At 44.1% G+C, this 56,226-nt stretch carries 64 protein-coding genes (1 of these 64 only partly in view); 26 read left to right on the top strand and 38 right to left on the bottom strand.

All coding sequences use genetic code 11. The features are described from left to right. The 3 genes in view from DUL71_RS13575 to DUL71_RS13565 are tightly spaced (at most 10 nt apart) and all read left to right on the top strand, a layout consistent with a single transcriptional unit that may run on beyond the window. A protein-coding gene (locus DUL71_RS13575; protein WP_114938626.1) for an FAD/NAD(P)-binding protein crosses the window boundary here: on the top strand, window positions 1–1,444 show its 3' portion. The gene continues 257 nt to the left of window position 1, outside the view; 1,444 of the gene's 1,701 nt are visible here — the last part of the coding sequence; the start codon falls outside the window, past its left edge; the stop codon is at window positions 1,442–1,444. Window positions 1,445–1,454: 10 nt separating this feature from the next. Next, window positions 1,455–2,027, top strand: coding sequence for a DUF1543 domain-containing protein (locus DUL71_RS13570; protein WP_114938625.1), 573 nt, complete (start codon window positions 1,455–1,457; stop codon window positions 2,025–2,027). Further along, entirely contained in the window at window positions 2,024–2,572 is a 549-nt protein-coding gene (locus DUL71_RS13565; protein WP_161964433.1) for a hypothetical protein, read from the top strand. The genes DUL71_RS13570 and DUL71_RS13565 overlap by 4 nt, the downstream gene beginning before the upstream one ends. A gap of 15 nt (window positions 2,573–2,587) precedes the next feature. On the opposite strand, the gene DUL71_RS32780 is transcribed toward DUL71_RS13565, so the two are convergent. Further along, window positions 2,588–2,941, bottom strand: coding sequence for an NUDIX domain-containing protein (locus DUL71_RS32780; RefSeq protein ID WP_425270977.1), 354 nt, complete (start codon window positions 2,939–2,941; stop codon window positions 2,588–2,590). A gap of 555 nt (window positions 2,942–3,496) precedes the next feature. Between DUL71_RS32780 and DUL71_RS32675 the strand changes: the two genes are divergently transcribed. Then, the gene (locus DUL71_RS32675; protein ID WP_279629790.1) at window positions 3,497–3,622 is read left to right on the top strand and encodes a hypothetical protein; all 126 of its coding nucleotides are present in this window, start codon (window positions 3,497–3,499) and stop codon (window positions 3,620–3,622) included. A gap of 37 nt (window positions 3,623–3,659) precedes the next feature. Here DUL71_RS32675 and DUL71_RS13555 read toward each other — a convergent pair whose 3' ends face one another. Next, a complete protein-coding gene (locus DUL71_RS13555; RefSeq protein WP_114938622.1) occupies window positions 3,660–3,938 on the bottom strand; it encodes a helix-turn-helix domain-containing protein in 279 nt (92 codons plus the stop codon). Window positions 3,939–4,442: 504 nt separating this feature from the next. On the opposite strand from DUL71_RS13555, the gene DUL71_RS13550 reads away from it, so the two are divergent. The 3 genes from DUL71_RS13550 (at window position 4,443) to DUL71_RS13540 (ending at window position 6,376) form a co-directional block, all read left to right on the top strand. After that, the gene (locus tag DUL71_RS13550) at window positions 4,443–4,904 is read left to right on the top strand and encodes a low affinity iron permease family protein (protein ID WP_114938621.1); all 462 of its coding nucleotides are present in this window, start codon (window positions 4,443–4,445) and stop codon (window positions 4,902–4,904) included. Window positions 4,905–5,188: 284 nt separating this feature from the next. Further along, window positions 5,189–5,545: a YetF domain-containing protein gene (locus DUL71_RS13545; protein ID WP_154402390.1), complete on the top strand. Its 357-nt coding sequence runs from the start codon at window positions 5,189–5,191 to the stop codon at window positions 5,543–5,545. Window positions 5,546–5,647: 102 nt separating this feature from the next. Continuing rightward, window positions 5,648–6,376: a DUF72 domain-containing protein gene (locus DUL71_RS13540; protein WP_114938619.1), complete on the top strand. Its 729-nt coding sequence runs from the start codon at window positions 5,648–5,650 to the stop codon at window positions 6,374–6,376. Window positions 6,377–6,887: 511 nt separating this feature from the next. Here the strand turns inward: DUL71_RS13540 and DUL71_RS13535 are convergent. From DUL71_RS13535 to DUL71_RS13515, 5 genes are all read right to left on the bottom strand, one after another. After that, window positions 6,888–7,217, bottom strand: coding sequence for a CinA family protein (locus DUL71_RS13535; RefSeq protein WP_208645552.1), 330 nt, complete (start codon window positions 7,215–7,217; stop codon window positions 6,888–6,890). A gap of 27 nt (window positions 7,218–7,244) precedes the next feature. Then, the gene (locus tag DUL71_RS13530) at window positions 7,245–7,619 is read right to left on the bottom strand and encodes a SpoIIAA family protein (protein ID WP_114938618.1); all 375 of its coding nucleotides are present in this window, start codon (window positions 7,617–7,619) and stop codon (window positions 7,245–7,247) included. Window positions 7,620–8,081: 462 nt separating this feature from the next. Next, complete coding sequence (locus DUL71_RS13525) at window positions 8,082–9,617, bottom strand: FAD-dependent oxidoreductase (protein WP_114938617.1); 1,536 nt, start codon at window positions 9,615–9,617, stop codon at window positions 8,082–8,084. Between the two features lie 81 nt (window positions 9,618–9,698). Further along, entirely contained in the window at window positions 9,699–10,286 is a 588-nt protein-coding gene (locus tag DUL71_RS13520; RefSeq protein ID WP_114938616.1) for a DUF4142 domain-containing protein, read from the bottom strand. Window positions 10,287–10,386: 100 nt separating this feature from the next. Beyond that, window positions 10,387–11,163 carry an endonuclease gene (locus DUL71_RS13515; protein ID WP_114939178.1) on the bottom strand — a complete coding sequence of 259 codons (777 nt, stop codon included), beginning with the start codon at window positions 11,161–11,163 and terminating at the stop codon, window positions 10,387–10,389. A gap of 254 nt (window positions 11,164–11,417) precedes the next feature. Between DUL71_RS13515 and DUL71_RS13510 the strand changes: the two genes are divergently transcribed. Continuing rightward, window positions 11,418–12,059, top strand: coding sequence for a response regulator (locus DUL71_RS13510; protein WP_114938615.1), 642 nt, complete (start codon window positions 11,418–11,420; stop codon window positions 12,057–12,059). 3 nt (window positions 12,060–12,062) lie between these two features. Here the strand turns inward: DUL71_RS13510 and DUL71_RS13505 are convergent, their stop codons facing one another. The 3 genes from DUL71_RS13505 to DUL71_RS13495 form a co-directional block, all read right to left on the bottom strand. Then, window positions 12,063–12,389, bottom strand: coding sequence for a single-stranded DNA-binding protein (locus DUL71_RS13505; protein ID WP_114938614.1), 327 nt, complete (start codon window positions 12,387–12,389; stop codon window positions 12,063–12,065). An 80-nt stretch (window positions 12,390–12,469) separates the two neighbouring features. After that, window positions 12,470–12,790: a response regulator gene (locus DUL71_RS13500; RefSeq protein ID WP_114938613.1), complete on the bottom strand. Its 321-nt coding sequence runs from the start codon at window positions 12,788–12,790 to the stop codon at window positions 12,470–12,472. Window positions 12,791–12,938: 148 nt separating this feature from the next. Next, complete coding sequence (locus DUL71_RS13495) at window positions 12,939–13,589, bottom strand: response regulator transcription factor (protein WP_114938612.1); 651 nt, start codon at window positions 13,587–13,589, stop codon at window positions 12,939–12,941. 805 nt (window positions 13,590–14,394) lie between these two features. Here DUL71_RS13495 and DUL71_RS13485 point away from each other — a divergent pair. From DUL71_RS13485 to DUL71_RS13465, 5 genes are all read left to right on the top strand, one after another. Next, window positions 14,395–15,123 carry a DUF72 domain-containing protein gene (locus DUL71_RS13485; protein WP_114938610.1) on the top strand — a complete coding sequence of 243 codons (729 nt, stop codon included), beginning with the start codon at window positions 14,395–14,397 and terminating at the stop codon, window positions 15,121–15,123. An 82-nt stretch (window positions 15,124–15,205) separates the two neighbouring features. After that, the gene (locus DUL71_RS13480) at window positions 15,206–15,655 is read left to right on the top strand and encodes a ferritin-like domain-containing protein (protein ID WP_114938609.1); all 450 of its coding nucleotides are present in this window, start codon (window positions 15,206–15,208) and stop codon (window positions 15,653–15,655) included. A gap of 58 nt (window positions 15,656–15,713) precedes the next feature. Continuing rightward, window positions 15,714–16,379 (top strand): flavodoxin family protein, encoded by a 666-nt coding sequence (locus tag DUL71_RS13475; RefSeq protein ID WP_114938608.1) that lies wholly within the window; start codon window positions 15,714–15,716, stop codon window positions 16,377–16,379. 3 nt (window positions 16,380–16,382) lie between these two features. Then, window positions 16,383–16,766 carry a DoxX family protein gene (locus tag DUL71_RS13470; RefSeq protein ID WP_114938607.1) on the top strand — a complete coding sequence of 128 codons (384 nt, stop codon included), beginning with the start codon at window positions 16,383–16,385 and terminating at the stop codon, window positions 16,764–16,766. 15 nt (window positions 16,767–16,781) lie between these two features. Continuing rightward, window positions 16,782–17,114: a DUF3140 domain-containing protein gene (locus DUL71_RS13465; protein WP_114938606.1), complete on the top strand. Its 333-nt coding sequence runs from the start codon at window positions 16,782–16,784 to the stop codon at window positions 17,112–17,114. A gap of 18 nt (window positions 17,115–17,132) precedes the next feature. Here the strand turns inward: DUL71_RS13465 and DUL71_RS13460 are convergent, their stop codons facing one another. From DUL71_RS13460 to DUL71_RS13410, 12 genes are all read right to left on the bottom strand, one after another. Continuing rightward, the gene (locus DUL71_RS13460; RefSeq protein WP_114938605.1) at window positions 17,133–19,493 is read right to left on the bottom strand and encodes a GAF domain-containing sensor histidine kinase; all 2,361 of its coding nucleotides are present in this window, start codon (window positions 19,491–19,493) and stop codon (window positions 17,133–17,135) included. 109 nt (window positions 19,494–19,602) lie between these two features. Then, a complete protein-coding gene (locus DUL71_RS13455; protein ID WP_114938604.1) occupies window positions 19,603–19,986 on the bottom strand; it encodes a hypothetical protein in 384 nt (127 codons plus the stop codon). A gap of 21 nt (window positions 19,987–20,007) precedes the next feature. Then, complete coding sequence (locus tag DUL71_RS13450) at window positions 20,008–20,256, bottom strand: hypothetical protein (RefSeq protein WP_114938603.1); 249 nt, start codon at window positions 20,254–20,256, stop codon at window positions 20,008–20,010. A gap of 57 nt (window positions 20,257–20,313) precedes the next feature. After that, entirely contained in the window at window positions 20,314–20,823 is a 510-nt protein-coding gene (locus DUL71_RS13445; RefSeq protein ID WP_161964432.1) for a DUF4142 domain-containing protein, read from the bottom strand. A 10-nt stretch (window positions 20,824–20,833) separates the two neighbouring features. Next, on the bottom strand, window positions 20,834–21,841 hold the full coding sequence (locus DUL71_RS13440; protein WP_114938601.1) for an SDR family oxidoreductase: 1,008 nt from the start codon (window positions 21,839–21,841) through the stop codon (window positions 20,834–20,836). Beyond that, window positions 21,828–22,628, bottom strand: coding sequence for an alpha/beta hydrolase (locus DUL71_RS13435; protein ID WP_114938600.1), 801 nt, complete (start codon window positions 22,626–22,628; stop codon window positions 21,828–21,830). Before DUL71_RS13435 ends, DUL71_RS13440 begins: the two co-directional genes overlap by 14 nt. A 27-nt stretch (window positions 22,629–22,655) precedes the next feature. Then, window positions 22,656–22,832: a DUF6496 domain-containing protein gene (locus tag DUL71_RS32300; protein ID WP_167443299.1), complete on the bottom strand. Its 177-nt coding sequence runs from the start codon at window positions 22,830–22,832 to the stop codon at window positions 22,656–22,658. 16 nt (window positions 22,833–22,848) lie between these two features. Beyond that, complete coding sequence (locus tag DUL71_RS13430) at window positions 22,849–23,643, bottom strand: SDR family NAD(P)-dependent oxidoreductase (protein ID WP_114938599.1); 795 nt, start codon at window positions 23,641–23,643, stop codon at window positions 22,849–22,851. Window positions 23,644–23,669: 26 nt separating this feature from the next. Further along, a complete protein-coding gene (locus DUL71_RS13425; protein ID WP_114938598.1) occupies window positions 23,670–24,524 on the bottom strand; it encodes an SDR family oxidoreductase in 855 nt (284 codons plus the stop codon). Beyond that, entirely contained in the window at window positions 24,521–25,405 is an 885-nt protein-coding gene (locus tag DUL71_RS13420) for an isocitrate lyase/PEP mutase family protein (RefSeq protein ID WP_114938597.1), read from the bottom strand. The genes DUL71_RS13425 and DUL71_RS13420 overlap by 4 nt, the downstream gene beginning before the upstream one ends. Beyond that, complete coding sequence (locus DUL71_RS13415; protein WP_114938596.1) at window positions 25,402–26,559, bottom strand: zinc-dependent alcohol dehydrogenase; 1,158 nt, start codon at window positions 26,557–26,559, stop codon at window positions 25,402–25,404. Before DUL71_RS13415 ends, DUL71_RS13420 begins: the two co-directional genes overlap by 4 nt. A 45-nt stretch (window positions 26,560–26,604) precedes the next feature. After that, window positions 26,605–27,288 carry a response regulator gene (locus tag DUL71_RS13410; protein WP_114938595.1) on the bottom strand — a complete coding sequence of 228 codons (684 nt, stop codon included), beginning with the start codon at window positions 27,286–27,288 and terminating at the stop codon, window positions 26,605–26,607. Window positions 27,289–27,697: 409 nt separating this feature from the next. Between DUL71_RS13410 and DUL71_RS13405 the strand changes: the two genes are divergently transcribed. The 5 genes from DUL71_RS13405 to DUL71_RS13385 all read left to right on the top strand — a co-directional run bounded on the left by DUL71_RS13405 (window position 27,698) and on the right by DUL71_RS13385 (window position 33,201). Beyond that, window positions 27,698–29,161 carry an MFS transporter gene (locus DUL71_RS13405; RefSeq protein WP_114938594.1) on the top strand — a complete coding sequence of 488 codons (1,464 nt, stop codon included), beginning with the start codon at window positions 27,698–27,700 and terminating at the stop codon, window positions 29,159–29,161. A 140-nt stretch (window positions 29,162–29,301) separates the two neighbouring features. Further along, window positions 29,302–30,276 carry a glycosyltransferase gene (locus tag DUL71_RS13400; RefSeq protein WP_114938593.1) on the top strand — a complete coding sequence of 325 codons (975 nt, stop codon included), beginning with the start codon at window positions 29,302–29,304 and terminating at the stop codon, window positions 30,274–30,276. After that, on the top strand, window positions 30,269–31,558 hold the full coding sequence (locus DUL71_RS13395) for a glycosyltransferase family 4 protein (RefSeq protein ID WP_114938592.1): 1,290 nt from the start codon (window positions 30,269–30,271) through the stop codon (window positions 31,556–31,558). Before DUL71_RS13400 ends, DUL71_RS13395 begins: the two co-directional genes overlap by 8 nt. Before the next feature lies 1 nt (window position 31,559). Then, window positions 31,560–32,144 carry a D-glycero-alpha-D-manno-heptose-1,7-bisphosphate 7-phosphatase gene (locus DUL71_RS13390; protein ID WP_114938591.1) on the top strand — a complete coding sequence of 195 codons (585 nt, stop codon included), beginning with the start codon at window positions 31,560–31,562 and terminating at the stop codon, window positions 32,142–32,144. After that, the gene (locus DUL71_RS13385) at window positions 32,122–33,201 is read left to right on the top strand and encodes a glycosyltransferase family 9 protein (RefSeq protein WP_114938590.1); all 1,080 of its coding nucleotides are present in this window, start codon (window positions 32,122–32,124) and stop codon (window positions 33,199–33,201) included. Before DUL71_RS13390 ends, DUL71_RS13385 begins: the two co-directional genes overlap by 23 nt. Here DUL71_RS13385 and DUL71_RS13380 read toward each other — a convergent pair. Genes DUL71_RS13380 through DUL71_RS13370 form a run of 3 tightly spaced genes read right to left on the bottom strand, consistent with a single transcriptional unit; the run spans window position 33,182 to window position 36,850 of the window. Beyond that, window positions 33,182–34,174, bottom strand: coding sequence for a glycosyltransferase family 9 protein (locus DUL71_RS13380; protein WP_114938589.1), 993 nt, complete (start codon window positions 34,172–34,174; stop codon window positions 33,182–33,184). The two genes, DUL71_RS13385 and DUL71_RS13380, sit on opposite strands and share 20 nt — an antisense overlap. Before the next feature lie 2 nt (window positions 34,175–34,176). Further along, a complete protein-coding gene (locus DUL71_RS13375) occupies window positions 34,177–35,079 on the bottom strand; it encodes a glycosyltransferase family 2 protein (protein WP_244228749.1) in 903 nt (300 codons plus the stop codon). After that, a complete protein-coding gene (locus DUL71_RS13370) occupies window positions 35,036–36,850 on the bottom strand; it encodes a carbamoyltransferase family protein (RefSeq protein WP_114938587.1) in 1,815 nt (604 codons plus the stop codon). The genes DUL71_RS13375 and DUL71_RS13370 overlap by 44 nt, the downstream gene beginning before the upstream one ends. A gap of 686 nt (window positions 36,851–37,536) precedes the next feature. Here DUL71_RS13370 and DUL71_RS13365 point away from each other — a divergent pair. The 3 genes from DUL71_RS13365 to DUL71_RS31970 all read left to right on the top strand — a co-directional run bounded on the left by DUL71_RS13365 (window position 37,537) and on the right by DUL71_RS31970 (window position 38,511). After that, the gene (locus DUL71_RS13365) at window positions 37,537–37,989 is read left to right on the top strand and encodes a c-type cytochrome (RefSeq protein WP_208645551.1); all 453 of its coding nucleotides are present in this window, start codon (window positions 37,537–37,539) and stop codon (window positions 37,987–37,989) included. A gap of 137 nt (window positions 37,990–38,126) precedes the next feature. Further along, window positions 38,127–38,288, top strand: a complete 162-nt coding sequence (locus DUL71_RS31975; protein WP_154402387.1) for a hypothetical protein — start codon at window positions 38,127–38,129, stop codon at window positions 38,286–38,288. 73 nt (window positions 38,289–38,361) lie between these two features. Beyond that, entirely contained in the window at window positions 38,362–38,511 is a 150-nt protein-coding gene (locus DUL71_RS31970) for a hypothetical protein (protein ID WP_154402386.1), read from the top strand. 775 nt (window positions 38,512–39,286) lie between these two features. On the opposite strand, the gene DUL71_RS13355 is transcribed toward DUL71_RS31970, so the two are convergent. The 8 genes from DUL71_RS13355 to DUL71_RS13315 form a co-directional block, all read right to left on the bottom strand. Then, window positions 39,287–39,580, bottom strand: a complete 294-nt coding sequence (locus tag DUL71_RS13355) for a hypothetical protein (protein ID WP_114938585.1) — start codon at window positions 39,578–39,580, stop codon at window positions 39,287–39,289. Window positions 39,581–39,632: 52 nt separating this feature from the next. After that, window positions 39,633–40,073, bottom strand: a complete 441-nt coding sequence (locus DUL71_RS13350; protein ID WP_114938584.1) for an Hsp20/alpha crystallin family protein — start codon at window positions 40,071–40,073, stop codon at window positions 39,633–39,635. Window positions 40,074–40,724: 651 nt separating this feature from the next. After that, window positions 40,725–41,114: a response regulator transcription factor gene (locus tag DUL71_RS13340; RefSeq protein WP_244228748.1), complete on the bottom strand. Its 390-nt coding sequence runs from the start codon at window positions 41,112–41,114 to the stop codon at window positions 40,725–40,727. Continuing rightward, window positions 41,080–42,654: a PAS domain-containing sensor histidine kinase gene (locus DUL71_RS13335; RefSeq protein WP_114938582.1), complete on the bottom strand. Its 1,575-nt coding sequence runs from the start codon at window positions 42,652–42,654 to the stop codon at window positions 41,080–41,082. Before DUL71_RS13335 ends, DUL71_RS13340 begins: the two co-directional genes overlap by 35 nt. Window positions 42,655–42,822: 168 nt before the next feature. Then, window positions 42,823–46,269: a PAS domain-containing protein gene (locus DUL71_RS13330; protein WP_114938581.1), complete on the bottom strand. Its 3,447-nt coding sequence runs from the start codon at window positions 46,267–46,269 to the stop codon at window positions 42,823–42,825. A 631-nt stretch (window positions 46,270–46,900) separates the two neighbouring features. Beyond that, entirely contained in the window at window positions 46,901–47,299 is a 399-nt protein-coding gene (locus tag DUL71_RS13325; RefSeq protein ID WP_114938580.1) for a TraR/DksA family transcriptional regulator, read from the bottom strand. Between the two features lie 89 nt (window positions 47,300–47,388). After that, a complete protein-coding gene (locus DUL71_RS13320) occupies window positions 47,389–47,610 on the bottom strand; it encodes a hypothetical protein (protein ID WP_114938579.1) in 222 nt (73 codons plus the stop codon). Between the two features lie 66 nt (window positions 47,611–47,676). Then, window positions 47,677–47,835, bottom strand: a complete 159-nt coding sequence (locus DUL71_RS13315) for a DUF3606 domain-containing protein (protein WP_114938578.1) — start codon at window positions 47,833–47,835, stop codon at window positions 47,677–47,679. Between the two features lie 103 nt (window positions 47,836–47,938). Between DUL71_RS13315 and DUL71_RS13310 the strand changes: the two genes are divergently transcribed. From DUL71_RS13310 to DUL71_RS13300, 3 genes are read left to right on the top strand one after another with little or no spacing between them, the layout of a single operon-like run. Beyond that, window positions 47,939–48,418, top strand: a complete 480-nt coding sequence (locus DUL71_RS13310) for a DUF4385 domain-containing protein (protein ID WP_114938577.1) — start codon at window positions 47,939–47,941, stop codon at window positions 48,416–48,418. Further along, window positions 48,405–48,548 carry a DUF2256 domain-containing protein gene (locus DUL71_RS13305; RefSeq protein ID WP_114938576.1) on the top strand — a complete coding sequence of 48 codons (144 nt, stop codon included), beginning with the start codon at window positions 48,405–48,407 and terminating at the stop codon, window positions 48,546–48,548. The genes DUL71_RS13310 and DUL71_RS13305 overlap by 14 nt, the downstream gene beginning before the upstream one ends. Further along, window positions 48,530–49,027 (top strand): 2'-5' RNA ligase family protein, encoded by a 498-nt coding sequence (locus DUL71_RS13300; RefSeq protein WP_114938575.1) that lies wholly within the window; start codon window positions 48,530–48,532, stop codon window positions 49,025–49,027. The genes DUL71_RS13305 and DUL71_RS13300 overlap by 19 nt, the downstream gene beginning before the upstream one ends. 318 nt (window positions 49,028–49,345) lie before the next feature. On the opposite strand, the gene DUL71_RS13295 is transcribed toward DUL71_RS13300, so the two are convergent. The 3 genes from DUL71_RS13295 to DUL71_RS32530 form a co-directional block, all read right to left on the bottom strand. Then, a complete protein-coding gene (locus DUL71_RS13295) occupies window positions 49,346–49,648 on the bottom strand; it encodes a hypothetical protein (protein WP_114938574.1) in 303 nt (100 codons plus the stop codon). 307 nt (window positions 49,649–49,955) lie between these two features. Continuing rightward, complete coding sequence (locus tag DUL71_RS13290) at window positions 49,956–51,170, bottom strand: PAS domain-containing sensor histidine kinase (protein ID WP_167443298.1); 1,215 nt, start codon at window positions 51,168–51,170, stop codon at window positions 49,956–49,958. After that, the gene (locus DUL71_RS32530; protein ID WP_114938572.1) at window positions 51,100–51,729 is read right to left on the bottom strand and encodes a GlgX family protein; all 630 of its coding nucleotides are present in this window, start codon (window positions 51,727–51,729) and stop codon (window positions 51,100–51,102) included. Before DUL71_RS32530 ends, DUL71_RS13290 begins: the two co-directional genes overlap by 71 nt. Window positions 51,730–52,632: 903 nt before the next feature. On the opposite strand from DUL71_RS32530, the gene DUL71_RS13280 reads away from it, so the two are divergent. Next, complete coding sequence (locus tag DUL71_RS13280; RefSeq protein ID WP_114938571.1) at window positions 52,633–53,565, top strand: DUF6624 domain-containing protein; 933 nt, start codon at window positions 52,633–52,635, stop codon at window positions 53,563–53,565. An 11-nt stretch (window positions 53,566–53,576) separates the two neighbouring features. Then, window positions 53,577–53,738: a hypothetical protein gene (locus DUL71_RS31965; RefSeq protein WP_154402385.1), complete on the top strand. Its 162-nt coding sequence runs from the start codon at window positions 53,577–53,579 to the stop codon at window positions 53,736–53,738. A gap of 463 nt (window positions 53,739–54,201) precedes the next feature. Here the strand turns inward: DUL71_RS31965 and DUL71_RS13270 are convergent, their stop codons facing one another. Continuing rightward, a complete protein-coding gene (locus DUL71_RS13270; RefSeq protein WP_114938569.1) occupies window positions 54,202–54,390 on the bottom strand; it encodes a hypothetical protein in 189 nt (62 codons plus the stop codon). A 360-nt stretch (window positions 54,391–54,750) separates the two neighbouring features. Further along, a partial coding sequence (locus DUL71_RS13265; protein ID WP_114938568.1) for a sensor histidine kinase occupies window positions 54,751–56,226 on the bottom strand: 1,476 nt, incomplete at its 5' end.

Raw genomic sequence — 56,226 nt, 5'->3', positions numbered from 1 at the left:
CATCGACGCGAACAGATTTAACGAGTATAAAACCCTTCCGCGTCTGTTGTTCGGCCAGTACTTGACGGATCAGTTTAAATTATTGCAGCAGCAGGGCAGGGATAAAGGGATTGCAACTGAAATGCGGTTCAATACTGAAGTCGAAGACGTCATTGACGACCCGGGATCCGCAAAGGTTCGGGTTGAGGTGGCCAATAAGCGACCTGCGGAATTTGACCGTGTGGTAATATGTACAGGACATTTGTGGCCAAAACAACACGAAGGTCGTGTTCGGGGTTATTTTGATTCCCCTTATCCGCCATCCAAGCTGGCGTTTTCAGCCAATCATGCTGTTGCTATTCGTGGGTCTTCGCTTACGGCAATCGACGCGATCCGCACACTGGCCCGGTACAATGGTGATTTTAGTTACGAAAACGAAAAGCTGGTGTACCAGGCGAAAGAAGGTTCGCCGGATTTTCGAATTGTTATGCATTCCCGTAACGGCTTGCTCCCTGCGCTGCGATTTCACCTCGAAGACTCGCATTTGGGTAAGCAAACCATTCTGTCGCCGGAGGATATTCGTTATGTTCGTGATGAGAACGGCGGCTTTTTGCCGTTGGATTATATATTCGATAAAAACTTCAAAGAAGGGTTAGCGAAACACGATCCGGAATTTTACGAGTTGGTCAGGGATATGAATTTGGAGGAATTTGTATCCATGATCATGGAAAAACGTGAAAAAACAGACGCTTTTGTTCTGTTGTCCCGGGAATATGCAGAGGCTGAAAAATCGATCCGCAACCGGGAATCGATCTATTGGAAAGAAATGCTGGGCGTGCTCAGCTTCACTATGAATTACCCGGCTAAATATTTTCCGGCAGAAGATATGCTCCGGTTGCAACGCGTGCTGATGCCGCTTATTTCCGTAGTGATCGCTTATGTTCCGCAAAGTTCGGCCAAAGAATTGCTGGCCATGCATCAGGCGGGAAAGCTTAGCATTATCGCCGTCGGTGAGAATAATGAGATTGAACCGCAGGATGGGGGCGGTATTATTTACCGTTATCAGGATGAAGGGAAAGAGGCCCGCGCAGATTATTACCCTACATTTGTCGACTGCATAGGCCAGCCTCATTTATCCTATGAGGAGATACCGTTTAAAAGCTTACTCTCGGGCAGGGCGGTAAGCCCGGCTAAATTGTATTTTAAAAATGAAGAGGCAGGCTTTAAGGAAATTAACGAAGGCAATGAAAAAGTGCGCAGAGACCGGGATGGTAAGCTTTACTTGCTGGTGCCCGGCATTACCATCAACGATAGCTTCCAGGCGGTGGACGAATATAATGCGCTGAACGAACGCTTGTATATCATGGCAGTACCATTCATCGGCGGATACAACCCTGATTACTCAGGCCTCGACTTTGGAGAGGAAGCTTCCAGAAGCATCATCAAAGCCCTGTTGAAAAACTAATGGTGTGATTATGGAAAATGAATTAAAGTTATTCATGATTTTGCTGGGATCCAAAGCGCCCGGACGAACGGTGGAACAGCATGATTTCTTTTTCGGTATAGCCACATCCTTAAAGGAATTGGTACCGGCAATGCGGGATTTCTGGCCGGAAGCCGGTTCCAGCCTGCATATTGATGGCTGGCGTGAGGTTACCGGCGTAGATGGTTACAAGATTTCCATAGCGGCAAAAGGGACACATCTGGAGTTTACGAAAAAATTGTTCTTTGTGAACTTGGGCGGGTACCGGGAAGGAATACTCGAGGAACAACATTATACTTTATTAACGATCAGGGATGACCGTAAAGAAGCCATGAAAACCGCGACCGTTACTTCTTTTTTTAAACAGCAAAGTATTCAAACAATAAAGGCGGCCAGCGCCCATATCGATGAAAAATACGGTATCGATGTTGACGAGATCTACCGTATTGAGGACGTATTATCTCCTGCGTTAAAGGCTGCCTATACACTGGTCATTACTAAACAGGAAGGGCCTGCGACGGTTGACCAGGTTCACTTGGGATACCTCAAATTAAACCAGTTATGATGCGGAGCGTATTGCTCATGAATTGGGTAAAATCGCTTTACAAGCAAAAGCGGATCCGCGTAAGTGGCGAGCCTTATATGGATCATTTGATATTCGTGGCGGAGCTTGCAGAAAAATATGAGCCTTTGGGCTATGAGATCGGCCTGTGCCATGACCTGCTGGAAGATTTACCGCTGAATGCCGGACAGTTACATCATGTCCTTGCAAATTTTGGATATAAGCCAGGCGAGCAGGAGCAAATCGTCAAGGCTGTTGTAGAACTTACAGAAGTTTTTACTAAAACAAGATATCCGGAGTTGTCTAAAAAGCAACGCCGGAAACTGGAGACAAAGCGGCTTGCCAAAACCGGCAAGCAGGCTCAAACTGTTAAATACGCCGACCTCATCTACAATATCGGATGGACTGTTAAATATGAACGGGAAAAGGCTGAAAAATATCTTAGACGAAAAAACAAGTTGTTACAAATGCTTGATAAGGGCGATTCGCATTTACATAAGAAGGTATTAATTGCCGCGAGGCGCGCCAGATCTACTGTTAAATCATGACTGACGTTATAGCCTTTATAATTGATCCTGCGAGCGTAATTTTTGAAGACATAGGGATGACCACACGGTGTATTGATCTGGATTTTGTAAAATGGCAGTTTCCAGATCATCAATTCCTAAATATCGATAATTCGATACTTCGAGGGAATTGATTGAAGGGGGCTCGTCAGTAAGGCCGGTAAATAATAAATCATATTCGTGTCTTATCAATCCATCTTCAAAATCAGCCCGGTAAACAATATGGCCACATGGTTCTGGCTCATAATCCATCCCGATTTCTTCCTGCAAGCGGCTCCGCGCCGTATCAATGCTAAGTTCATCCGGGTGTGGGTGTGTGCAACAAGTAGTGTTCCATTTTACCTGTTGAATGATATTTTACAGCAGCACGTTACTGAAGCAATAGTTTGCCCTGGCTGTTAAATACAAATACCGATATCGCGCGATGAATCACACCTGATTAATGTGCCTCCATTTTTTCCATGTAGCCAAGAATGGCATTTTCTTCATTCACTAATATAATATGGTTCATAATTTGGTTAGGCGGTTATTGGGGAGCATAATCCGCTTAAACCAATTGAATTTTCAACCGGTCTTAGCAAAACTGTAATCAAATTCAATTCAAACGTTTTTAAGCAGGGTGTCAAATATTAAAAGCATCTTACGGCGGTTAGATACCCGGAACTGTTTTGAAAATACTGTACGCGGATGCATTTAGGGTTTTGTTTTAATCCTGGAAGATTTTAATCCTGATATAACCATAAATTGGCGGGCTAAGCGGTTTACTTCAATTGTATGCGGCACGTTAAGCATTATTAGCCCAAGTTTACACCGATAAGTGCTAATTGCAAAAATAAGCTCATTTATGGCATAGTTTATGTTAATAGTTTATTAATTAAATTAATCGTTAATTAAAATATAAACATCATGCCTACTAAAGCGAAAAGCAAATCAGAAGCATCTAAAGAGATGCGCGATCCTAAAGCCTCTAAACAGGAAAAAAGTAATGCCGCAAAAGAAATGAGCAGCGGTCACAAAAAAAGCAGCAAGTAGTTCAAAAAGCGGCGTGAATCGCCGCTTTTTTTTGCTTTTAATAGAGCAGCGTCAGTTCAGGTATCAGTGAGTTGTCCACCGTTTTCTTCGGTGTTATTCCACTGTCAATCAATTCGGCTATATCAATTTCCAATATATTCGCGATGTCAAAAAGACGCTGAACACTCAATGTGCTATATCCTAATTCAAGTTTGCTGTATGCATTCTGACTAATAGAAAGCTTGGCAGCTAAATAATTCTGTGTGTAATCCTTGCGTTCACGTAATGTTCTGATATAGTTGGTAATTGCCCTGGTATTGTCTTGTGTTTCTTTCATGTGGTTTTAGAAGCAATATCGCTTATTAATACCGCTCATGCCACAACCCCGGTTTTCCGTTTTTGTTTTGAAATTGGGAGCTTGTTTATTTTAATAAGATAATATTTTTCATGTTTTCTTACTTTTATTGATGAGCAGGAAATTCTGAGATCATTCAACTTCATGGTGTTAAGGTTTGGGCCGAAAATTGAAAGCGGTGCAGATTCTATATTTTATTTCCGTTTGCCGATAGGTTAGTTATTTTTAAATTAGTGAGATATCTTTTCAACCGGATGATCACGATTTTAGTTGCCATGTTGATTCTAAATTGCCGTATTTTATTTTAAAACTATCCGGAGTAAGTTTTGTTTAATAGAACAAGCATAAGCAGTTCCGCTCATTTTATTAGCCAGTCAGTTTTGGGATTGACCTAAGTATTTATCTTCGGATCATTATCCGTGGGTTAAACTCTAATGCCGTGATTATATAGCGTGACAAAGCAACAAAAAGATAAAGCAGGGTTTGATGAAAGGTAAAATCAATTATTTTGAACAGTTTTCAAATTGGGCTACCACGGCTACCGGGAGTTCAGCTGCATTCATTATTGCAGTACTCACCATTCTGATTTGGGCCATATCCGGCCCTGTGTTTCACTATTCTGAAACCTGGCAGCTTATCATTAACACGGGTACAACGATTATCACGTTTTTAATGGTTTTTTTGATTCAAAAGTCTCAGAATAAAGATTCCAAAGCCATTCACCTCAAACTTAACGAGTTACTTGCATCTCACGAGGGCACCAGTAACCGCATGGTAAACATTGAGAATTTAACAGAAGCCGAACTGGATCAATTACATAAATTTTATATCCGGTTATCGGAACTGGCAAAGCAGGAGAATGATTTAACAAATACGCATTCGATTGATGCAGCGCAGAAGAATAACCAAACCAAGTCCAAACGTCATCATCTAAGATCCGGAAGTTGAAGCTGATTGTAATCAGTGCTCACTAACAAAAAAAACAAACATACCGCGATATTTATGAACTGTACTTATTCGGCCTTTGTTTGATAAACCGGCGACAGCATTTTCAAGGCTACTCTGTCTGTAATTAGGATTTAGTTTATTGATTTATGAAAGATACATTTATTCAAATATTTGGAGAAGGCAAAGACCTTAGCATGCTGCAAATGAGTAGCCGGGGCGTTATAATGTTTTTTATAGCGCTCATTTTAATCCGAATTTCCGGACGACGATCCTTTGGCCTCCGCATGCCGCTAGATAACATTATCAGCATTTTGCTTGGTGCTATCATGAGTAGGGCAGTTGTAGGAGCTTCTGCCTTTTTACCGGTTGTAGTGTGCTGCCTTACCATTGTAAGTCTGCACCGTTTACTCGGATGGCTGGTGGTTTACAGTAAAACGATTGCCGGATGGGTCGAAGGAGAGAAGATCCCGCTTTATCAGAAAGGTGATTTTGATGACAATTGCTTAAAGCGCGGCCTGGTACGCCCGGAAGATGTGATGCAGGGAATTCGACGCTCCGCCCTTACTGAAGACCTGAATACAATTGATAAGGTATACCTGGAACGAAATGGCGAAATCAGTGCTGTTAAGAAGCAAAACTGATAAAAATAGCAAATACAGATATTGACAACAACTTGCGGGAAATTCACAAAATCACCGGAGTTGCAATACGTGGATGTGACACACCAATCATAAAGCAAGAGTATGAAATGGCATATTGGATGTTCAGGGTTTCACTATAAGCATTGGAAAGGTTCATTTTATCCGCATGACCTGCCGCAAAAAAGATGGTTCGAGTTTTATGCAAAACAGTTTAAAACATTAGAATTAAATGTCACTTTTTACCGTTTCCCCAAACTGTCCGTGTTGCAGGATTGGTACGCTAAGGCGCCTGATGATTTCCGTTTTTCGGTTAAAGCGCCCAAGGCTATAACCCACTTCAAGCAATTTCATGGTACTGCAGATATGCTTACAGATTTTTATGGCACTATAAGAAAAGGACTGCAGAATAAACTCGGGCCTGTACTGTTTCAGCTTCCCCCGCGTTTCCATTATGATGAAGCACGGTTGAGCCGTGTGCTCTCGCAGCTCGACCCTGCTTTTGATAATGTGCTTGAATTTCGTCATCCCGGATGGTGGAGAAGCGAAGTTTATGAGCGCCTGAGGCAATCGGGAATATCTTTTTGCGGAATGAGCTATCCGGGCTTACCGGATAAAATTGTGATAACCGGTCGCATAGCTTATTATCGGTTTCATGGTGTCCCTAACTTATACAGATCCGGGTATAGCGAGGAAGACCTGAGCAATTTTAAAAACCGGTTAAATAATAATCCAAAACCCGATGAAATATGGTGTTATTTCAATAATGACGCGGAGGTAGCCGCAATACCTGATGCCAAAGCCTTAATGAATTTAAGCGAGAGTTATTTGTGAAAGGTTCAGTTCCGGGTGGGATTTATTGAATGCTGAAATTCAACTAAATAAAAGGTAGTTTAAGCATAAAAATCAGGTATTTCGCGCAAGAACCGGGCTGCTGTTTTTATGTTGAATTATTAGACATATCTATCATCAGTTGATTAAATAAATCTAAAGGGTTATCAATTATTTAAAGGTAAAAAAATGAACGAGGAAAGAAAAGGAAAATGGACGAGTTATGATATTGAACGCCCGGAAAAATTACTGTCTATTTTCTGGATTGTTTTCGTACTTGTACTTATTGTATACGGTTTATTAATCAAGTGAAACATGTAAGCTTTTGTTGGGAATGAGATCAATTCGTTCAAGTCCTGTCAAATCATATTTGTAACTCGTTGATAAGCAGATCGGCTGTGGCATGTATGGTTTGATGAATGACGTCCTCGCATGTACCTTAAATACTTTCCGCAGGCACGTCTCCTTGTTCTTGATCAGCGCGAAAATAAACATAGTTCCTACAGGCTTTTCCTCAGTTTCGCTTCCACCTGGTGTGGTAAGACCGGTAATGGGTAACCTGGATATCAGACCGGATAAGCTTTGCAAGGCGGTAAGCCATTTCCCTGGTTACCTCTATAGATTCGGGCGTGTAATCCTCAATCATCTCCCGAGGTACGCCAAGAAGCGAAGTTTTAAGATCAGCATCGTAACACACTATCCCACCCTTAAGTACCTTACCCGACGCTTCAGTCAAAGCAAATTCCGAACACAACCACCCCGCGGTCGCGCTTTCGGCAAAGGCTATCGTCATACCGAGTTCGGCCATCAATTTGCTGCATTGCTGCACTTTGCCCTCTGCCATATTAACCTCGCCTTCCTGATTATCTGTTTAATTATCGTCGGTTTCGCTAACCCAAAGCACGGCCCCATCCAATTGCTGATGGGTAAAACCTTTTGATTTACCGGGTATCATCAACCTGAAAAGATCTGTGAACCATTCTACACCTTTTTGTTCCGAGACGATCGCGATGCGGTTCCATTTGCTGAAGTTTTTCAGGCCGAGTTTAAGGTCGTTCCACCAGGCTGCCAGGGTAAAGTTCTGTACGTTGGTATCTAATACCAGCAGGTAATTGATCTTTCCTTCTCGGCGGACCAGTTCATCAATGGTGGGAAGCAGCACGGTTTCCATATCCTGTCGTGTTACTTCGCCAGTTGCCCTGATGCCAACTACATGGGCTGGTAAATTATTGATTATTTGAAGCATAGTTATTTTATTTTGTCGTCATCATAACGACTGTTTTTATTAATCATTTTGAAACCTATTCCTGCAAAAATTGCAAAAACGATAAGTGCCGGTACAGGTTGTGAATAATAGTTTTTACCATTAAGCGAAGGGAGGAGAGGGTGCATTTTAAAAGTGCTTCTCCTCACAGCAATAGCTACTACCCCCGCTTATTCCTCCCAACCAAAAATTATTTTTCAGATCAGGCTCTATTTTGTCTTGCTCCCAAAGTTTCGAGTAGATAGCAGCGAAAAACAAACTTACGCCATAATGCCCCAGCCAGCCAACTAAGCGGCTTCCCAGCGTACTAAAGTTTAGCAATAACCGACCAATTAGCTGCCCTAATCGTTCCGGCTCGATATAGTTTTCGCCGCTTGCCCTGAGATCAGGTACCTGAACAATGCAAGAACGTTATGCCTGTGATCCCCCGGGATCAATACGTTTTTAGCTTTCATCATCGGTAATGGTTTTCAGGTTTCTTGTTGCTGGGCCGGTTAATACGTTTCCCTCTATATCGTAACGGGCACCATGGCACGGGCAGTCCCAACTTCTCTCTTCCGCGTTCCAGGCCACAATACATCCAGAATGGGTGCATACGGGGTTTAAAGCATGAATATTACCTTGCTCATCCTTGTAGGCTGCAATTTTTTTGCCATCTACCTCCAGTAACTTTCCTGCCCCCGGGGCTAAACGTTTTAACGAATCAGTTTTTTTAACGTTAAAACGGTCAGCAATAAAGTGATAGGCCACGTCGGCGTTCTCCTTCACAAATTCACTAAAACTATCAATCGGCTTAATGCGGGCAGGGTTAAATAGTTGTCGATAAGGTGTATCATTCGCAATAACCAGATCGGCGAGTATACGGCCTGCAATGCTGCCCAGCATCATTCCGTTACCATTGTATCCGGTGGCACAGTAGATACCATCGGCCGTTAGTGGCATTTGACCAATATAAGGCAGTCCGTCTGCCGGAATATAATACTGACTGGACCAGCGGTATTTTACAGAAGAAACGGCGTAGTAGTCTTTGGTGTATTTTTCCAGTTCGGCAAAGGCCTTTTCAGGATCCTCATGACCTGTTTTATGATCAAGGCCACCAACCAATAGCAGGTCTTCGCCATCAATGCGATGGGTACGTACATAATGATATGGTTCCTGGCTATCGTAGATCAACGCATCCGGATACTTCCCGCCTTTCAACTTCACTGCAATCACGTAGCTCCGGTAGGGGGCGCACTCAAAATTGAATACACTAATATTAGGTGGCATATGCGTGGCGTATATTATTGCTTTAGCTGTTATTAACAGCTTGTTAGCATGCGCTTCGTGCATGCCTATTTTACTATCAACTTTTTCAATCAATGTGTGCTCAAATAATATACCGCCGGCCTTGATATAGGCTTTTTTTAATCCATTGATGTATTTAATAGGATCAAACTGAGCCTGCCCCTCGAAGGCTAAAGCTTTTTCAAAAGGAACAGGAGTAGGAACATTGGCGGTATAATTAACCGGAACACCAACTTTCAATGCAGCAGTATAGATTTCTTCCAGTTGCTTAATTTGTTCTTCATCTTCAGCATATAGGTAGCCTGTTTTACTTTCATAGTCGCAGTCGATATTTAAAGTGCTTACATTATTGCTGATCAATTCAGCTCCTTCCCTGATTGCCCTTGCGAATAAACGTGCCCCTTCCTCGCCAAAAGCACTTTCCGCTTCGGCATAAGTGGTATCAGCAAAGGTGTTGATATGCGCGCTTGTTCCACCGGTTGTGCCAAAACCTATGGTATGCGCTTCGGCAATTGCGGTTTGTTTTCCGGCTTGCTGGAGTAATAGGGCGGCTGTCAGCCCGGTTATTCCTCCGCCAACAACGAGACAGTCTAAAATACTTTGCATCTCAGCCGGCTTCGGCGGTGTGTTATCGAAATTATATTGCCAGGGGCTATTAAGTGCCCCATCTCGTGAAGGTGGATTGATATTCATTGGAAATAGGTGTTTTGACCGAAAAAAAATTTTAAAAATAGTTTTCTTGGGGAACAGCCAGATGTTGGTTGTTGGACCGAATTATTTCATTTTTTGCTGAATCTTTTCAATTTCCGTAAGGTGCATTTTTAACATCGGGATGGCTTTATCAATAAGTTGCTTCATTTCGGGGTATTTAACCTTGCCCGATGCTTCTTCAAAATCCGCGATATCCTTTTTATGGTCTTCAACCATAGCGTCTACATAGGCCTTATCAAAGGCAGCACCTTTTTTACCTGCCAGTTCCTGTTGTAGCTTTTTTTCTTCGTCGCCTATCGAATCGGGCAGCACAATTCTTTTTTTATCTGCAAGTTCTTTAAGTTCTATGTTGGCTTTCGAATGGTCGTGGATCATCATGGTACCAAACTTTCTTACTTCATCGCTACCCGCATTGCTTTGTGCAAGTTTACCAAGTACAACTTCGGCCATGCCGCCGTTAGCCGCATCAACGGCAAATTTGGCATCTGGTGCGCTAATAGCCCAATCGCCCGTGCCCGTGTTTTTGTTGTGCAGCGAATCCTGGTTGGTGTTAACGCTATCTGCTTTTTCTTTGCTGTCTTTTCCCGAACCACATGCAGCTAAACCAGTTAACGATAAGCCGATCATCGAGATATAGATCATCTTTTTCATAATAAATATTTTATGGTAAACAATAAATGATTTTTGTATCAGCGATGGCTGATCATAAGCGGAGCGGCTAAGAAGAATTTAATTATTGAACAGTCTTATCTTACAAAAGTTTTGTGGCCATCTCAATGTTGGCTCGTTTTTTTTCGTCATAAAGTTTTTGGCACTTGCTGCAGTAATAGCAGTGACGCTTCGTTTTACCCAGGTCGGCTTTATTGAACGGGATTTTGTTTCGCGGACATATTTGTTTTTCATGCGCCTCCAGATGTTGACGTAAAGTCTCCGCCTTGCGCCACTCGTAAAAATCTTTACAAAATACGACGACTTCGCTGATAAGTTCATTGAGTTTTCTTGTTGGTATGAATGCGATTTTGCTTTCGGGGTGTACTCTGGTCCGGAACAGGACTTCGTTTTTTACAATATTGCCCGAACCGGCAAAAATGCGTTGGTCGATTAGGGCATCGCAAATCAGCCGTTCAGGTTTAAGCATTAGCTTTTCGCGTGCCTTTTTTGCATCAAAGCCCTTGTTCATTACGTCTGTAGTCCAATCAAATGCCTGTTGGGGTGGGTCTGTTATTAACTTTACATGAGCGATATAAAAATTAAGTTCGTCCTCTTCAAACTGTAAAAACAATGAAGCCCGGTTTTTGCCGCGATGGTTTATCTTGTAACTTCCAAAAAGGCCAAGATGGACCCGGACGGAGAATCCCCGGAAAATAATAATCAAATTTTTGCCCCATGTGCGTATATCTGAGATGGTTTGATCAATCAATACCGCCGGATCGAAACCCTTAGCATATCCATCGGCCATAATGATCTTCTGACCTACAAATGGCTGTAGCTTTTCTTTCAATATTACTAGACTTGGGCCTTCGGGCATATCGATGTTTTTGTTAAAAAGCACCCGGGTAGAGAAAAAGTTTTATTTAAGCACGATATAAATTTTGATAGTTTTTTGTCACTTGTTTTTCATTGCATGGAATTTTCCACATCAACACGTAGATACCGGCATTTATAGTAAAAAAACATCAGCTTGCGGTAACTACCTAAATAGAAACGGGTATTTGCCGTATTGTTATTACTTATTTATTGCTGAATTTTTACAGACCGTAGCAAATTGAATACTGTCTGTTCATGATCAAAATTTTACTGGCCGACGACCACAGCATCGTCAGAAACGGTATCAGAAATTTACTGGAAAAAGAAGAAAACATTGAAATTGTGGGCGAAGCACGTAACGCCTTTGAGGTATTAGAGCAACTGCAATCAGTGACGCCCCACATAATTTTGGCCGATATGAATATGGCCGGTATGAGCGGAACGGAACTTGCCCAAAAGCTTAACTCGGATAATATAAGTATTAAGGTTATCCTGCTCACCATGCATGATAATCAACTCTATGTCAACAGCGCTTTCAGGGCGGGGGTGCAGGGATATCTGTTCAAAAATATTGACGCCAGCGAGTTATTGTTTGCCATTAACCAAGTGCATTCGGGCCGCCGTTATCTTTCCGCAGAGTTATCAATGCGCATGCTGGATCAGTTTATTAACCAAAATCCGGAAGCAAGCGTTTCTACCGGCGATGTTGAGTTTTCTTCCCGCGAATTGGCTATATTGAAGTTAATAGCAGAAGGGCATACCAACCAGGAAATTGCCGACATGCTATTTACAAGCAAGCGTACTGTGGAAGGGCACCGGCAAAGCATGATAAACCAATCGGGTGTTCGTAATACCGCTGCCTTGATCAGGTTTGCTATGCAGCACGGGTTGTTGTAACGTTTAAAACCCTAAGGGTTCTATGCTATAAGCTACAACTACAGTTTTATATCGCTTTATTGCATCATCGTCTGTGTAAGGACTTGTTTGCAGGCGGCCCTGTATATACAATGGTGTGCCATAGTTAAGGGTTTCCTTACCAATTACTTGTTCATTGGCCTGAATCTGGTGATATTCATGAAACAATTCGTCGAAACCATTTCGTTTAATTCTTTCCGTGGTAACAAACGAAAAATTTAAGGTTCTTTTACCGTTCTTAACGTGCCAACGTGGCTCTTTATCAATTTTACCGGCAAGTATTACTTTATTGATAGTGGATTGGTTCAGCATTTACTTTCTTTATGGCTTAGGCTTGTATTGGTTGAGTAAGCTCTTTGATAGCGTGAAGTAAGTTATCTAAGTCGAAGGGTTTAGGGATAAATGTTGCAGCTGCAATCATCTAAAGCTTGCCTGGCTTTAGGATAGGCTGATAGGATAATAACAGGTAACTGTGCCGTGTAACGGTTTATTTTGATCTGTTGACAGAGTTCGCCGCCTGTTACCCCCTTAAGAATGTAATCTAAAATGATAAGGTCTGGCTTATAACTCATGATCTCATGAAATATATTGTCGATTTCAGACAAACTGTGCACTTCGTAACCTTCATAGCTGAGTGCTTCGTACATCACGTCGAGGATGTCGTTATCGTCATCCACAACAAGTACTTTAATGTTTTTAATACCGGGGATCATGACACTATTGATTTTGATTAGCAGATGATGCTAAGTTATAAGCAATAATTTGTGCTGGCTTGTGGTTTATACCTGCAAAATGCTTCGGTAAATACGCTTTTTTTAATTTTAAGTTAATATTCTGTAGGCATTTAACGATACATCACATTTAATTTATCAAACCATGCTGGATAGCATAGCGGATGAGCGAGGCTGTGTTCTTGGTTTCGGTTTTTTCAATTAATGATTGCCTGTAATTTTCAACGGTTCTTTTACTTGTAAAAAGTCGATCGGCAATTTCCTGATTAGTTAAGCCGTCGGCCACCAGCATCAGCACTTCTATTTCTCTTGTCGAATATTCAATGCCGGTTTGCTGTTCGTGTTGTGACCTGTCGGGCTGATGGATAAGCTTGTCCAAAAATCTAAGAGAAAGTTCAGAACAGATGTATCGCCCATCAATGTGGATATGCCTGATCGCAAAAATCAATTCGTCGGCACTGATATTTTTAAGTAAGTAGCCGGATACGCCTGCTCTGAAAGCCTGCAAAACGTATCGTTCATGATCGAGCATGCTTAAAATCACTATTTTTAACGGAAAATTTAAATCCCTGACCTTTTGGGCCATTTCAACGCCATTAAGCACAGGCATATTGATATCTGCAAGGATGATATCCGCTGCTGTACCTCCTTGTAACAGGTCAATCACCTCCTGGCCGTTGAGGGCTTCGCCAACAATGCTCAAATCTTTTTCTCTTTCCAGTAAATTGCGGATTCCGTCCCTTACGATATTATGATCCTCTGCCAAAATGATCCTGATCATGAGTTGTCTTTTTATTATAACACTAAAGTAGGATGATTTAGTTTGATTACTCAGATATTTTGATCGAATAAATATCTTATGCTATCCGATAAGAACTATAACATCACATCAACTTTTTAAAGTAAAAACAATTTTGACCTAACGTTGTGATTTAATCATGTTAGATTTGTTTCCAGCCGATCCATAATGAGGCAGTGGTCCGAATTACCATTAGTTCTTCTTCCCAATCTTTTCCCGGAATTAGCTGCCACGGTTACTGCTCATTTTGAAAAAATAGGAGACGTTTCTGTGTAAGCATGCTGCTGGCGTTAATTGTGCTAATTGTACAACCTGAATTTAACCCTTGCAGAAGGGCCATTGAATGTTATGGCAAAATTGAATTTAAATACTATTAAAAGAATAGCCGTACAAAAGGCTGAAACAAAATGCGACGGGATAATCGCAAATTGTAAACAAACCAAGTATGAAACAAAACCTGAGTTGATAAAACAGATTTTGAATGGGCTTTTAATAGGGGAAAGCATCCGGTTTTCGGAAACATTATTCTCAGATCAGTACAATCATATACCAACAAGGTAAAAGATTGGGTAAGCAGCGAATTTGGTCAGGACTTTTGCGATGGTTAAATTAAAATAGCCGAGGGGGGGAAATTGGCGGAATAAAATCAAGGCTTTAGATAACGGAACACAATTTTAATTTCTTTATCCATAAATCTTCAAAGTCAGGAAATGAGGATATGGGTAATCTCGTTTATTTTTTGGAGTAATCAATAAATGTCTTATTGTTAAATAATTCATCAAACGCGATGAGAAACTTTTACTCAGGCACCAGTAATCTGGTCTTACCGGTGCCCAACAAAACATTTTTTCCTGAAGCGTTTCGCAACGGCACAAGATTGAGCTATTATGCTTCATTGTTTAATTCTGTCGAGGTCAACGCGAGTTTTTACAAAATGCCACGGGCAAAAACAGTGGCTAAATGGTCGGATGAAGTTCCTGACGATTTCGTTTTTTCGTTTAAACTGAATAAATCCATAACACATGCCCTAAATGGCCAGTTCGATCTGAAGTCTGTCCCCGCCTTTATGGATGCGATTTGCGCAACGGCAAAACGGGGTTGTCTGTTGGTACAGCTGCCACCAAAATTCAGGCCTGATCTGGTACAGTTAACGGCGTTATTGGCAGCATTGAAACCCTGTGGCTGGCGCATCGCGGTCGAGTTCCGTCAACCGGATTGGTATGCGCAGGAGGTATTTGAGTTGTTGCGCAGCTTCGATGCAGCTGTTGTATTACATGACATGCGAAAATCGACAACATCTGTTTTATCGACGGCAAATCATATTTATATACGCTATCATGGGCCGGAGGACGGATACCGGGGAAGTTATACTACAGATTACCTGGAAGAATATGCTGGTTACATACAGGAATGGTTGACCGAAGGCAAATCAGTATATGCCTATTTTAACAACACCCTTGGAGCTGCAGTTCAAAATTTGCAGACCTTGGATCGCATAGTGAGGCTACATGATTGATATTTAATTTCCTTTTAATTAAATATTTAAAAAACAAAGCTAATGTGATGGCGTTATTAAAATACATCAAAAACATCTGAATATGGAAACCAGAACAACTTCAGTTCTTAACGAACTGATCGAAATTAACAATGACCGTGTAGCCGGTTTTGAAAAGGCAATAGCTGATATTAAAGATGAGAATATCGATCTGAAAGAAATTTTTCAGCGTTATGCTTCACAAAGCAGGGAAAACAGCCAGGAATTAGCGGCTTTGGTTGGTGCTGAAGGAGATGAAGTGGAAACAGGTACCAGTGTAAGTGGTAGCCTGCACCGTGCATGGATCGACGTAAAATCTATCTTCGGTGGAAACACACGCGAAAGCATCCTGTCTGAAGCTGAACGCGGCGAAGATGCCATCAAAAAGGCTTACCGCGAAGCATTAGAAGACACGGAATTAAGTGCATCTGCCCGTGAAACCATCATACGCCAGCAAACAACAATAAATGCGGCGCATGACGAAGTAAAGGCATTGCGCGACGCCGCAAAATAAACCAGATCAGAACTTAATTCGGGAGCTGCCAATGGCAGCTCCCTTTGTTTATAAACCTATGAAAGCATTACTGATTAACTGCACGCTAAAACGTGCGCCTCAATTTACCAATACCGGCGCGCTGGCCGAAAGAGCGGCCGCACAACTCCAGGAACTTGGTTTTGAAACCGAGATCATCCGCTTAAATGATTACAATGTTTTAACCGGCAACAGTTCTAACGAGGGTGAGGGAGATGAGTGGCCGCAGATCCTCGAAAAGGTTAAGGCTTGCAATATTTTTATAATTGCCACCCCAATATGGATGGGACACCTGGCTTCTACCTCACAAAAAGTGATTGAACGCCTGGATGCTATTTTCAGGGATGAGAATCTGATAGATGAAACAACCGGGCAATATATGCCATATAATAAAGTGGCGGGCTGCCTGATCACCGGCAATGAAGATGGTGCGCATAGCTGCGCCGCGCAAGTATTATGGTCATTACAGGAAGTTGGTTTCACTATTCCGCCAAATGTTAATGCCTATTGGGTGGGTATGGCCGGCGGCGAAAAAGATTATGTGGAAGCAGGAGGGGAACGATACCTGTATACCAACAAAAGTCTCCGGTACATGACGCAAAACCTGGCCTTTATGGCTAAACTATTGGTAGAAAATCCCTTTACTACCAACTTGAATGAGGCTGCAAAAGAGGCCGAGGTGGAAAGCGATAAAGAAGAAGAATAACCGATGGAAAACGAAACCATCAAAAATGGCGCACGTGTCCTATTGGGTGCGGCGCTGATATTTGCGGGTGCAAGTCACCTTACTTTTGCCCGCAGAGAGTTCCGGGCGCAGGTGCCTGATTGGGTTCCTTTAAAAAAGGATGACACAGTTATTTATTCAGGTTTTGCAGAGATAGCCCTTGGCGCGGCATTGGTTGCTGCACCTAAAAAACAGCGTAGCATGTTAGGCATCATTGCAGCCGGTTTTTTTGCCGCTGTATTTCCGGGTAACATTGCCCAATATACACACCACAGAAATGCTTTCGGGCTGGATACGGATCATAAACGATTGGCACGGTTAGCTTTTCAACCTTTGTTAGTGCTTTGGGCTTTAAAAAGTACGCGATAATTTAACCCACAAACGATGGAACAGGATAAAAAAGAAGAGATATACAAAGGATTTAATCATTTAGTAAACATGAGCCCCGCCAGCCTGGAGAAATGGCTCAAAACTGATGAATCAAAATCGGTAGGATGGTATAGTGGCGATGGCGAATCCATCGGTCATAAATCCGGAGAGCATATCATCACCATTATTAAAAAAAAGAAATCTGAACTAACTGAAGCAGATTACAAGCACATGCAAAAAGTGAACGGCTATGTGAAAAGACATATGGCCCAACGGCCCGATCATCCTAAAAATTCAAACTGGGATTATTCGCTTAAAAATTGGGGGCATGATTATTCGGCTTCATAAAGCGGGTATAATATTCAATTACTGTTCAACAGCGCTGCGATATGGCCATCTTAATATCACTTCCGTCCCATTGCCATCCGACGAAAATATGTCCATCTGACCATTCAGCATTTCGATTTTACTTTTAATAGACGTAAGCCCTATACCATCCCTTCTTTGTTTAGACAGATCAATTCCTCGGCCGTCATCTTTCACTTTGATCACAATTTGCCCATCGCCCTTAGCGATGATTACGTTAGCTTCTTTGGCATCGGCATGTTTCACAACGTTGATCATCAGTTCCTGCACTATCCGGAAGATCGCCAATTCCATGAATTTATCAGCCGTGATTCGATTAGGTTTAAAAGAACAATGAAAGCGAACGCTGCCCCGCATTTGTTCGCAAGCATCTTTAATAGCTGCCTGCAGCCCAAATTCGTCCAGTACTGTTGGCATTAATTCGTGGGATATCGCGCGCGAATCCCGGATGGCATCCGTTAACAATTTGTCTGTATATCGAATGTCCTTTTCATATTTTGCAGGATCACTAACTGCGTTTTTGGCCGAAAGATGACTAAGACTAATTTTAATGCCGTAAAGTAATTGACCGAGTCCATTATGTAAACTCTCTGCTATTCGTCGCCTTTCTTCGTCTTGGGTACGCAATATTACACGGAAAATTTCCTGTTGTTGTTCCTCGCGAAGACGGCGGAGTTGCTCTTCGGCTTTTACATTTTGCAAGTCATGCTGCGCACGTTTCAGTTCGTTGACATCGTATATAACACCGAGTTGCCCGATTATTTCCCCGGCTTCATTCCGCATCGGTACAGAAGATACAATAGTCCAGACGTCTTTGCCATTTTCATCTTTATAAAGCATTTCAGTTCCGGGCACTACGGTATCGCCCCGAAGTCCCCGGGCACCCGGATATTGGGTTATCGGTGGCGGATTGCCTCGCTCATCCCATGCAGACCAACGATGACGCAGCGAGCTAACTGATGGCATCTGATTATCGGGTAGGTACCGGCGCATTGCTTTGTTGATGAGATGATAATAGCCTTGTTTATCCGAAAAACCGATGCCGACAGGTAAGGCTTCGAAAATAACTTGTAAGCGCTGCTCCGTTTCATTCAATGTTTGTTCTGCTCTTGCGCGCTCAACTGCTGCCCAGATACGTTCGGCTGTTTCTTCTATAATTTTTATTTCGTCCGGTTTCCATTTACGTGGTGCTTTGTTGTGAACACCCATGGCAGCTACGATCTTCCCATTTTTAAATAACGGGACGCCCACCGCCGCAGCGATCTCTAATCGCAGATAGGTGTCGCGGCTATCAGTAAATCGCTCATCAGTTAAGATGTTATCAATAATTACAGTTTTGCCCTCAGCGAAATCTTTGCCAAGTGCAGCGCCAAAATCGGCTAAATTTATCGAGCCTACCCAAGGCGCTACGCCATCAGTGTAATCAGAAATTATGCGCATGGTGTCCTGCCCAATTTCTGCATCAACATAGGCAGACCGGCTTCCTTTCAAGTGAGCGCCCATAAGCTTCATGGCTACTGAACGAATCTCGTTTGGGCTTGTCAGCGGGCGAAGCACATCGCTCAGCATAAGCAAAAATGCCTGCCGTTCTTGAAGTAGTTTGCGATCGGTAACATCAGAGAAAAGTAGGGATACACGGCCACCGCCAGGCGGATCAACGGGCATGGCATATACGTCGTACCAAATATCCATGGCTTCGGTATATTGGGTAAAACGAATGGGCTTTGCGGTACGCGCAACTTCGGCAAACTGACTGAACCATGAATTTTCCAAATCTGGCTGAAAATAACTGATTTTTTTTCCGATGGGATTTATGTAACCGGTTTGGCGTTCAAAAGCAGGGTTAGCTTCGGTATAAATCCAGTCTATCGCCTGTCCACCATCATCATAAATTAATTCAAATATGCAAAAGCCTTCATCAATGAAATTAAAAAGCGTCCGATATTTTTGTTCACTATTACGTAAAGCTAAATCTGCAAGTTTTCTATCGGTTATTTCTTCATAAATCACAGCTATTTTCCGCTCTTCGGGCAGGCCAACTTTAAAGGCTTGAAAACGATAATATGTTCCTAAAGGAAGGGCTTCCATTTCATATGTCTCCGGCTGGCCCGTTTTGGCAACGCGGCCCAGTATTTTAATCCACTGATGGTCGTAAGCCGAATTGACGTCTGTCGCGCGTTTGCCAACCAGTTCCGTACCTGCAATTTTATTTGCTGCTGCATTAGCTTCAATATAATAATAGTTGAAGGGCTCGTTTTTTTCATCAAACAAAACCTCCACCAGAATGTAAGCCTGTTCAATCCGGCTGATAACGTCTTTATAATAACCGCTTGGGTGGCTTGGCTGACTGTGGTCTTTCATAAAAACAGAATGTTCGTAAACATAAGCATTTAATGTGCTACTTGTTTTGTTGAACACCCCTTTAGGTTGTAAGCCTGTAGTTGGATCCCCGGTATTAACTTTGTGAAGTTTACCTTTGTTGTTTTCTGCCGCGAATTATGATAGCAATAACAACTACGGCGATCAGGATAGCAGCGCCAAGTTCAAAGTATTTGTCATTAGCTGTTTTGTCCTTTACATGCCCTGGGCTCGATGTAGCAAGAGTATTTGTTGTATCCCTTTTGCCGATGGTTCCGCTGTTGCCGCCTGTATCATATAAAGTCCGACCGGTTTTATCGGATGGATTAGGGTTATATGGCGTTGGTTTTTGTCCGGCGGTATCAGTACGGGAGCGTTTTGCCGTATCTGGCTGACATATTGATGCAAATGCGATGTTTTGACTAATAGTCAATATTATCAGTAAGGCAAGGCATAACCTGCCTCGCCGATTGGTTTTGCTTGATGACATTTTCATAGTTGAGTTGATTAAGCAGATCTATTTTTTAGGCTCCCGGCCCGATGGATCAACATTTCCCCGGCTTGTGGTATCGCCGTTCAAGGAATCTTTCATCCTTTGTTTCCTGACCTGATCCAACGTAGCGGTATCGGTAACAGGAGGGCCGCCGCCGCGGTTAACGCTGCTGGTATCTTTAGATCCTCCAATTGTTTTATTTCTATCGTTTAGATTGCAGCCTGTAAGTGCATAAAGTATTAAGGCAAGCGCAATAATCAAAAATGCTTTCATGTTTGTTTTATTGGAAAAGGCATGCCATTTGAACAAATTCACAATGGCATGCCTTTATTATTTCTCGCTGAGTTGCTTATCAATAGCTGTTATATGCTCCAGGTGCATTTTTAACTTAGGCAGCATTTGTTGGGCAAAAGCTTTTATAGCCGGGTTTTTACCGTTCACAGCATAGGTTTGAAATGTTTGCACGGTATTACGGTGGCCGTTCACCATGCCATGTACGTATAACTTATCAAAATTATCGCTGGCATTTTTCAGGGGCAAATCGGGTTGTATACCGCCGGTAGCCTGGGCGGGCAGATCGATATGCTGCTGCTTGGCCAGTTGCAGAAGTTGCTGTTCTGCCTCACCATGATCCTTTATCATCATTTGCGCAAAGGCTTTAACATCTGCCAGCTTGCTTTTTTGCACGGCTATTTGGCCTGCAATTGCTTCCTGTAAATTGCCGATGCTTGCCACTATCAAAAAGTGCCTGGAAGTAGTATCCGGATCCGGCTGCGGGATCTGCGCTTTTGTTAATAAACAAACTGCGCTCACCATCAACATTAAAAATATCTTTTTCATAATTATAATTTTAAGGTTGACCAACTCCTCCCGATGCACCATATACCTGTCCGCTGGCAAAGCTGGCATCAGAAGCGGCAAGCTGTACATATATAGAAGCCAGTTCCGCAGGTTGTCCCGGTCGTGCCAGCATTGTCCAGCTGCCAAACATTTGCTGCTTTTCGGGTTGTGCGCCACCGCTGATCTGTAAGGCGGTCCATACAGGGCCTGGTGCCACACCGTTTACGCGGATACCTTTTGGACCCAGTTGCTTGGCTAATGATTTCACATAGTTCATGGTAGCAGCTTTAGTTTGCGCATAAGCGTACAGATCGGGCGAGGGATCATAAGCCTGTTCGGACGTGGTGCCGATAATGGCCGATCCTGGTGGCAAATGCGGCAATGCTTCGCGGATGATCCAGAAGGGTGCGTAGATATTGGTCTTCATGGTAGCATCGAACTCCTCCGTAGTAACATCGGTAATGGAATTGATGGATTGCTGGCGCCCGGCATTATTAACAATAATATCCAGTCCGCCCAATTCGCTCAATGCTTTTTGAACCAATTGCTTGCAAAACGCCTCATCACGTAAATCGCCGGGGATGGCTACCGCTTTACGGCCTTCTTTTTTGATCAGGTCGATCACCTCGCGGGCATCAGGTTCTTCGGTGGGGAAGTAGTTGATAGCAACATCCGCGCCTTCACGGGCATAGGCAATGGCCGCCGCCCGTCCCATGCCCGAATCGCCGCCGGTTATCAATGCTTTGCGACCCATCAACCTGCCCGAACCTTTATAACTCGTCTCGCCGCAATCTGGCACCGGATCCATTTTACTTTGAAGGCCTGGCCATGGTTGCGGCTGGCTTTTAAAAGGTGGTTTGGGGTGAAGTGTCACCGGGTCGCTTAATTTTACAGATTTATCATCCGGATTAATAGCCTTACCGGCTACCGCGAAAGCAGGTGCCGCTGCTACGGCCGCAAGGGTGGTACCCAAGCCGGCAACCACCTGGCGGCGGGTCATTTTATTATCGTTCTCCATAACTGATCGAATTATCGGTTAACACTGTGCTTTGTTGATCAAGCCAATCGGCTACATTTGCTGCAACTTCTTCCCAGCCGGGCTGACCGCAAATAAAGTGGCCGCGGTTAGGGAACTCCTGGTAAAATGCAACGCTGCCCTTATCGGTATATGCCTTCGCGTTTTTCTCATTTAGCTCTGGCGGGATGATCTGGTCTTTTTCGCCGCCGATAAAAAGCAAAGGCACATGTGGCTTATCAAGATCGATAGCTCCCGCTTCGCCCATACAATCGCGCAATACGTTACGGCTATCGTGGGTAGCGTAATCCTGGTATGCCTCCATAGCTTCCTGTGTGGTCATCTTGTTGCAGAATGAGCTTTGGAAACTTTCGAAATCCATTTCGAAAGGGGAGTTGCCCTTGAACGGATTGGCAATCAAAGCGCTGTTTTTCATAAAACCCCAATCAAATGCCAGCATAGCATTGGGTGCTACCGAATCGATACAAACACCGGCCGCTCCAATGCCTTTGTTTACCAGTAACTGAACTATTAAGCCCCCTACAGAATGGCCTATTAAAACAGGATCGGATATTTGTGATGCGATTTTGCTAAACTCATCTACAATTTCCTGCAAACCTAAATCGCCCAGTTGAGGGTCGGGGTTGGTTCGTAGTTCGGCGGGATCGCCTTCATGGTATGGCCAGGCCGGTGCTATACAACTATAACCTTTCCCGGTAAAATAGGAAATCCATTTCTCCCAGCTTTTAGGGTTTTGGAACATGCCGTGAATGAAAATGATGTTTTTCATAGGTAGATGTATTGTAGTATGTTTAGATCAATCTTTCTTTTTGGGCACTTTAGCGCCTGCTTTTCTGGCTTCGGATAAACCGATGGCTATTGCCTGTTTTTTGGAAGTAACTTTTTTACCGCTGCCGCTTTTTAGAGTGCCTTCTTTTTCCTCGTGTAAAGCCTTATGAACCTTGTCTTGGGCTTTTTCTGAATACTTTGTCATAAGATGATGATTTGTGTTATTGCTTTTCCTGCGTTACTGGCTTTTGTTGCTCGTTCAATTGATGGGCTACCGCGCTATCCGGCATCAGGTTGGCCGCGGTTACCTGCACCTTGTTTTTTAAACCCGAGATCACCCGGTCTTCGCCGGCCATCAGCGCATCGTAGCCGTCTTTGGCCACCACGGCCGGATCGGCCATGGCTTTTTTATCCTGTACAGCCTTACTTTCGTTCATGCCGGCTTTGTTAAAGAAATCGGTATCAGTAACGCCGGGTAAAAGCGCGGTTATGGTAATGCCGTTATCATTCAATTCCTCGCGGATGGCACTGGTAAAGGAGAGTACAAATGCTTTGGTAGCATGATAAACCGCCTGCCATGGCCCTGGCAGTTTCCCGGCAACCGAGCCAAGGTTAAGCACCTTGCCCGATCCGCGTGCTACCATTTCTTTTACAAAATGTTTGGTAAGGATCACCGTTGCGCAAATGTTAAGGTGGATAATATCCAGTTCACGCTCCAGCTCGTTATCCACAAATAAGCCATAAACGCCCTGCCCGGCGTCGTTTACCAAAACTTCTATTGGCACGTTCACTTCGTTGCATAAAGCTTTGGCCTCATCCATTTTGGATAGGTCTTTAGCAATGGTACGAACTTCGATGCCCGAGGTGCGAAGTTCGTTAGCGGTACTATCCAATTCGTTTTGGTTTCGGGCTACCAGTATGATGTTATATTGATCTTTGGCAAACAGGTTTGCCAGTTCTTTGCCGATGCCGCTTGTTCCGCCCGTGATCAGCGCCCATTTTGATGTATTTTCCATAGGTATATGTTTTTTAGATTGATAGATTAGCCATTAACTACTTCGCCGCCATTGACGTGGATCACCTGCCCGGTGATAAATGAGGAATCATCCGAGGCGAGGAACACATAAGCAGGCCCTAACTCCGAAGGTTGCCCGGCGCGTTTCATAGCCGTTTCGCTACCGAATTTTTTGATCTTTTCCTCATCAAAAGTGGATACAATCAAGGGGGTCCATACCGGCCCCGGTGCTACTGCGTTTACCCGGATACCTTTCTCCGTTAGATTGGTTGCCAGCGAACGGGTGAATGTGGTAATGGCTCCCTTGGTTGATGAGTAATCGATAAGCGAGGGCGATGAGCGATAAGCTGTTACTGATGTTGTATTAATAATACAATCACCGGATTGCAGATGCTCTAATGCCGCCTCGGCAAAATAGAAGTAAGCAAAAATGTTGGTGCGAAATGTTTTATCCAGCTGTTCTTCATCAATAGCTTTCACATCCTTTTGCGGAAACTGCATCCCCGCGTTATTAACCAGAATATTGAGTTTGCCAAATTCAGCTACAGTTTGTTCAATCGCTTTTTTACAAAAGGAGGCATCTTTCACATCGCCTTTAATCAAAAGACACCGCTGTCCGGTTAGTTCAACCAGATCTTTGGTGGTTTCAGCATCTTCGTCCTCGTCCAGGTAAACGATAGCTACGTTAGCGCCTTCCTGCGCAAAATGCACGCTTATGGCCCTCCCTATGCCGCTATCGCCGCCGGTTATCAGTGCTATTTTTCCATTCAATTTTCCCGATGCCCGGTAGGTATCTTTGATATATTCCGGGGCAGGGTTCATTTCCGCTTCTATGCCCGGTTGTTTATCCTGTTTGTGCGGTCTTTCTTCATTCGTTATCATAGTGATTTCCCTTCAAATTTTTCTTCAATATTTTTCCAGTAAAACAGGTCTACTATCTGCATAAATTCATTCATCGTGATCGAAGCGCTGTTAGTTGGCTTTCCCTGTTTAAGACGTTCAAGTCCGCGTTGTAAGGCATGCACCACCTGGAAAATGAGTGTAGTGGGATAGAGGATCATACTATATCCCATATCCTTTAAATCTTTTGGATTTACCCAGGACGTTTTACAGCCATCTTCCAAAATGCTCGTGGCAAGCGGCGCGCCTTGCAGCTCCTTGCCAATTTTTTCCAGCTGATGCAGGTTTTTTGGCCCTTCGAGGTAAATGCCATCTGCACCGGCATCGAGGTAAGACTTTGCACGGTCGATAGCATTATCCAAGCCTTCGGGATCGATGGCATCGGTTCGGCCCAGGATGAAAAGGTCATCCTGTTCACGGGCCGCTGTTGCCGCCTTTATCTTCTGTACCATCTCTGCGTCATCTATCACCTTTTTATGATCCATGTGCCCGCATTTTTTTGGCGGGCGTTGGTCTTCCATAAAATTGGCCGAAGCGCCAAGTTTCAGGTATTCCTGTATGGTACGCGTGACATTTTTTACATAACCGTAGCCATCGTTAATATCAACCAGTACGGGCAATGGCGACGACTGGATGATCCATTCCGCCGAAATCCGCTTTTCGCCGAATTTCTCCAGGTCAACATCCGGAATAGCATGCGAAGCTCCGGATAAGGCATAACCGCCTACCTGGTATGCGTCGAAACCGGCCAGTTCAATTAACCGCGCGGTAAGCGCGTCACGCGCTACCGGCAGCTGAACCGGTTTATCAGCCGCGGCCAGCATCGCTTTCCAGCTTTTCCTTTGCGTTATCGCGTGTTTCATGGCCTCAGTACAACCTTTACGCAGTCGTCTTCCTTCTCGTCAAAAATTTTGTAGGCATGGCTTACATCACTAAGCGGCAGGGTATGGGTGATGATATCATCCAAAACAACCTTTTCTTCCTGAACCAGTTTAATGAGGTGATCGATGTAATTCAATACCGGTGCCTGGCCCATCTTAAGCGTGATGCCTTTATCAAAAATGCGGTGAAGCGGGAAGTTATCATAAGGCGAGCCATAAACGCCCATAATAGAAACGGTACCCATGCGGCGCACCGCTTTAAAAGCCATTTCGAGCACTTTAATACTTCCTTTTTCAAAATTGATGGTGGCTTTTACCTTATCTACAAAACTGCGTTCGGGTTCAAAACCAACCGCGTCTACGCAAACATCGGCTCCTCTGCCGCCGGTCATCTCGCGGATGGCTTCCACTACGTCAACCTCATGGGGGTTAAGCGTATCTACCCGGTTTACGGCGCGGGCTTTTTCCAGCCGGTAGTTAAGCGGATCGATAGCGATAACCCTGCTTGCGCCGTTTATCCAGGCTGCTTTTTGAGCCATTAACCCCACAGGGCCCGACCCGAAAATGGCAACCACTTCGCCGCCCTTAAGCTGTGCCCAATCAATTGCCGACCAGCCCGTAGGGAAAATATCCGTAAGAAAAAGTACCTGCTCATCACTCAGGTTATCGGGAATAATACGCGGACTGATGTCGGCGTAGGGGACACGCACATATTCCGCCTGGCCGCCGGAGTAACCACCGTACAGATCAGTATAACCAAAAAGCGCGGCACCTTTACTGTCCATCAGGTCGCCATCCGGGCCATAGTGTTTGTAATTAGAATGTTCGCAGGCCGGTGAAGCGCCGTGCTGGCAAAAGAAGCAATGCCCGCAGGCTATGGGAAAGGGCACAACTACGCGGTCGCCCCGTTTAAGATTTTTTACTTCGGCTCCAACTTCCTCCACAATGCCCATAAACTCGTGGCCCATAATCATGGGTTCTTTTTGCGGGACCGCGCCGCTGAGGATATGAAGATCGGAACCGCAAATGGCGGTTGAAGTAACCCGGAGAATTACATCGGTTGCCAGTTCAATTCTTGGGTCGGGAACGGTGTCGTAGCTGATATCGCCTGGTTTGTGAAAAACTGCTGCTTTCATAAGTTGTTTTATAGATTAGTGTAGGTGATTTTTATCGGTTAATTGTTAAGAAACCGCTTTGCGGATAGCATCTTCGCGGGCTTTCAATAAATTATAGCGCATGGCATATTTCACCAACGCTGGTGTATTACGTACTCCCGTTTTAATGATCATGGCCTGGCGGTGGCCTTCAACCGTTCTCCGGCTGGTGAATAGTTTTTCGGCTATTTCCTGGTTGGTGCAACCATCAGAAATCAGTTGCAACACCTCCATTTCACGACCCGAAAATTCAATATCTGGTTCAATGCTTAATGAAGGAATCTCTGTTCCTTTCAGAAAAAGCCGTGTAAGCCTCGAAGCCAGTTGTGTGCACACATAATGCTTGCCCTGATATACCTGCTTAATGGCGAAAACCAATTCTTCACGGCTCGCGTTTTTAAACAGGTAACTTCTAATGCCAGATTTAAAAGCATCGATTAAATAATGCTCATGATCTTCCATGGTGAACACCATGGTTTTTATAAAAGGAAAATTGCGGTGAAGCTGATCTGCCAGCAGGATGCCGTTGATGCGGGGCAGATGCACTTCAGTCAATAAAATATCGGGCATGATGCCCTGGTTAATTAGTTCAAGCACAGCTTCTCCGTCGGGAGCGTGTGCAAGCACGTCCAGCCCGGCCTCGTTTTTTAACAGGTTTTTTACGCCGGCCAAAGTATGCTCATTACTATCAGCTATTAACACACGTATCATATTGGTTATTCAATTAAAAAACTGTGACTATTTATTGACGGGTAACAACCGGCAAGCCGGCGCGGATCGGAAGGGTATTTAATTAAATAATGATTTTTTTAGTTAAATGTTTATATTATTTAGAAAAATATGTTGTAAGGCTTTTTTGTGTTCTATTGGATAAAAAACGGCTTACAGTGCAAGCTGAATCGCTTCCCCAAGTTGTGGAGCGCTTCCTCGGCATAAATTCCCCATTTTACTTTCTGCGGTAATATTAATTTTCAGTTAAAATTAAATTTTAAGCTAAAAGCAACTTAAAACGTAACCAAATGATATTGTGGCTATGTATTTGCAGTAAACAGAACGGCTTCGGTCACCCTAAAAATTATTGATTAAACTTAAAACAGGGCGCTTTCCAGCGTGGTGATAAATGAATATACGTCCAACAAAAACTATTACGGAACAACAATTAAACCAAGGCCTTAAACACGTTACCGCCGATGGCCTCTCGGCCGAGGCGATGGTGGTATTTACCAGTGGCACCTTCCTCACGGCGCTCGCTATCCATATGGGGGCATCGAATTTCCAGTTAGGCTTGTTTGCGGCGCTGCCAACTTTCACAACCATTTTTCAGCTGGCTGCTATATGGCTGGTACGCAGATTTAACAACAGGCGGCTTATAACAGTTGTATTTAATTTTTTAGCCAGGTTGCCGTTAATTGCTATTGGTATTATGCCCATGCTATTTTCCGGATCGACCACCATCGCCGTATTGCTTATGCTGCTATTTTTTCAGCACATTTTTGGCGATATTGCCGGGGCCAGCTGGAACGCCTGGATGAAAGACCTGATCCCGCAGGAGCATTTGGGCGGTTTTTTTTCAAGGCGTACCCGCATGGCGCAAACTTTAAATGTTACGCTTAGCCTGGCAACCGCCATCGGGCTTGATTTTATCAAGCGCCATTATCCCGCGCAGGAGATCACCGCTTATACCACCTTATTTTTAACGGGCGGCGCCTTAGGGATGGTAAGCGTTTACCTGTTACTGCGCACACCCGAGCCGGTGGCCGAAGAAATGGAGGAGAAAGTATTGCCTTTGTTCTGGAAATCGCTTAAAAATACCAACTTTCGTAAGTTGCTGCTGTTTAACTCGCTGTGGGCTTTCTCGCTAAACCTTGCTACACCCTTCTTTGCGGTATTCATGATGAAATCCTTGGGATTGCCGGTTGCCTACCTGATTGGCCTGGGAATTCTGAGCCAGTTGAGCGGCATACTGTCGCTTAATTTGTGGGGGCAGTATTCGGACAGGTTCAGCAACAAGACGGTGATCCGCCTTTGTGCGCCGCTTTATATTTTATGTATTATGGCATACGCCTTCGCGGGTTTGCCTTCGTCACAAGCTGTAGCTCTAGGTATTTTGGCTTTGATCCATATCGTGAGCGGCTTTGCTACCGCAGGGATCAATCTTTCATTAAGTAATATCGGTATCAAACTGGCGCCTAAGAACGAGGCTATAGTTTACCTGTCGGCTAAAAACATGTTTGTGGCTTTCTTTTCAACCATTGCGCCACTCGTGGGCGGGTTGCTGGCCGACCTATTCGCGAATAATACCGTCGGATTAAACCTTCAACTTAGCGGAAGCAGACATTTGCAAATAAACCTGTTAGAGTTGCAGGGATGGAACTATTTTTTCATTATCGGCGGTATGTTGGCTATGCTGTCGTTACGCCTGTTGACTAATGTTAAGGAGGAAGGCGAAACTGAAAAATCAATGGTGGTGATTCATATGCGAAGTTCTTTGAAACGTCGCCTGCATGTACCACGATTAAAAGAAAATAGACGCAGCCGTAATCGTGAACAAGTCGGCGTTGATGCTGTCAAACACTCAGCTTAACAGCACACCACTTACGCTAAAAACGTATAACAGGTAGTTTACACGGGGTTTTTGCGTAAATACCGTACAAACAGCATTCACTTCTGTCATGTTGTCATTGAAGCGTTTCGATAAAAGAAACGCTTCTGACATTTATCAACATGAAGATATTTACCTGGCATATCCACGGAAGCTACCTGTTCTATTTATCGCAGGGTAACTACGAAATTTACATCCCCACCAAACCTGAAAAAGGCGAGGGATATTACGGTCGCGGAGAAACTTTCCCCTTCGGAAAAAATGTTATCGAGATTCCGCATGACGAGGTAAAGGATTATGATTTTGATTGTATCCTTTTCCAAACCAATCAAAATTACCTGGTAGATCAGTATGCAATCTTTTCGGATGAGCAACGCGCCTTACCTAAAATTTATCTTGAGCATGATCCCCCGCGCCAGCATCCAACGGATACCAGGCATACCGTCAACGATCCGGATATCACTCTTGTCCATGTAACCCATTTTAACCGCCTGATGTGGGATTGCGGCGATACGCCAACCACGGTTATTGAACATGGCGTAACTGATCATGGCCAGATTTATAAAGGTGACCTTGCAAAAGGTATCGTAGTGATCAATAATCTTCCGTCCCGCGGCAGGCTATTGGGCTTCGATATATTTAAAGCTGTACGTGGGCAGGTACCTGTTGACCTGGTGGGCATGGGAACAGAAGAATGGGGACTTGGCGAGATATTGCACCCGCAGTTGCCCGCATTTCAATCGCAGTACCGCTTCTTTTTTAACCCGATAAGGTACACCAGTCTTGGTTTGGCCATATGCGAGGCCATGACGATGGGTATACCCATTGTCGGTTTGGCCACTACCGAACTGTCAGCTGTGATAACCAACGGAGAAAACGGCTTTATCCATACAGATATTGATTACCTGATTGAAAAAATGCAACTGCTTCTGGAAGACCCAGAACTGGCTGCTACAATCGGCGCTAAGGGAAGGGAAACGGCTAAAGGGCGATTCAATATCGTCCGTTTCTCTGCTGATTGGGAACAACTGTTTCAAAATGTTTGCAGTCGGGATACGCTTGTTAATAACGAAACAAAACTAATCTACCATGAATAATCACCCTAAGAAAATTGCATTTATAAGCGAACACGCCTCGCCGCTGGCACATCTGGGTGGTGTGGATACCGGCGGGCAAAATGTGTACGTTGCGCAACTTGCCAAACACCTGGCCGACCGCGGTCACAGCATTGACGTGTATACACGGAGAGAAGACGGCTCTACTGAAGATGTAATTGAATGGATCCCCAATATCAGGGTGATCCACGTTAAGGCCGGCCCCGAACGGGTTATCGCCAAAGAGGAAATACTCCCATATATGCCGGAGTTTGATGAATGGATGCAAAGCTTTATCAAAGATGAAAAATTACAGTACGATTTGGTTCATGCCAACTTTTTCATGTCGGGCCTTGTGGCCATGAACATCAAGCTGAAAATGAAAATTCCTTTTGTAATCACATTCCACGCGTTGGGGCATGTACGCCGTTTGCATCAGAAGGACAAAGATCAGTTTCCGGATGAGCGATTGGATATCGAAACGTTGATCTGTAAAGAAGCTGATCAGATCATTGCCGAATGTCCGCAGGATAGGGAGGATCTGATTCAGCATTATCATGCCGATATCAAAAAGATTTCAATTGTGCCATGCGGTTTTAGCCAAACCGAGTTTTACCCGGTTGACAAAGAAATAGCTCGCAAAATGCTCATGATCAAATCAGACGAAAAAGTGCTGTTGCAGCTTGGACGGATGGTGCCACGTAAAGGGATTGATAACGTAATCCGTTCCGTTGCCTCGCTTAAGAAGAATGCCGAAAAGGTGAAAGTGTTAATAGTAGGCGGAAGCCAGGAAAATATGGCCGAATCTACTTGTCCCGAATATCATCGCTTATCGGCTTTAGCTGCGGAACTGGGTATTAGAGATAAAGTGCAGTTTGTAGGTAAGAAAAGCCGGGAATACCTAAAATTTTATTATGCTGCCGCGGACATTTTTATCACTACGCCCTGGTATGAGCCTTTCGGAATTACTCCACTGGAGGCAATGGCCTGCGGCACACCGGTTATCGGATCTAACGTGGGTGGGATAAAATACAGTGTTGTTGATGGCGTTACCGGCGCGCTTGTACCACCGAAAGATGCCGGGAAACTTGCCCGAAAGGTTGACGAACTCATTGGCAACGAAGCAATACTAACCGAAATGGGCCGAAACGCGCTGAAGCATGTAAATGAAAACTTTACCTGGAAAAAGATAGCGAATGAGATTGAACTGGTATATAAAACCGTGTTAAGGCAGACCGCTAATCAGTTTACCCGCAAAAATATTACCCGTACCGAGGCTGCCTGATATGAACAAAGCTGTTTTTTTGGACAAGGATGGCACATTGATACCCGATATCCCATATAATATCGATCCGGAAAAGATTGCTTTATCAGATAACAGCATTGAGGGTTTGAGATTACTATCGGCAGCCGGTTATAAGCTGATTGTTATCTCCAATCAATCCGGCATAGCGCGGGGTTACTTCAGTGAATTTCAGTTTTTATGGGTGATCAAAACCCTCCATGAGCTTTTGGAAGCAGAAGGAATTATGCTAGATGGATTTTACTATTGCCCACATCATCCGGCAGGCATAGTTGCCAAATACGCGATAGATTGTGACTGCCGTAAGCCAATGCCGGGGATGCTGCTGAAAGCCGCAGAGGGACATCAGCTTGATCTGAAACAATGTTGGATGATCGGTGATATTTTAAACGATGTTGAGGCCGGAAACCGGGCGGGCTGCGGCAGCATTTTGATTGATAATGGTAACGAAACCGAATGGTTGACTGGCCCACACCGGCAGCCCTATTTTACCTGCGGCAGCATTAACGAAGCCGCTATTTGTATAAGAAATTATAGTTTAGCCCATGTCGGATTGGAGCAGCGTTAAAAATATTTTATGTATTCGCCCAGATAACATGGGCGACCTGGTAATGAGCGGCCCAGCCTTACGCATGCTTAAGCAAGGCTTAAATGCCCGGATCACGGTGCTAACATCGTCAATGGCCGCGGGCATTGCACCATTTATGGCTGAGATTAATGAAACCATTGTGTTTGATTTGCCCTGGGTTAAAACCGCGAATACTACCGGCATTGAGGATCTACACAAATTGATCGATAATTTAAAAGGTCGTTATTTTGATGCGGCTGTTATCTTTACGGTTTACAGCCAAAATCCCTTACCATCGGCCATGATTGCTTATCAGGCAGGTATTAGCAAAGTACTTGCTTATTGCCGGGAAAACCCTTATGGCCTGATTAGTGATTGGTTGCCTGACGAAGAACCTTTGCAATATATAAATCACCAGGTTGAGCGCGATCTGAAGTTGGTAAGCAGTGTTTGTGAAAGTATTATCGATAAACATTTAAATCTGACAAACAACGATACTGAATGGCCAGCTATAGCTAACCGGATTACCCAAACCGGATTGCGAAATGATAAACCCTGGCTGATTTTGCATGCCGGTGTAAGCGAATTAAAAAGGCAACTTCCGGAAGAAGTATGGGTAGAAACAGCATCCCAACTGATAGAAAAAGATGTTCAAATTCTGCTTACCGGCGCAGCTGGTGAGAAGGAAATGGTTGACAGGCTCAAAGACAAAATAGGAGCGGGCGCTTTTACCGCTGCCGGGCTTTTTACTATTGGCGAACTGATTACCCTTATCGGGCATGCTCCGCTATTATTATCCGTTAATACCGGTATTGTTCACCTGGCAGCGGCGGTTGGTACACCGGTAGTTGTATTGTACGCGCAAACCAATCCGCAGCATACGCCCTGGATGGTGCCTCATAAAGTTATCGAGTTCCCTGTTTTGGATGGACTTAAAAGCAAAAATGGCATTATCCGTTACGTGGATAATACCATTTATAATACCCCGGCGTTAATGCCTGAACCATCGGCCATTGTAAAAGCGGTAGCTGCGCTTATCACGCCACCTGCTGGATAAGGTCTACGGTTTCGCGGAACACTATATGAAAATCCGGAGCTTTCAGCCAGTTGATGGTGCGATGCCGGTAGGTATCTATCGGCCCCCAGCGGTGGGGTTCGCCATCCATGCTGATCACCACACTTGGTGTTTTAAAGGCGGCCGCGATATGGGATACACCGGTGCAATTGGAGATAAGTAGTGCCGCATTTTTAATCAATGCGCCAACAGCGCCTAAGGATGTTTTCCCTGTTGTATCGATGGGTGTGTTTTTCATCCGGCTGATCACCGCGGCGGTAATTTCGCTTTCATCCTTTGTACCTGTGATCACTGCCTGATAACCCTGGTCGATACAAAAATCGGCAAGGGCTGCAAAATAGTTAACCGGCCATTGTCGCCACGAGCCGCGGGAACCTGGATGAATGCAAACGTATCGCTGTGGTTCTATCGGAAGTTTTAACTGTCGTAATTCATCTATATCCACCTCCATCAAAGGAAACTCAAGGTCGTTACCCAATGATTCGATGCCGAGATATTCCATCAAAGCGAGATGACGGTCTATTTCGGAGCCGTGATCCGGGTAATTCATAAACAATCCGTTGTCAGGCGCGTAGTGGCCATCGGTTTTAAAACCTGCTAAATGATTCGCGTTAAATAATTCGAGCATTGGGTTTACCAGTGTGCCGTTACCCTGCATTTGTAACAGCAGGTCAAACTCTTCGTTTTGCATCTCGCCTGTAAAGCGATGAAATGCTGCAGGGGCGAAACCTTGTTCGGGTAAGCCGGGGTAGCCCGGAAAATGGATAAATCCATCAAAATAGTGATTGAAACGTTCGGTAAAGCCCTTTGCCCATGGCAGGCTTAATAATATAATCTCAGCACGTGGATATGCTTCCCTTAAAGCGCGGATCGCAGGAATGGTGCATAGCATATCGCCCAATTGAAGCGCCCTGAAAACGCCGATTTTTTTTATGTTTTGAGCCGGTAATTTCATGTTCAGATAAATAAAACGCGGTATTTAAACGCGCCGTACCATTGCCAGTAAATGGAGTAAAACGGTATCAGCATAGAAGTGATGATCATTTCAGAAATATGCCTGCCCGAGCGACTAGTGAGGTATAAACGCTTGGTAATAAAATAAGCGGTAAGTAATAGCCAGCCAATGCCCCCGGCTGACACGAGCAACAGATTGTCCCAAAGCAGGCCGGCTATCAAAAATATAAAACAGAAGATTATTAAATAGTACAAAACAGGTGGTTGCGCCTGGATCTTATCGCGATATAGATCAGGAAATTTTTGGTAGAGCAAGGCATTAAAAAGCGTTTTCTTTTGCTCTTTTAAGCTAATGCCCCAACGTGCTTCGCGTACCGGGTGTACTACAACGGCTTCTTCAATGCGCTGTACCGATATATTGTGCGATATCAGCTTAAACTCCAGGTCGCTGTCTTCGCGCCAGGCCATGCTGAAGCGTTCGTCAAAGCCGCCGGCGATGTATAGGGCCGGTTTGGTACAGGCGCAATTGGCCGTAACAAAATCGGCGGTTTCGAGGCCTGCTGTATTCAACTCGTAATCCGTAGGGCGTTGACCGCACGGCACAATAACACGGCCTGTAAACGCTTGCGCTTTATCCGGTTCGGCCTCTGCAAGTATGGCTATAAGCCAAAGATGATCGGGTTCGCAATCATCATCCGTAAAAGCAACTACAGGCGCTTTGGCGTTCAACCAGCCAAGATTACGGGCGGCGGCTGGTCCTTTTTTTTGCGGCAGTTGAAAATAGCGCATATTTAAAATCGCTTTAAATTCGTTAACCACAGCTTCAGTCTCCTTGTCGGGTCCGTCGCTCACAACAATCACCTCAAACTCCTGCTTGCTCAGCAATTGCGATTGCAACGCTGTCATGCAATTCTTCAGTAACTGCGGCCTTTTGTACGTTGGTATTACTACGGATATCTGCATTTTTTTCGATTATAAATGAACCAATGATCAGGGCATCAAAAGGTGAGCTCCAAAAACATTCTATAGCATCCCTCGGGGTACAAACTATCGGTTTGCCAAGGGTATTGAACGATGTATTGATGAGCACCGGAACTCCCGTTTTGCGGTGGAATGCCTTCAGCAGGTCGTAATATTTCTTATTTTGCTGCTCGTTAACGGTTTGTATGCGGGATGTTCCATCAGTATGGCGCACGGCAGGGATGCGGTCGGCCTTATCGGCTTTTACATCGTATACAAATAACATAAACGGCGAATAGTTCGCGCCTTCAAACCAGTTCTCAGCTTCTTCTTCAAGTATTACCGGAGCCACCGGTCGAAAATCTTCACGGTCTTTTACTTCGTTCAGGCGTGCCTGCATTTCGGGGTTGATAGGGGAGGCCAGTATGGAGCGGCTGCCCAGGGCCCTGGGCCCGAATTCCATTCGGTTTTGGTACCAGCCGATGATTTTATCCTGCGCCAATGCTTCCGCGGCTTCTTCGGCAACGTTTTCCATACGGCGGTAGGGTATCTTGCACCACTTCATAAATTTTTCAATCTCGTTGTCGCTGTATTCCGGGCCCCAGTAAGCGTGGTGCATCACAAATTCGCGCTCATTGCTTTTGCGTTGTTGGGCGTCAACCCACAAGGCGGCACCTAAAGCGGTACCGTCATCGCCTGATGCCGGCTGTACCCAGATATTATCGAACGCTTTAGCGTCCCTGATCCTTGCATTGGCCACACAGTTTAGGGCTACACCACCTGCCATACACAGGTTTGCAGAGGCGGTTTCCTTTTGCAGCCAGTTAGTTATATCCAATAATGTTTCTTCCAACGCTAACTGTAATGAATGGGCGATATTAAAATGGTGCGCTGTAAATTCCTGGTGGCGCAATCGCCGCGGACCAAACCGCTCCACAAAATTTTGATTGGTTATCGTATACTGGCCGTTAGCTCCTAAATTAATCATTTCGCGAAAATCCTTCACAAAATCAGTATGACCATAGGATGCAAGGGCCATTACTTTATACTCATCCGATGAGTGAAGAAAGCCTAAGTGCGTAGTTACCTGTTCATACAGCAGGCCGAGGGAATGCGGCATATTCACCTGCCCCAGGCGGGTTAATTGCTGGCCCTTGCCGTAATTATATGTTGTGGTAGCCAGTTCTCCCCGGCCATCAACGGTCATTACTGCAGCTTCATTAAAGGGCGAACAGTTGAAAGCGCTTGCCGCATGTGCTACGTGGTGCTCCACATAATGCCATTGACCCGGCTGGATGTTGGCGCCTATAAAGTTTTTTTGCAAATGGTGTGGGTAACCATCATTCAATTGTGCCCGGGCGTTAATTATCGACGATAAAAACAGTGGATCCCATACATTGTTCCACCCGCTATTTTTATCCCCATTATTCTCGAACGGAATCTCAATGGTTGGCTTGCCACGATATTGCTCGCCTATGAGCACATATGGATCAAACGAATAAGCGACATGATCAATATCGTTGATATGGATATCAGCCAATTTCAGGCAATAATCAATAGCATGAAAAGGCAGTTCCCAGGTGGAGAAAGGCACCGGTCGTTTGCCATGCTTAAAGTGCGTAAACCTTTCTTCTTCTGCCGCAGCGATAAGTTTCCCGTCTTTGACCAAACAAGCCGCGGAATCATGAAAAACTGCATTTATCCCTAATGTATACATATATTAATAAGCTAATGTTGGTTATCTTAGTTAAGTAACACGAGTAATGCGGAGCAGTTTTTTTGCAAAAGATTGATAGCTAAGAGCATTCAGGTTTGATAATTTAATTTTTTATTTAATTATTTGATTTTCAGTGTTTTTTTAATTAAGTTCCTTGGATTTTATGTTAAAGTTGGGTAGTTTACACCTTCATTATAGGTATTTTACCCACTAACAGATTTTTGGATTTATAAGTGCTTTAGTTACATGGCCTGGATATTGCGAAACGGAAGACCAACGCGTTCAAGAAGAGAGTTCGTCAAATTCCGTCACACTCTTACCATTTTGTTTACTTAGAACTGTATTTAAAATTTAATTCCACTAACGTATTTCAATTGGTCAGCTGGGCGTGTGAAACCTTTATCAAGCATCCGCAATATCTACCCTTACCTAGTATACGTTGATAAAATAATTGATACAGCTGGTAAGATTTCAATTCGCTTAAAGTTGATTATTGAATTCCAGGTAATGCCTTACAAAAACAGGGCGGATAATTCTGCCGTTTTGAGAAATTAATATTTCTTTAAGTGGTAAATACTTAGCCGGGGCGTGTTAACTACCTGAACGTTAGTTTTCTTAAACTTTGTTTTGCAGCATATGTAGTTTAAGAAAGAACAAAGCATTTCCGATATCAACCCATTATGCTTATGAAAACAATATATTTTATTTTGCTGCCGCTGGCTTTGACAGTCGGCTGTTCGGGTAACTCTTCCGATAAGGATAACAACCAGGGAGGCAGCGATAGTTCCAAATCAGTTAGCGTTACAGCAAAAGCCAGAAATTCTGACGCTGATACGAATATGATGAAAATCGGCACCGAACCCACCGGCGGTGAGGCAGGCTCAGAAATCGGCAAAAATCTTATGGCCTCATCCGACTGTAATACCTGCCACCGCACAGATTCAAAACTGGTAGGGCCTGCTTTTAAGGATGTGGCTTCCAAATATCCTCCATCGCAGGCAAATATTACGATGCTGGCTAAAAAGGTGATTTCCGGAGGTAGTGGGCACTGGGGCGATGTAGCGATGACACCCCACCCTTCAGTATCAGTAAACGATGCTGAAGAGATGGTTAAATATGTTTTGTCGCTTAAAGAATAATGAAATGCCAAAATTGCATGATCTGTTTTGACGACCGGCAACGTTTTTATTTGACCATGTATCACATCGTTTTGATGGTGATATTTATCTGTACGGTGGTTAGACGATGATACGCCAGGACTATTAAAATTAATAAGATGAATGAACGACAATTTTTAAAAGGTCAACGGGTAATTACCCCTGAAGGGCACGGCGAGGTAATTGACGCGATAGGAGAAAAGGTCACCGTTAAACTTGACAACGGAACTACTGCTACATACGCAGCGGATGATTTGCAGGATAACTTTAGCGCCGGTTGACCCACCATGCGGCGTAAGCAAACACCGGCTTTATCATTACCGGCATCCCTACAAACAATATCATTTAAAATGGATGACACGCTTATGTATAAATAGCGAAAATGATTCAACAGAAAACGGCAATCAGCCTCCGGGTACCCGGGGTAATGCCAATTACCGTGAAGATCAATTAGGTGGTACAACCAACCTATCGCCTGAACAGTTACAAAGTGAGGCGGCATAACAGATGATGATACATATATCCCGACCATATAAACGACCCGGATGACCTGCGCGAAATACGGGTGGGAGATGATATTGGGGAACCAGATCCCGAAAGTGTTCAAACGGAAACCAACGGTGAGGTTAATGCGGAACCGCAAAATCCCGCTTTGAAGTATGGCCAGCAATCATCCCAGGAGGTTATCGAAGGTGCCCGCAATCAAGATCAGCTTGATAAGCTGAAGAATAGTGCGGAGTAGGAAGGGGGGATAGCGAAAATCGTTAAAGCACTTATCGCAAAGAGGGCAATCCTGGTTATCAATGTGATAAGCGAACTCATATTTCGCTCTAACTACTTTTGAGGTTCTCCTCAGGAAAACGAGGTTTCATTAGATGAATTTCCATTCCTTTTTTTGTAGTATATTATGGCACTGCATAGTAAAATCAATGTGATCAGCACCAATTCGACTGACAGGTGCGTAATCGGAATACTTTGGGAGGTACCTGATAATACAACCATGGTGTCAGGCACCAAAACGCCGGCGAGAGGAAAATATAAGAACATTCTGAATATTACCAATTTTTCCATAATTACAGTGATTTAGTATAATTATACAAAATTAATAAACATTTACTTAATAATTAGGCAATTCTGACTATAATCTGAGCAGCCGAAACATCTCATAGTGTCAGGATATTTGCAACCACTCCCGGTTACCAAGCCAAATCGTCGTCATTTTTTCGGAACAATATGATTACTGCCGCGAAAAGGAGTAGGGTTAATAATGTTTTTGTGATCATGTTTCTCCCCTTAAGTTTTTTTGTCTGAATATTTCCAAAGCCACCCGTTCCGCATTTACCCCTAATTCGTCCAGCCTGCAGCATTTACTGCGAATTTTTTCAGGCAGGGTGTCCACGGTTTCAATGAGGTCTACATGAAAATGGCAGAGATCGTCTATTTCCGGGTTTCCATCCAGACTGTCAAACAAAGCATAAGCTAATTCCCGATCATGTCCCAAGTCGAATTCACCAAAAGGCTCATAGCTTCCGGGTGTTTTAAGGCTGATCAATAAGTAAAATGGTGATTCCATGGTAAATAAGTTAGGCCCCAAACCGGGGCCGTATTATTTGCATCAATACTGGTTACTTGATCTCGATCTGGCGACGAACGATTTTTGCTTCCTCGCGCTTCGCAATATCAATTTTCAGCACCCCGTCCGTATAAGACGCTTCGATGCTTTCCGCATTCGCGCTTTCGGGCAGGGTGAAAGAGCGAACCCAGGAATTGTAGCTGTACTCACGCTTGCTGTAATTCTTCGCAGCATCATTGTGTTCGTTTCTTCGTTCCACAGCCACGTTTAGCACATTACGGTCAAGGTTCAATTTGAACTCTTCCTTTTTCAGACCCGGGGCAGCCAGTTCTACGTGATAATGATCTTCAGTTTCACTAATGTTAGCAGCAGGTACACGGCTGGTCAGTCGGTCATTAAAAAAAGTGTCATTGAATACGGAATCAAATACGTCGTTAAAACCGGGAATTAATGAACCGTTGTTTTTAGTGGGATTAAATTTAACCAATGTCATAGGTCTTTCCTCCTTAGTAGATTAATGATTTGAAACTTATAATGTTAATTAAACTGATTGGACACAATCAAGCACTGTGCCATGAGCTTTAATGAGCATATTCACTGAAAAAATTTCAGTTTTTATGAAAAATTTGCAGTGTGAATGTCAATTTTTCGGAATTACGTATTTTGATATACACCTCATCAGGTCGGGCACATTGGTGCTGCCCGCATCTAATATAGCAACGCTGAGTGCTTTTGAATCGTGGACCACTAACAATTCGCAGAAAAAAGTCATAAACAATCAACAGTGGATTGGTACAGCAGGAATAATATTTTAATTACCTCTGTCACCGTAGCCAGGCGTACTGAATACATGTAATCATAACATTGCCGCACGATGGGTATTAGTCACCGAATAGTGCAGATGATCCCATTGCACAAGGGTTGTTAAATGATATTGGGGGAATTCATGACCATCCATAAAATTGTCCTGAAAGTGGATAGAGAATTTTCCGTACCCTGCAAAATATAGTGGCAACAGCACCCGGACATATTTTGTCGCGGAATCCTTTTTCCTATGCGTTAGTAATGCGTGGACCCAGCTACAAGAATTTTTTATCCAAGTTGCCTGCTTCAAATTACCCTATTATATCATTCAGAGATGTTTTTAAGCCGCTTCCAGCAACGCTTTCACCCGTCCAAGTAACTGATCGAGGTCAAATGGCTTAGGTATAAAGTCATTAGCCCCTGCATTCATAGCGATTGTCTTCCCATCTCCGCTGGCAGAGATGACCATAACCGGAAGATTTTTTGTAGTAGGGTCTTTTCTTAGATTGCGCAGTACCTGGTCCCCGGACAGGACCGGCATCCATAAGTCGAGTACCAGCAGGTCAGGATGTTCGCTGCCGACGAGATTGGCGACGTTAAGACTGTTGATCTCAGGAATCACTTCATAACCTTCTTCTTTTAACACTAATTCAACAAGGTCTAATATGCCCTCATCGTCATCACAAATCAGTATCTTAGCGGGCATCATCACCTCCATTTTTATCTGCATGATTAGAAGTCAGCGGTAAGGTAAAGCTAAAAGTCGATCCTTTACCGGGTTCACTTTCTACCCATAGTGTGCCATTGTGGTTGCTGATAATCGAAGCACAGATGTAAAGCCCGATACCCATCCCGGGAAATTTTTGCTGCACGTCCCTTACGCGATAGAAGCGGTCAAATACCTTCGCTTGTTCATCCTTGGCAATACCAACGCCGTGGTCGGTCACCGCGACTTTGATAAAGCCGCTCAGCACGGAGAGATGTACGCCAATTTTTTTATGATCTGGCGAGTATTTAATGGCATTGCTCAGCAAATTAGTCACCACTTGGGTGATGTGAGATTCATCACCATTGAATTGGACACCTGTCTGACCAGTTAAGATGATCTCATGGGTCCCACTGCCTTGTTGGATATTTGCCACGGTTTCATGAATCATGCGATCAAAATCAAATGGCGTTTTGTGCAACTCGATCATGCCGGACTGAATGCGCGAAACATCCAGCAGTTCCCCGATCAGGTTGTTAAGGCGTTCGACATACAAGCCCGTTTTACCAACCGATTCCCGAAGTTTTTCGTCGTCATAATTTTTAATAAGGCGGTTAATGATTTGCACATAGCCCTTGATTGTTGTCAATGGCGTTTTAAGTTCATGGCTGGCTATAGACAGGAAATCATCTTTACGTTGCTCGATGGCCCGACGGTCGGTAATATCTTCTATGGCGATCAGAATGCGGTCCTTAAATTGACCCTCCAGTTCGATGCGGTGGGCGTTAAGCAGCATGAGCTTTTTACCAATATGGGGGAAATCATGCGCAACCTCAAAATCTGTTACCGGGTTATTGGTCGGCAAAATCTGCTCCAACAAATCTTGTAATTCAGGTATATTCCACTGTCCGTTACCCAGGTCGTAGAGTTTTTTGCCTTCAGTTTCCTCACGGGTGACTTTAAATGTATTGATGAAATGATCGTTGACACTCAATACTTTCAGATCAGGAGAAAGCACGATCAGGCTCTCCCGAACGGTCTGCACGATGCTGGCCAGATATTCCTCATTTTCGCGGAGGTCTTTGGTGCGTTCTTGGATTCGCTGTTCCATTTTAGCATGGTTGGACTTAACCTCGTCTTCGGCTTTTTTGCGGCGTGAAATGTCGTTTTGAACGCCGATGAAGTAATTAACCTGGTTGTCCCCATCTTTGATCGGTGACATATATAATTCATTCCAGAAAAGCGTTCCGTCCTTTTTATAATTTCGGATGTCTACTACAGCATTGGTGCCGTTATCAATAGCATCACGCAAGGCATGCCGGGCATTCTGATTGCGGTCGTCTTTTTGCAAAAAACGGCAATTGTGGCCAATGATCTCTGAACGATGGTAACCGGTGATGTCTTCGAACGCTTTATTACAATAAATTATAGGGTTGTCGGGTTGCCTGTTATCGGTGATTATAATGCCGGATAAGGAAGCATCCAGCGCCTTTGTCAATAATTCAAAGTCTTGTTTTGAGGTGTTGTTTGAAAAACTAAATTCCCCATTATATAAACTATCCAATGTATAAATAAGCTATGTTGTTTTACCTGCAATTTTTTATTTTCCTGCATGCTGGAGGCAATAATTATTCCAAACAACCTTACGGGTAAAAGGCTGTCCATAGCAGGCAATGAACTATACACATGACTTTAAAACATCCTTTTTTAAAGACACTTTTTCAAAGAATGCCTACCGGGTTAACAGCCATTGCACAGCCGTTTCCTTATCATCAAAAAAAGCAACTTTTACCGTGTCATATTCGGAAGGCAGGCTCTTGCCTGCCGCAATCCGGCTGAAAGTACTGGGTGAATAAATCCAGGCGAATTTCTTCAGGCCGGCTTTGGCCATCGCCGGGAACCAAACTTCTGCACCCCAGTCCGACGCTTCAGACCAGTTACCTTTGACAGAAGTGTTATCATTTAATACCAGCGAGCATTGATTCTTTTTCATCAGATCAAGCAGGATCTCGCAGCCTTTAATTACGGAGTCATAGTTCTGGTATCCTTTCCAGTCCACATCCATATATTGGCTATCAGGCTGGTAGCGGATGGAGATGAAACTACCTTCATAATAAGTCTGCCGGTCCGTTGAGATATCTAAAAACTCCTGCTGTCCGCTTAAGGGCAGTAAGAAGAAAAACGTTGAACCCCTGTCCGGGCTGCTTTCGATCCAGAAACTGCCGCCATGACGCTTAACGATCTCCGCTGCGATAAATAGACCCAGGCCAAGGCCTTGAAATCTTGCTGATGAATTATCGACACGGTAGAACCGGTCGAACAGACCTTTAAGGTGTTCTTCAGGGATACCTATCCCGAAGTCCTCTACCGAAACGATGAGGTTTTGATTTTCCTGCGCACAGCGTACGATAACCTGATCTGCGTCGGGCGAATATTTGACCGCATTGCCGATCAAATTGACCATTACCTGTTCCATGCGGTGCTGATCACCACTATAAATAACCTGACAATCCGTATCCAGAATAATCTGGTGGGTATTTGTCGTATGCTGAATACTTTCAACAACTTCGTGCAACATGAGTTTAAAATCGAATTCTTCCCTGTGATAAATCATTTTCCCGGCATTGATGCGGGATACATCAAGCAAGTCTTCGATCAGTCGGCCAAGCCGGTCCAGTTGACGTTGCGCTTTGCCGATCAGCGGCTGGATGCGTGGTTGCTGACTGATCTCCCGCTGCGTCAATTGAAAAAATGCCTTGATGGTAGTCAAGGGGGTTTTCAGCTCATGGCTGGCGATACTGATAAACTCGTCTTTTTTGAATTCATTGGTCTTTTGCTGATGAATATTGGTATTGGTACCCACCCATAATACGATGCGGTCTTCTTCGATCAAGGGCAGCGCACGAGACAAATGCCAATAGTAGTTCCCATCAGCGAAACGTAAACGGAATTCAGCCAGGTATTCACGGCCATTATGAAGCGAGCGGGTCCATCTTTCCAGGGCACCAGGCAGGTCGTCCGGGTGAACGTAATTTCGCCAGCCGTTGCCCACGATGGTTTCATTGGAGTCTTCCCCGAAGTCTTCACAAACAACATCATTAACATAATTGAGCGCGCCATCCGGTTGGGCAGTCCAAACCTGTTGTGGTACAGCATTCAGCAGAAATCGAAACCTTTCTTCGCTTTGCTTCAATCCGGTAATCGTCTGCTCTAATAAACGCTGCGTTTCGCTCAGTTCCTCATTGGTGGTTACCAGTTCCTCGTTCGTGGCCGCCACCTCCTCCGTCAGCGACTGTTGTTCACTGTAGCTTTCCTGAAGCAGCTGACGCGATTTTACCATTTCGGTAATGTCGGAAGCCGTAACGATGATACCATTGACCCTTCCGTCAGGATCCCTGATCGGATCGTAATAGAAACTGATGTATTTTGTCAACTTTCCTGCATCACTTTCCACATAAAATATTTCCTCTTCCTGCCCGTAAGATTCACCTGTTTGATAGACATGCGCCAATAGCGCCGGAAAAGGTTGGTCGATCAATTCCGGCAAAATATCCATGAGTTTTTGTCCGGTAATGTCTTCGAGGTCTTTATACCAGAAATCTGCCAAAGGGCGGTTGGCGATCTCCACTATATATTCTGGGCCGCGCAGTATCATTAACGGATAGTGGGAATTCATCACCAGATCACGAAGATCGGATTCAACCTTTTCGGAACGCTTACGGGCGCGAACGAGTTCAGTAACGTCGTAAGCAAATACCATAATACCATCGGTCGTGCCTGAGGCGTCTGTACGGGGCTGATAAGTAAAATTAAAATAGCGGTCTGTCAATTTGCCATCCGGATCGCTCAGCGGTACTAAAAGTTCATTTCCGTGATAGGCCTCTCCGCTATTATAAACTTTGCGGATAATGTCGCCAATTGGCTGATGTTCAATTTCCGGCAGGGCGTTAAATATCGGGCGGCCGAGTAATTCCCTTTCCGGTAAGAATTCCTGGTACGGGCCATTAACTAGTTCGAAAATGAGCTGCGGGCCGGACAAAATGCAAATACCGGCCGGCGCTTTCATAAAAAAGCGGTGTAATTTGTCGCGTTCATTACGCAGTTCGGCGGTGCGCTTATGCACACGTTCCTCCAGCTCAGCATTCAGTTGGTAAAGATTTTTTTGAGTGGAGTTTAATTCTTCATTGGTGGCGGCGAGCTCTTCGTTCGCAGCGGCGAGTTCTTCATTCAGCGTTTGCTGATTTTGGAATTCCTGGCCAAGTTCGTAAGCCAGCGCGTTGTTCAGGATTGTTCCGATGTGCAAGGCTGCAGTTTCGATGAATAAAGAATAGTCCTTGTCAAGGCGCTTTCGTGCAGAAATCCCGCAGACGAACTGCCCCTGCATTTCGGCATCCCCGTGGGCTATTGGTGCAGCATAAGCTTCTACCATGGGTTCAGGCCAGAAATGACTGATGTCATCTGGATAAATCAAATGAATGTCGTTAACGTGACCGTCGGAAACACTTGCCAAACGATCGACATCCCAGCCAGCGGCGGCCAGGATTTTAGTGTGGTCGTTGTTTCGAATGCCATAAATAGCAAAGCATGGAATGTCCGCCTGGGCCGTTTGCAAAATATCTTTAATGATCTGCGCCGATTCGGTCAGTCGACGTGCCTCGTTTTTCCGGTTCATCAGCGCGAGAAGTAGCAAATTGCGGCGATCATTGATGACGCGGAAGCTGGTTTCGATCACGGCGTTAAAGACACCGCCAACGCTCCCATCTGCGGCTTTGATTGGCGAAAGGGTGTAATCAAAATAACATTCTTCTGTGTAACCAAACCGATGCATGTAAAGTGGAGCGTCAGGGCGACGGTAAGATGCCCCCTCGTATAAAACCGATTCAAATTCCTCTTTTAAGCCCGTCCATATTTCTGTCCAGACTTGCGCACCTGGTTTTCCTAAAGCCCAGGGATGTTTTTGGCCTGGAATAGTGCTCCAGGGTTCATTGTAAATCAAACTGAAATCGGAACCCCAATATATGGCAATAGGGAACCCGGAATTGAGAACGATGCTGGTCGCTGAGCGTAGACTGTCCGGCCACGATTCTGGTTTACCCAAACTGGTAGCTGTCCAGTCGGTCCGTTTAATTAACTCATGATGTTCGCCGCTCCCGGCTAAAAAAGCATATTCATTGTCCACTGTTATTTGGGGCTTTTAAATGTTTCCCCTTATAACTTCAAAACCTCCGAATTGTTGGCATGAGCCCGTAAAACGCCTGGTTTTTTATAATGTTTCTGTTCAAAAGTTTGTGCGTTTCAAATGGCATGCCTGGATATTCCGGTCGGGTTATTAAAGCGCTCATGAATGGTGACCGATTTCGATTTTTGAGTATGAGGCATATTCTTGTTTTTGGGACCAGTATAAATTTTTACTTGAGAGATCCATCAACTAATAACCAGAAGGATAAGAGTATAGTATACTGCTTTTGAATGTGTTGTAGATTGTATGATGAGTTGTGTTGTTAGCAGAATCGTGTCATAGTATTCCCAGTCCGGTATCCTGTCTTCACCAAGCCGCAGTTCTCCCAAAAAGTAGGCGTAATTAATTTCAGGCGAATCGATATATTGTAAATATCGGTCACGGTTACTTTGCTCTGCCGATTCATCGTCACCTATTCTCGGAAAGCCTTGATATATTCTTAAGAAATCGGTAGCGACAAAGGCATGCGGCTTTTCTTCATAGAGGGATCAAATCAAGCATCTCCAGTCCGCCGTTTTCGCGCAAAACGGCAACTGATACCGGGTTGTTTAGGATCGCCATAGCGTCATCATTAGTTTTGACGAAGTTTAGCTTCCATGCTTAATGTGGTATGCGGAACGGCCACCAGCCGCTCCTTTTGAATGAGTTTGCCGGTGACGCGACAAATCCCATAAGTTTTGTTACCTATCCGCTGCAACGCGGCTTCGAGGTCAGTAATGAATTTCTTCTGACGTGCTGCCATTTGGTGAACGGTTTCTTTCTCTAAGGTTGCAGCGCCATCTTCCAATGTGGAATAAACGCCGCCGGTGTCGTCCGTACCGTTGGGGTTACCTCCTCCCAACGAACCCATCAAAGCATCCAGTTCCTCTCTGGCAGCGGCGATTTTTTGCTGGATCAGTTGTTTGAATTCTTCCAGTTCCAGATCAGAATAACGGGTTTTATTAGCGGTGTTGGTCGTTGATTTTTCCATGACCCAATTAACGCATTTCTGGTCAGCTTGTTTATAAATATGCGGACTTTATTTCAAATCCTGGTTTAGATCCCATTGCTGATCTTGGATCAATCCAGCACAATCTGCCATTGCTGATCATTATTTAACATGTAGCCGAGTCCATCGCTCATCTCATGCACCTCTTGCTGATACTTATCGCTGTAACGGGTATGCAGTTCCCGGACCGGTCCGCCGCTTTCTTTTTTCAGGAAAAACAATAAGGAAGCCATATTTGGTGCCACATCCTTTAACTGGTCGCTCTCGCCTTCTTTGACAAATGCCCTGCTCATAAATTCTTCGGTTAGCAAACAATAAAGCCCCGCAATGCGGGGCTCATCGTTTAAATAAATGCTGAACTATACTTTCTTTTGAATGTTCCTGCGCTGATTGCCGACTTCTTTTTTTGCATCCTTTACGGCTTGCTGACTGGTACCCTCTTTATGCGCCTCATATTTGATCTCGTGTGGCTGATCCGAAACCGAATTCCTTTCCACTTTACTTCCTCTTGTGCTCATAATTCAATGATATGTTTTAATCATTAACAAAATCCGTGACGCAAGGTTTTAATGGTTTTAAAAACAGGAATAACATTTGCCGCGCTTGCTTGTTGTTCCATTGATGCAACAACCCAGCTACCTGAATTTTGACCCGGATCATTACGCCTGGAAACCGGATATTGATTACCGGGAACGGCCGGAACTTTATCGCGTAGGCAGAGGGGAACAGGGCGTGCTGATCTGCGAACCTTACAAAAGCGAGATCGGGCAATTTTGGCGCTTCAAAACAGAAGCGATTGCAGTGGAAAGCAGTGAAAAGATATTTGCGCTGTTTAATGAATATTTAGCTGCCGGTGATTTTGTGGGAGCAGATATGGCGCGTAAATATTTGCAGATGGGTTACACGCGTGCCCGTCGTTACGCGAATTATAAGGGTGGCAGGAAATATGACGGGCAGCGGGACTACGCCTTGCTGGAGCGCGGCACCGGTGATGCCGAAAAAGCGGAGGCGGCTAAAGTATTTTATGCCGAATGGAAAGCAGCGGAGGCGAATGAAGTTTACGCTGCGATGAAAGAAGATTGGAAGCATGCAAGGGGTTAAAAAGGAGAACTTGCCGCAAAAGCTATGCGTTACATGCGGCAAACCGTTTAGTTGGCGCAAAAAGTGGGAAAAAGTTTGGAAAGAAGTTAAATACTGTTCGGAAAAATGCAGATGGCGCAAAACCCACTGATACTAACCCTGAGGCTGGATGATAACAGCCAGGCATTCTTTGATGCACTGCGGGAGAGACATTTTCCACCGGATCGTAATTTTCTGAAAGCCCATTTGACTTTATTCCACAAATTGCCGGATCAACCGGACACCCTGGAATATTTCCGTAATTTGCAATATGATGCTTTTGAGATGAAGGTTATCGGTTTGCAGCACCTTGGCGCAGGAGTTGCCTTTTCGATTGAATCAATGGAATTACAGCGGCTAAAAAAGGAAGCAAGCCTTTATTTCTGGCCGGTATTAAGTCCCCAGGACCGTCAGGCGTTCAAACCGCACATCACCATACAAAATAAAGTGACGCCTGAGGCATCCAAAGCTTTGCTGACGGAACTTAATGCTCATTTTAAACCATTCACCGTTAACGGTATCGGTCTGGATTTATGGGAATACCTGGGCGGACCATGGCGGCACAATTTTGGTTATAATTTTATAAAATGAATAATGAGCTGGACCTGCCCGAATTGTGACCGTGAACTGCCCTGTATAGACTTCAAACTCGTTCGATAGGGATATTCGACTTGCTTAAAAGCCAATGACGGAATTGTCATATCCCGGTGATAACGATTTCCATTTATAACGCGCAAACGCCTGCTGATGGTATTGCAGGCACCATTCTAAAAATCCTTCAATATGCAAGATCAACCGAGAGCAGTCAGCCAAGACTTAAATTTTGCGTTAACAATTTTTAAATGGCGCCTGCCTTTCTTCCGCCTGCATACTTTCGGTCGCGTCTGTATAGACAACACCCAGTTACGCTCATCTGTTCCGCCCACTTAAAGCCGTAAAATTCGTAAAATACTTGAAGTGGTCCGATGGCAACTCGTGTCGTTCTGCTACGCCAGTCTTAGCGATACAGCCGAAAATATCGAACCAGTGTTTTTCATAGTTCGGCGCGAGTTCGCTGGTCCGTTTGCCGGCCAGGCTGGTTCCGGTCATGGGGGCGGCAGCGGCATTGGATTCGATATAATAAATGTCATAAGGATTGTCTTTTTCGTCAAATAATACTCCACCAGATATAGCCCTGATCCATTTGATCGAAAATGGCTTAATAAAAATCATCGGTCTGGTTTAATTGGGATTGGACTTCTATAAGCAAGCATCATATTTCAGTTACTAGTATTTTTTAATCACATGTATTTTATTTACAATATGTTTGCGTAAAAACTTCTGGCAAATCCGTAGTCCACCTGGTGTGTGTAAAAAATGTCGGAATTATTTTTATGCCTTAAGCGGACTAATTATCTGAGCCAGACATTTTAAGTATGATTTAATCAACTCAACTCATCAGCCAAGTAGGCACAAAAAGTATGACCAACTGTGGCTAAATATCCAGACAAGCGGATTGTTAAACAATTTTCTATAAGTATCATTTAGGTTTTACCGGCACCCTAAACCAGAAAGTTGAACCCGGGCTATCGTTATCCTTTACACCAATACTGCCATTATGCCTACGGACAATTTCTGCGGAAATATAAAGGCCGAGGCCAAGACCTGAAAAATGGGACGATGATTCCTGAACACGGTAGAAACGGTCGAAAAGGAACTCTTTTTTATTTTGGGGAATACCAATCCCGTAGTCTCTGACCTCAGCTATGAACTGCTCTTTATCAATACGGCAGGTGATTAGTACCTCTTTGGCTTTAGGAGAATATTTTATAGCATTTGTCAGAAAATTATTGACAACCTGCTCTAAACGAGGGCGGTCAGCCGTGATCTCCAGCACACGTTCATCTTCAAAGATCAAATGGTGTGAATTATTTTGCAAGCCAACTTCATCTATACTTTCCTTCACCATCTGGCAAGCGTCAAAAGTGCTGTAATTCAACTGTAATTTACCTTCCTGGATCTTGGTTACATCAAGCAGGTCATTGAGTAAAGCGGTCATCTTTTGAGTTTGTCTTTCTGCTTTATTGATAAATGACACCATTTGATCTTTGGGATCCAGTTTCATGGCTATGCGTTGCAGGATCTGCAGAGAACCTTTCAAACTGGTTACCGGAGTTTTCAGTTCATGGCTGGCGATGCTCATAAACTCGTCCTTTTTACGCATGAGTTCCTCAGTCGCGGACTGTGCCTTGATCAGTTTAATCTCGATAGCTTTTTGGCTGGTAATATCGATGATCGATCCAACCAGGCGGTAAGGCGTCCTGAATTCATCTTCGAGGATACTGCCGCGGTCGAGGATGTAGGCATAGTTACCATCTGACTTCAAAAAACGGTATTCAGCAGACCAGTTTTTCGCATGGTCATTGATCGCGTCGTACACACTGTCCTGTACGCGGTCGCGATCTTCCGGATGAACTTTGTCGAACCAGAAGCTGATCTTGTTAGTTTCATCATTACGGGTATAACCAAACATGGTGGTAAAATTTTCGCTTCGCCACATCGTATTACTCACCAGGTCCCAGTCCCAGATGGTGTCATTGGTAGCTTTTGCCACGAGGTTAAAACGTTCCTCACTCTCCGAGAGTTTCTGGGTACGTTCCGTTACACGGTCTTCTAATTCCAGGTTAAGCGTCTTGAGCCCTTCTCGGGCAGTGATCAATTCCTGGTAATTTTTGCGGNTGGGCGATTCCGGCATAGGTCCCACGTAGGTTTTCCGGTATTTCAGGATTAAGCTGCGTAAACCCTTTGACCTGGGCTTCATAAATGACTGTATTATAATATTGGTAACTTGGAGAAGTGTCACCCTCCCAGTCGAAGTGCTGATCGATGACTACAGATTTTGGAATAAACGGCGCACTGTCGCTATCGCTAAAACTCAGGTCTTCCGCCTCATCTCCCACTTTATAGCTGTATAAGGCATCATTCCATTTTATACTACCTGAAATTGCCTTGGCGTAGGGATCAATCAGCAGTTTATTGGGGTTGAAACGATGGCCGTTTTCAGGTTCGTACGGCCCGTGCACGCGAAAACCGTATAGCTGGCCGGGAGGAATTCCTTCAATATAGATGTGCCAGATGAAATTTGTTTTTTCCGTTACGGAAATTTTGGCTGTTTCATGCTGATCATTCTCCGAATCAAAGAGGCATAGTTCTACTGCAGTTGCGTTTTCTGAGTATAGGGTAAAGTTAACTCCGTTGCCGTCCCAGGTGGGACCGAGTGGGAAAGGTTTTCCGGGTAGTATATTAGATTCCATTAATTGTTATTCAAATTGTTGAATACTAAATTAATTAGAGGGAAAAAAGTTTTTATTTGAAGAACAATTATTCTACAAAACTTACGGGCTGCGAGCTGTGACATCGCCGTAAATAAGATTAGCGTGAAACAGGTAGAAATGCTATTGATGCCGCAGGAATATTTTTCAAAATTGATTTTCTATAAATTTTCCCCATTTAAAGGGGGGGCATTGACAGTTAGCAGTGAGAGCAAGTTATGCGAAGGGTTTGTGGACATTCCGCAGTCACTGATCACCCCGCTGCGGACTAGCAAACAGCTAATTCCTTAACACTTTGACCATAATAGTTTATTAATTACTAATTTCAATTTTCTTAATTGCTTATACAACCCGGTTCTCAAAGTCGCACGGAGTAGCCTGGCCAAGCCTTCCAGAATATCCACATAATAGATTTGTGAGACAGCCTCTTGTACTAATGTGCGGCGTTTTTCTTTTAGGTAACATCTTGACGCAGATCCTCTCAGGTCGTATAAATCTCCCTAAAGATCAGAGTCAATAAGGGTAATCTTTAACTTATCCTCGAAGCACAAGGCCAGGTTCAAAGCTAACTTGCTTTTCACACCGCGACTTTTCTGATGTGCTAACGTGACGATGTTTGCCATCATACATTTCAGTTTGCTGCACGTGAATATTTGTTCAAATGCAGAAGTGAAAATTTGTTCAGGAAAAGTGGTCTGAGCGCGCGCAAAACATCTCCGAGCTGGACTCCTCTTTACGATATGTTTTGCATTTCATGGCTAAAAAGAATTGTTAAAAAATGTTAAAACTGTTGACATGAATTTCCATTGAAATATTTTTGACTTATTAATTATTCGTCGATAAAAAATAATATTCTTTATTTAGTTAAATTTTAGGGTTTGTCATATGAAGTATAAATTATATCTCATTGGCCTGGCTTTATTAATTTCCGGCGATATTTTCGCTCAGACCGGCCCTCCGCCAGCATATTTTCAATTGGTAAAAAAAGCAGACACCTTATTTCAAAAAAAGGAATATCAACAATCAGCATCAACTTACAGTGCAGCTTTCAATACATTTAACGGACGCGCGATCCTGAATGACCGTTATAATGCAGCCTGCGCCTGGGCGAGATCCGGTAAGGCGGACAGCGCGTTTTTTCATTTATTTAAAGTTGCCAATGCCGGAAAATATGCCGATGACCAGCACCTCGCTATCGATTCTGATCTGGCATCCATTCATAAGGATTCCCGATGGGCAGATTTAATGACTATCGTTCGTAATAATAAAACTGCATTGGAAGCACAATACAACCTACCGGTCAAAAAACAATTAGAAGATATTTTCGCGTCCGATCAGTATTGCCGTCGGAAAGCGGACAGCATTCAGAACAGATTTGGTTTCAAATCACCTCAAATGCAGTCGTTGTTAGACAGCATGAAAACGCAAGACAAGATCAACCTGCAGAAAACAACAGCAATACTGGACAGATATGGCTGGCTTGGCCCCGATAAAGTGGGAAACATCGCCAACCTGGCACTTTTTGCGGTGATCGTCCATGCAGATCTTCCTACCATGGAGAAATATTTCCCTTTGCTTAAAGATGCGGCAGATAAGAACGCAGCATCAAAAGGTAACCTCGCTTTGTTACAGGACAAGATCGAATCTGCCAGATACCACTATCAAACCTACGGTACACAGTTAGATAAGGATGAAAAGACTAACAAATTTTCATTCGTACCGATAAAAGATAAGGATCACGTGAATGAGCGCCGTGCTGCCGTTGGCCTGCCGCCGATCGAGGCGTATGCTAAGCAGTGGGGTATAACGAGTTATTAAATTAATTTATTATGAAAACGATATTGATGTTTTGCTTTTTGGGAATTTCCGGCATGTCTTTATACGGCAACAATCATAACAACAAGGATGGTGTAATGAATAAGGTTAATCAATATATGGGGAATGGAGGGAAAAGAAAAATGAAACCGATTCCGCCGGGACATTTAGAATGAATTTTTTTCCGGGCGGAAAAGTTAATGTAATCCGTAAATTAAATAATTATATCGGTTTTTTTAAAATTCATAATGATAAAATTGATTACGTAGACGGCTCCATCACTATTGCTGATAAATACCCGTTTACCGCCACCTTCATTGAGCCAAATGAAATAAAGTTAGTCAGCCATTTTCCCCGGAAAAAAGTTTAGCGTCACTTTTTCAATTGTTTGCAGTTATTCGCTTCGCAAACTTTTTACAGGATTCGCTAAAGCCGCTTTTACGGCCAGATAGCCAACACTGGTCCATGCGATTGCCATCGATGCGGCTATGGCTAAAATAAATATCTCCGGGCCGATTTCAGTTCTGTAAGTGTAGTCCTGTAGCCATTTTTGCATCAGATAATAGCCTACAGGCGCCGATATGACAAAAGCAATAACAATAGTATAGTAAACTCCTTTGAAAACAGGTAGATAATATGCTACACCGAAGCGCCAAGTGTCTTACGTATACCGACTTCTTTTGCAATTACTTTTTGCTGGATTAGTGGCACAACCCATTTAATAGGGCAACCTGCGCCATCAACCTTCGTGCTGTCGTTCAGCACGGTGCCGGGGCATTTATCAAATTTATTGGCAACACCGACACGGTTATCGTCGGCCATGTCCATAGTATATTGCTGCTGGTCCCCCTGTCGTTTTGCTTCTGCTACTGCAAGACGGTTAAAATACTGTTGCCGTTGCGATAAATGTTCTTAAAAAGCAATAGGATTCAGAGCTAAAAAGTACTTTATTAGCCGGAAAATAGATCTTTCGATTAACGCCTAAATATAAGAGCCCTTTCTTCTGATTCAAAAAAAATTTATCTCGAGTAGCCGGCGCACGACTCGAACCGTAAATTGTATTGTTGGAAAACTACAAAGTCAGGAGGGCGTTAAAAGTTTTCTGTTCCCGATAAACGCATATTTTGTCAATTACATGGTTCGAATTCCGCCATAAGGGGAAACCCAATAAAAACCTTATAGAAAAGTTCATCGGGTTTTAGGTTTTACCGGCACCTTAAACCAGAAAGTTGAACCCGGGCCATCGTTGTCGTTTACACCAATACTGCCATCATGCCGACGAACAATTTCTGCGGAGATATAAAGGCCGAGACCAAGACCTGAAAAATGGGACGATGATTCCTGAACGCGGTAGAAACGGTCAAAAAGGAATTCTTTTTTGTTTTGCGGAATACCAATCCCGTAGTCTTTGACCTCTGCTACGAATTGTCCCTTTTCGATGCGACAGGTGATCAGTATCTCTTTCGCTTCAGGAGAATATTTTATGGCATTTGTCAGGAAATTATTTACAACCTGTTCTAAACGGGTACGGTCAGCAGTGATCTCCAGCACACATTCGCCTTCAAAGATCAAACGGTGGGTGTTATTCTGTAACCCGACTTCATCGACACTCTCTTTCATCATTTGGAAGGCGTCAAACTTGCTGTAATTAAGCTGTAATTTGCCTTCCTGTATCTTGGTCACGTCCAGCAGATCATTAAGGAGGATGGTCATCTTTTGGGTTTGCTTTTCCGCCTTATCAATAAAGGTTACCATTTGGTCTTCAGGATCCAATTTTTGAGCTATCCGCTGCAGGATCTGAAGAGAACCTTTCAAACTGGTTACCGGGGTTTTTAGTTCATGGCTGGCTATGCTCATAAACTCATCCTTTTTACGCATGAGTTCTTCGGTCGCGGTCTGGGCCTTGATCAGTTCAATCTCAATAGCTTTTTGACTGGTGATATCAATGATCGATCCAACCAGGCGGTAAGGCGTCCTGAATTCATCTTCCAGGATACTGCCCCGGTCAAGGATGTAGGCATAATCACCATCTGATTTTAAAAAGCGGTATTCTGCTGACCAGTTCTTCGCATGGTCATTGATCGCCTCGTAAACACCATCTTGTATGCGGTCGAGGTCTTCCGGGTGAACTTTGTCAAACCAGAAACTGATCCGGTTGGTTTCTTCATCACGGGGATAACCGAACATGGTCGTGAAATTCTCGCTCCGCCAAATCGTGTTGCTAACTAGGTCCCAGTCCCAAATAGTATCATTGGTAGCTTTCGCAACAAGATTAAAACGTTCCTCACTTTCAGAGAGTTTCTGCGTGCGTTCCGTCACCCGGTCTTCTAACTCCAGGTTAAGCGTCTTGAGCCCTTCGCGTGCTGTGATTAATTCCTGGTAATTTTTACGAAGTTTTTGTTCTGCGATTTTCCGATCGGTCACGTCATTCAGGCTCACCACAAAACCGTCGTTCATTTTGGCAGTTACCACCTGGTACCATTTATCGTTATGGGCCTTCAATTCAGATTGCAGCGCCTTTCCGGTTTCGATCACTTTAGCTAATTCCTCGAAACTAATAGACTCCAAATCCTCGAAAGAATGTAATGAAGGCTTTGTTGAAAGGTCATCGACTGTTTTTCCAACTAATGCCAATGCTGTATTGTTATAAGCAATACATTGGTA

The organism is Mucilaginibacter endophyticus (genome assembly GCF_003351025.1).
GTDB lineage: Bacteria > Bacteroidota > Bacteroidia > Sphingobacteriales > Sphingobacteriaceae > Mucilaginibacter > Mucilaginibacter endophyticus.
This window is presented reverse-complemented; position numbering and strand designations above follow the sequence as displayed.

Bases quoted from the DNA above. Each gene is read 5' to 3' on its own strand.
- DUL71_RS13555 (WP_114938622.1), bottom strand. From the start codon at position 3,938: ATGAAAGAAACACAAGACAATACCAGGGCAATTACCAACTATATCAGA.
- DUL71_RS32675 (WP_279629790.1), top strand. From the start codon at position 3,497: ATGCCTACTAAAGCGAAAAGCAAATCAGAAGCATCTAAAGAGATGCGC.
- DUL71_RS13450 (WP_114938603.1), bottom strand. From the start codon at position 20,256: ATGAAAGCATTTTTGATTATTGCGCTTGCCTTAATACTTTATGCACTT.
- DUL71_RS13535 (WP_208645552.1), bottom strand. From the start codon at position 7,217: ATGGCAGAGGGCAAAGTGCAGCAATGCAGCAAATTGATGGCCGAACTC.
- DUL71_RS13365 (WP_208645551.1), top strand. From the start codon at position 37,537: ATGAAAACAATATATTTTATTTTGCTGCCGCTGGCTTTGACAGTCGGC.
- DUL71_RS13385 (WP_114938590.1), top strand. From the start codon at position 32,122: ATGTCGGATTGGAGCAGCGTTAAAAATATTTTATGTATTCGCCCAGAT.
- DUL71_RS13315 (WP_114938578.1), bottom strand. From the start codon at position 47,835: ATGAGCACAAGAGGAAGTAAAGTGGAAAGGAATTCGGTTTCGGATCAG.
- DUL71_RS13455 (WP_114938604.1), bottom strand. From the start codon at position 19,986: ATGAAAATGTCATCAAGCAAAACCAATCGGCGAGGCAGGTTATGCCTT.
- DUL71_RS13515 (WP_114939178.1), bottom strand. From the start codon at position 11,163: ATGCCCGAAGGCCCAAGTCTAGTAATATTGAAAGAAAAGCTACAGCCA.
- DUL71_RS13400 (WP_114938593.1), top strand. From the start codon at position 29,302: ATGAAGATATTTACCTGGCATATCCACGGAAGCTACCTGTTCTATTTA.
- DUL71_RS13300 (WP_114938575.1), top strand. From the start codon at position 48,530: ATGGCGCAAAACCCACTGATACTAACCCTGAGGCTGGATGATAACAGC.
- DUL71_RS31975 (WP_154402387.1), top strand. From the start codon at position 38,127: ATGAATGAACGACAATTTTTAAAAGGTCAACGGGTAATTACCCCTGAA.
- DUL71_RS13495 (WP_114938612.1), bottom strand. From the start codon at position 13,589: ATGATCAGGATCATTTTGGCAGAGGATCATAATATCGTAAGGGACGGA.
- DUL71_RS13380 (WP_114938589.1), bottom strand. From the start codon at position 34,174: ATGAAATTACCGGCTCAAAACATAAAAAAAATCGGCGTTTTCAGGGCG.
- DUL71_RS31965 (WP_154402385.1), top strand. From the start codon at position 53,577: ATGAAAACGATATTGATGTTTTGCTTTTTGGGAATTTCCGGCATGTCT.
- DUL71_RS13350 (WP_114938584.1), bottom strand. From the start codon at position 40,073: ATGACATTGGTTAAATTTAATCCCACTAAAAACAACGGTTCATTAATT.
- DUL71_RS32300 (WP_167443299.1), bottom strand. From the start codon at position 22,832: ATGACAAAGTATTCAGAAAAAGCCCAAGACAAGGTTCATAAGGCTTTA.
- DUL71_RS13570 (WP_114938625.1), top strand. From the start codon at position 1,455: ATGGAAAATGAATTAAAGTTATTCATGATTTTGCTGGGATCCAAAGCG.
- DUL71_RS13325 (WP_114938580.1), bottom strand. From the start codon at position 47,299: ATGGAAAAATCAACGACCAACACCGCTAATAAAACCCGTTATTCTGAT.
- DUL71_RS13505 (WP_114938614.1), bottom strand. From the start codon at position 12,389: ATGCTGAACCAATCCACTATCAATAAAGTAATACTTGCCGGTAAAATT.
- DUL71_RS13310 (WP_114938577.1), top strand. From the start codon at position 47,939: ATGCAACAACCCAGCTACCTGAATTTTGACCCGGATCATTACGCCTGG.
- DUL71_RS13430 (WP_114938599.1), bottom strand. From the start codon at position 23,643: ATGGAAAATACATCAAAATGGGCGCTGATCACGGGCGGAACAAGCGGC.
- DUL71_RS13370 (WP_114938587.1), bottom strand. From the start codon at position 36,850: ATGTATACATTAGGGATAAATGCAGTTTTTCATGATTCCGCGGCTTGT.
- DUL71_RS13485 (WP_114938610.1), top strand. From the start codon at position 14,395: ATGAGAAACTTTTACTCAGGCACCAGTAATCTGGTCTTACCGGTGCCC.
- DUL71_RS13405 (WP_114938594.1), top strand. From the start codon at position 27,698: ATGAATATACGTCCAACAAAAACTATTACGGAACAACAATTAAACCAA.
- DUL71_RS13440 (WP_114938601.1), bottom strand. From the start codon at position 21,841: ATGGAGAACGATAATAAAATGACCCGCCGCCAGGTGGTTGCCGGCTTG.
- DUL71_RS13520 (WP_114938616.1), bottom strand. From the start codon at position 10,286: ATGAAAAAGATGATCTATATCTCGATGATCGGCTTATCGTTAACTGGT.
- DUL71_RS13565 (WP_161964433.1), top strand. From the start codon at position 2,024: ATGATGCGGAGCGTATTGCTCATGAATTGGGTAAAATCGCTTTACAAG.
- DUL71_RS13550 (WP_114938621.1), top strand. From the start codon at position 4,443: ATGAAAGGTAAAATCAATTATTTTGAACAGTTTTCAAATTGGGCTACC.
- DUL71_RS13500 (WP_114938613.1), bottom strand. From the start codon at position 12,790: ATGATCCCCGGTATTAAAAACATTAAAGTACTTGTTGTGGATGACGAT.
- DUL71_RS13460 (WP_114938605.1), bottom strand. From the start codon at position 19,493: ATGAAAGACCACAGTCAGCCAAGCCACCCAAGCGGTTATTATAAAGAC.
- DUL71_RS13375 (WP_244228749.1), bottom strand. From the start codon at position 35,079: ATGACAGCGTTGCAATCGCAATTGCTGAGCAAGCAGGAGTTTGAGGTG.
- DUL71_RS13425 (WP_114938598.1), bottom strand. From the start codon at position 24,524: ATGATAACGAATGAAGAAAGACCGCACAAACAGGATAAACAACCGGGC.
- DUL71_RS13320 (WP_114938579.1), bottom strand. From the start codon at position 47,610: ATGAGCAGGGCATTTGTCAAAGAAGGCGAGAGCGACCAGTTAAAGGAT.
- DUL71_RS13465 (WP_114938606.1), top strand. From the start codon at position 16,782: ATGGAACAGGATAAAAAAGAAGAGATATACAAAGGATTTAATCATTTA.
- DUL71_RS13270 (WP_114938569.1), bottom strand. From the start codon at position 54,390: ATGGACATGGCCGACGATAACCGTGTCGGTGTTGCCAATAAATTTGAT.
- DUL71_RS13435 (WP_114938600.1), bottom strand. From the start codon at position 22,628: ATGAAAAACATCATTTTCATTCACGGCATGTTCCAAAACCCTAAAAGC.
- DUL71_RS13340 (WP_244228748.1), bottom strand. From the start codon at position 41,114: ATGCAGATAAAAATGGAGGTGATGATGCCCGCTAAGATACTGATTTGT.
- DUL71_RS13445 (WP_161964432.1), bottom strand. From the start codon at position 20,823: ATGAAAAAGATATTTTTAATGTTGATGGTGAGCGCAGTTTGTTTATTA.
- DUL71_RS13420 (WP_114938597.1), bottom strand. From the start codon at position 25,405: ATGAAACACGCGATAACGCAAAGGAAAAGCTGGAAAGCGATGCTGGCC.
- DUL71_RS13280 (WP_114938571.1), top strand. From the start codon at position 52,633: ATGAAGTATAAATTATATCTCATTGGCCTGGCTTTATTAATTTCCGGC.
- DUL71_RS13395 (WP_114938592.1), top strand. From the start codon at position 30,269: ATGAATAATCACCCTAAGAAAATTGCATTTATAAGCGAACACGCCTCG.
- DUL71_RS13355 (WP_114938585.1), bottom strand. From the start codon at position 39,580: ATGGAATCACCATTTTACTTATTGATCAGCCTTAAAACACCCGGAAGC.
- DUL71_RS13530 (WP_114938618.1), bottom strand. From the start codon at position 7,619: ATGCTTCAAATAATCAATAATTTACCAGCCCATGTAGTTGGCATCAGG.
- DUL71_RS13390 (WP_114938591.1), top strand. From the start codon at position 31,560: ATGAACAAAGCTGTTTTTTTGGACAAGGATGGCACATTGATACCCGAT.
- DUL71_RS13470 (WP_114938607.1), top strand. From the start codon at position 16,383: ATGGAAAACGAAACCATCAAAAATGGCGCACGTGTCCTATTGGGTGCG.
- DUL71_RS13305 (WP_114938576.1), top strand. From the start codon at position 48,405: ATGCAAGGGGTTAAAAAGGAGAACTTGCCGCAAAAGCTATGCGTTACA.
- DUL71_RS13525 (WP_114938617.1), bottom strand. From the start codon at position 9,617: ATGAATATCAATCCACCTTCACGAGATGGGGCACTTAATAGCCCCTGG.
- DUL71_RS13480 (WP_114938609.1), top strand. From the start codon at position 15,206: ATGGAAACCAGAACAACTTCAGTTCTTAACGAACTGATCGAAATTAAC.
- DUL71_RS13540 (WP_114938619.1), top strand. From the start codon at position 5,648: ATGAAATGGCATATTGGATGTTCAGGGTTTCACTATAAGCATTGGAAA.
- DUL71_RS13295 (WP_114938574.1), bottom strand. From the start codon at position 49,648: ATGATTTTTATTAAGCCATTTTCGATCAAATGGATCAGGGCTATATCT.
- DUL71_RS13545 (WP_154402390.1), top strand. From the start codon at position 5,189: ATGCCGCTAGATAACATTATCAGCATTTTGCTTGGTGCTATCATGAGT.
- DUL71_RS13510 (WP_114938615.1), top strand. From the start codon at position 11,418: ATGATCAAAATTTTACTGGCCGACGACCACAGCATCGTCAGAAACGGT.
- DUL71_RS13410 (WP_114938595.1), bottom strand. From the start codon at position 27,288: ATGATACGTGTGTTAATAGCTGATAGTAATGAGCATACTTTGGCCGGC.
- DUL71_RS13415 (WP_114938596.1), bottom strand. From the start codon at position 26,559: ATGAAAGCAGCAGTTTTTCACAAACCAGGCGATATCAGCTACGACACC.
- DUL71_RS31970 (WP_154402386.1), top strand. From the start codon at position 38,362: ATGACACGCTTATGTATAAATAGCGAAAATGATTCAACAGAAAACGGC.
- DUL71_RS13475 (WP_114938608.1), top strand. From the start codon at position 15,714: ATGAAAGCATTACTGATTAACTGCACGCTAAAACGTGCGCCTCAATTT.